This is a genomic window from Streptomyces violascens (genome assembly GCF_014649955.1).
Lineage (GTDB): Bacteria > Actinomycetota > Actinomycetes > Streptomycetales > Streptomycetaceae > Streptomyces > Streptomyces violascens.
The window spans coordinates 57,672-114,772 of sequence record NZ_BMUA01000023.1; the positions used below are offsets into that span (position 1 = coordinate 57,672).

52 protein-coding genes and 1 tRNA gene (2 of these 53 cut by a window edge) are annotated in these 57,101 nt (G+C 71.4%); 33 read left to right on the forward strand and 20 right to left on the reverse strand.

What is annotated here, in order from left to right; translation table 11 throughout:
* Positions 1-269, reverse strand: the beginning of a protein-coding gene (locus IE206_RS32095) for an EamA family transporter (protein ID WP_189968366.1). 712 nt of this gene lie to the left of the window's left edge; the window shows 269 of its 981 coding nt (coding positions 1-269); its start codon is at positions 267-269; the stop codon falls past the left edge of the window.
* Between the two features lie 140 nt (positions 270-409).
* On the opposite strand from IE206_RS32095, the gene IE206_RS32100 reads away from it, so the two are divergent.
* Positions 410-1,315, forward strand: a complete 906-nt coding sequence (locus IE206_RS32100) for a LysR family transcriptional regulator (protein ID WP_189968368.1) — start codon at positions 410-412, stop codon at positions 1,313-1,315.
* Here the strand turns inward: IE206_RS32100 and IE206_RS32105 are convergent.
* Together IE206_RS32105 and IE206_RS32110 are read right to left on the reverse strand one after the other, a co-directional pair.
* Positions 1,305-1,670, reverse strand: coding sequence for a DUF397 domain-containing protein (locus tag IE206_RS32105; RefSeq protein WP_189968369.1), 366 nt, complete (start codon positions 1,668-1,670; stop codon positions 1,305-1,307). The genes IE206_RS32100 and IE206_RS32105 overlap by 11 nt on opposite strands.
* Positions 1,657-2,481, reverse strand: a complete 825-nt coding sequence (locus IE206_RS32110) for a helix-turn-helix domain-containing protein (RefSeq protein ID WP_189968371.1) — start codon at positions 2,479-2,481, stop codon at positions 1,657-1,659. The genes IE206_RS32105 and IE206_RS32110 overlap by 14 nt, the downstream gene beginning before the upstream one ends.
* Before the next feature lie 128 nt (positions 2,482-2,609).
* On the opposite strand from IE206_RS32110, the gene IE206_RS32115 reads away from it, so the two are divergent.
* From IE206_RS32115 to IE206_RS32135, 5 genes are all read left to right on the forward strand, one after another.
* Positions 2,610-2,816, forward strand: coding sequence for a hypothetical protein (locus tag IE206_RS32115; protein ID WP_226598927.1), 207 nt, complete (start codon positions 2,610-2,612; stop codon positions 2,814-2,816).
* Between the two features lie 200 nt (positions 2,817-3,016).
* Entirely contained in the window at positions 3,017-3,472 is a 456-nt protein-coding gene (locus tag IE206_RS32120; protein ID WP_189968373.1) for a carboxymuconolactone decarboxylase family protein, read from the forward strand.
* Between the two features lie 8 nt (positions 3,473-3,480).
* Complete coding sequence (locus IE206_RS32125; RefSeq protein ID WP_189968375.1) at positions 3,481-4,149, forward strand: NAD(P)-dependent oxidoreductase; 669 nt, start codon at positions 3,481-3,483, stop codon at positions 4,147-4,149.
* A 412-nt stretch (positions 4,150-4,561) separates the two neighbouring features.
* On the forward strand, positions 4,562-6,376 hold the full coding sequence (locus IE206_RS32130; RefSeq protein ID WP_189968376.1) for a glycoside hydrolase family 3 protein: 1,815 nt from the start codon (positions 4,562-4,564) through the stop codon (positions 6,374-6,376).
* Positions 6,377-6,690: 314 nt separating this feature from the next.
* Positions 6,691-7,149, forward strand: a complete 459-nt coding sequence (locus IE206_RS32135; RefSeq protein ID WP_308433967.1) for a hypothetical protein — start codon at positions 6,691-6,693, stop codon at positions 7,147-7,149.
* A gap of 118 nt (positions 7,150-7,267) precedes the next feature.
* Here the strand turns inward: IE206_RS32135 and IE206_RS32140 are convergent, their stop codons facing one another.
* The 5 genes from IE206_RS32140 to speB form a co-directional block, all read right to left on the reverse strand.
* Positions 7,268-8,674, reverse strand: a complete 1,407-nt coding sequence (locus tag IE206_RS32140) for a S28 family serine protease (protein ID WP_189968381.1) — start codon at positions 8,672-8,674, stop codon at positions 7,268-7,270.
* Between the two features lie 148 nt (positions 8,675-8,822).
* Positions 8,823-9,197 carry a hypothetical protein gene (locus tag IE206_RS32145; protein ID WP_226598928.1) on the reverse strand — a complete coding sequence of 125 codons (375 nt, stop codon included), beginning with the start codon at positions 9,195-9,197 and terminating at the stop codon, positions 8,823-8,825.
* A gap of 101 nt (positions 9,198-9,298) precedes the next feature.
* Positions 9,299-13,018 carry an ABC transporter ATP-binding protein gene (locus tag IE206_RS32150; RefSeq protein WP_189968383.1) on the reverse strand — a complete coding sequence of 1,240 codons (3,720 nt, stop codon included), beginning with the start codon at positions 13,016-13,018 and terminating at the stop codon, positions 9,299-9,301.
* 112 nt (positions 13,019-13,130) lie between these two features.
* Positions 13,131-14,801, reverse strand: a complete 1,671-nt coding sequence (locus tag IE206_RS32155) for a thiamine pyrophosphate-binding protein (protein WP_189968385.1) — start codon at positions 14,799-14,801, stop codon at positions 13,131-13,133.
* Positions 14,801-15,769, reverse strand: a complete 969-nt coding sequence (speB, locus tag IE206_RS32160; RefSeq protein ID WP_189968387.1) for an agmatinase — start codon at positions 15,767-15,769, stop codon at positions 14,801-14,803. The genes IE206_RS32155 and speB overlap by 1 nt, the downstream gene beginning before the upstream one ends.
* A gap of 194 nt (positions 15,770-15,963) precedes the next feature.
* On the opposite strand from speB, the gene IE206_RS32165 reads away from it, so the two are divergent.
* The 3 genes from IE206_RS32165 (at position 15,964) to IE206_RS32175 (ending at position 19,621) form a co-directional block, all read left to right on the forward strand.
* Positions 15,964-17,487, forward strand: a complete 1,524-nt coding sequence (locus IE206_RS32165) for a PucR family transcriptional regulator (RefSeq protein ID WP_189968389.1) — start codon at positions 15,964-15,966, stop codon at positions 17,485-17,487.
* A gap of 69 nt (positions 17,488-17,556) precedes the next feature.
* Positions 17,557-18,714 (forward strand): acyl-CoA dehydrogenase family protein, encoded by a 1,158-nt coding sequence (locus IE206_RS32170; protein ID WP_189968391.1) that lies wholly within the window; start codon positions 17,557-17,559, stop codon positions 18,712-18,714.
* 34 nt (positions 18,715-18,748) lie between these two features.
* A complete protein-coding gene (locus tag IE206_RS32175) occupies positions 18,749-19,621 on the forward strand; it encodes an acyl-CoA thioesterase (protein WP_189968393.1) in 873 nt (290 codons plus the stop codon).
* 368 nt (positions 19,622-19,989) lie between these two features.
* Here the strand turns inward: IE206_RS32175 and IE206_RS32180 are convergent, their stop codons facing one another.
* Positions 19,990-20,760, reverse strand: coding sequence for a phosphatase (locus IE206_RS32180; protein WP_189968395.1), 771 nt, complete (start codon positions 20,758-20,760; stop codon positions 19,990-19,992).
* 83 nt (positions 20,761-20,843) lie between these two features.
* A complete protein-coding gene (locus IE206_RS32185; RefSeq protein WP_189968397.1) occupies positions 20,844-21,440 on the reverse strand; it encodes an SACE_7040 family transcriptional regulator in 597 nt (198 codons plus the stop codon).
* Between the two features lie 110 nt (positions 21,441-21,550).
* On the opposite strand from IE206_RS32185, the gene IE206_RS32190 reads away from it, so the two are divergent.
* The 7 genes from IE206_RS32190 to IE206_RS32220 all read left to right on the forward strand — a co-directional run bounded on the left by IE206_RS32190 (position 21,551) and on the right by IE206_RS32220 (position 29,446).
* Positions 21,551-23,158, forward strand: coding sequence for a carboxyl transferase domain-containing protein (locus tag IE206_RS32190; RefSeq protein ID WP_189968400.1), 1,608 nt, complete (start codon positions 21,551-21,553; stop codon positions 23,156-23,158).
* A 41-nt stretch (positions 23,159-23,199) separates the two neighbouring features.
* Positions 23,200-25,170 carry an ATP-binding protein gene (locus IE206_RS32195; protein WP_189968402.1) on the forward strand — a complete coding sequence of 657 codons (1,971 nt, stop codon included), beginning with the start codon at positions 23,200-23,202 and terminating at the stop codon, positions 25,168-25,170.
* Entirely contained in the window at positions 25,167-26,102 is a 936-nt protein-coding gene (locus tag IE206_RS32200) for a hydroxymethylglutaryl-CoA lyase (RefSeq protein ID WP_189968404.1), read from the forward strand. The genes IE206_RS32195 and IE206_RS32200 overlap by 4 nt, the downstream gene beginning before the upstream one ends.
* Before the next feature lie 2 nt (positions 26,103-26,104).
* Positions 26,105-27,265: an acyl-CoA dehydrogenase family protein gene (locus IE206_RS32205; RefSeq protein ID WP_189968406.1), complete on the forward strand. Its 1,161-nt coding sequence runs from the start codon at positions 26,105-26,107 to the stop codon at positions 27,263-27,265.
* Between the two features lie 112 nt (positions 27,266-27,377).
* Positions 27,378-27,575 carry a hypothetical protein gene (locus tag IE206_RS32210; RefSeq protein ID WP_189968408.1) on the forward strand — a complete coding sequence of 66 codons (198 nt, stop codon included), beginning with the start codon at positions 27,378-27,380 and terminating at the stop codon, positions 27,573-27,575.
* Between the two features lie 58 nt (positions 27,576-27,633).
* Positions 27,634-28,281 (forward strand): GNAT family N-acetyltransferase, encoded by a 648-nt coding sequence (locus IE206_RS32215; RefSeq protein ID WP_189968410.1) that lies wholly within the window; start codon positions 27,634-27,636, stop codon positions 28,279-28,281.
* 133 nt (positions 28,282-28,414) lie between these two features.
* Positions 28,415-29,446 carry an ABC transporter substrate-binding protein gene (locus IE206_RS32220; protein WP_189968412.1) on the forward strand — a complete coding sequence of 344 codons (1,032 nt, stop codon included), beginning with the start codon at positions 28,415-28,417 and terminating at the stop codon, positions 29,444-29,446.
* A 142-nt stretch (positions 29,447-29,588) separates the two neighbouring features.
* Here the strand turns inward: IE206_RS32220 and IE206_RS32225 are convergent, their stop codons facing one another.
* A complete protein-coding gene (locus IE206_RS32225) occupies positions 29,589-31,181 on the reverse strand; it encodes a beta-N-acetylhexosaminidase (protein WP_189968414.1) in 1,593 nt (530 codons plus the stop codon).
* A 176-nt stretch (positions 31,182-31,357) separates the two neighbouring features.
* Between IE206_RS32225 and IE206_RS32230 the strand changes: the two genes are divergently transcribed.
* The 3 genes from IE206_RS32230 (at position 31,358) to glmS (ending at position 34,518) form a co-directional block, all read left to right on the forward strand.
* On the forward strand, positions 31,358-32,230 hold the full coding sequence (locus IE206_RS32230) for a DUF4429 domain-containing protein (protein WP_189968416.1): 873 nt from the start codon (positions 31,358-31,360) through the stop codon (positions 32,228-32,230).
* 121 nt (positions 32,231-32,351) lie between these two features.
* Positions 32,352-32,633 carry a hypothetical protein gene (locus IE206_RS32235; RefSeq protein ID WP_053723696.1) on the forward strand — a complete coding sequence of 94 codons (282 nt, stop codon included), beginning with the start codon at positions 32,352-32,354 and terminating at the stop codon, positions 32,631-32,633.
* 67 nt (positions 32,634-32,700) lie between these two features.
* Entirely contained in the window at positions 32,701-34,518 is a 1,818-nt protein-coding gene (gene glmS, locus IE206_RS32240) for a glutamine--fructose-6-phosphate transaminase (isomerizing) (RefSeq protein WP_189968418.1), read from the forward strand.
* Positions 34,519-34,613: 95 nt separating this feature from the next.
* Here glmS and IE206_RS32245 read toward each other — a convergent pair whose 3' ends face one another.
* Both IE206_RS32245 and IE206_RS32250 read right to left on the reverse strand, forming a co-directional pair.
* On the reverse strand, positions 34,614-35,183 hold the full coding sequence (locus IE206_RS32245) for a GPR1/FUN34/YaaH family transporter (protein ID WP_189968420.1): 570 nt from the start codon (positions 35,181-35,183) through the stop codon (positions 34,614-34,616).
* Positions 35,184-35,348: 165 nt separating this feature from the next.
* Complete coding sequence (locus IE206_RS32250) at positions 35,349-35,870, reverse strand: universal stress protein (protein ID WP_114036721.1); 522 nt, start codon at positions 35,868-35,870, stop codon at positions 35,349-35,351.
* Positions 35,871-36,311: 441 nt separating this feature from the next.
* Here IE206_RS32250 and IE206_RS32255 point away from each other — a divergent pair, with 441 nt between their 5' ends.
* The 4 genes from IE206_RS32255 (at position 36,312) to IE206_RS32270 (ending at position 39,086) form a co-directional block, all read left to right on the forward strand.
* Complete coding sequence (locus IE206_RS32255; RefSeq protein WP_189968422.1) at positions 36,312-36,632, forward strand: hypothetical protein; 321 nt, start codon at positions 36,312-36,314, stop codon at positions 36,630-36,632.
* A gap of 387 nt (positions 36,633-37,019) precedes the next feature.
* Positions 37,020-38,267 carry a helix-turn-helix domain-containing protein gene (locus tag IE206_RS32260; RefSeq protein WP_189968424.1) on the forward strand — a complete coding sequence of 416 codons (1,248 nt, stop codon included), beginning with the start codon at positions 37,020-37,022 and terminating at the stop codon, positions 38,265-38,267.
* 10 nt (positions 38,268-38,277) lie between these two features.
* Complete coding sequence (orn, locus tag IE206_RS32265) at positions 38,278-38,880, forward strand: oligoribonuclease (RefSeq protein ID WP_189968426.1); 603 nt, start codon at positions 38,278-38,280, stop codon at positions 38,878-38,880.
* 133 nt (positions 38,881-39,013) lie between these two features.
* A tRNA-His gene (locus tag IE206_RS32270) sits at positions 39,014-39,086 on the forward strand.
* Positions 39,087-39,192: 106 nt separating this feature from the next.
* On the opposite strand, the gene IE206_RS32275 is transcribed toward IE206_RS32270, so the two are convergent.
* A complete protein-coding gene (locus IE206_RS32275) occupies positions 39,193-40,224 on the reverse strand; it encodes a LacI family DNA-binding transcriptional regulator (RefSeq protein WP_226598929.1) in 1,032 nt (343 codons plus the stop codon).
* Between the two features lie 233 nt (positions 40,225-40,457).
* On the opposite strand from IE206_RS32275, the gene IE206_RS32280 reads away from it, so the two are divergent.
* From IE206_RS32280 to IE206_RS32310, 7 genes are all read left to right on the forward strand, one after another.
* Complete coding sequence (locus IE206_RS32280; protein WP_189968430.1) at positions 40,458-41,795, forward strand: ABC transporter substrate-binding protein; 1,338 nt, start codon at positions 40,458-40,460, stop codon at positions 41,793-41,795.
* 2 nt (positions 41,796-41,797) lie between these two features.
* Entirely contained in the window at positions 41,798-42,793 is a 996-nt protein-coding gene (locus IE206_RS32285; protein ID WP_189968432.1) for a carbohydrate ABC transporter permease, read from the forward strand.
* Complete coding sequence (locus IE206_RS32290) at positions 42,751-43,632, forward strand: carbohydrate ABC transporter permease (RefSeq protein WP_373301022.1); 882 nt, start codon at positions 42,751-42,753, stop codon at positions 43,630-43,632. Before IE206_RS32285 ends, IE206_RS32290 begins: the two co-directional genes overlap by 43 nt.
* A gap of 199 nt (positions 43,633-43,831) precedes the next feature.
* Positions 43,832-45,235: a GH1 family beta-glucosidase gene (locus IE206_RS32295; protein WP_189968436.1), complete on the forward strand. Its 1,404-nt coding sequence runs from the start codon at positions 43,832-43,834 to the stop codon at positions 45,233-45,235.
* A 305-nt stretch (positions 45,236-45,540) separates the two neighbouring features.
* The gene (locus IE206_RS32300) at positions 45,541-46,104 is read left to right on the forward strand and encodes a hypothetical protein (RefSeq protein WP_189968438.1); all 564 of its coding nucleotides are present in this window, start codon (positions 45,541-45,543) and stop codon (positions 46,102-46,104) included.
* Between the two features lie 88 nt (positions 46,105-46,192).
* Positions 46,193-46,957: a MerR family transcriptional regulator gene (locus tag IE206_RS32305; protein ID WP_226598931.1), complete on the forward strand. Its 765-nt coding sequence runs from the start codon at positions 46,193-46,195 to the stop codon at positions 46,955-46,957.
* A 17-nt stretch (positions 46,958-46,974) separates the two neighbouring features.
* A complete protein-coding gene (locus IE206_RS32310) occupies positions 46,975-47,157 on the forward strand; it encodes a hypothetical protein (RefSeq protein ID WP_189968440.1) in 183 nt (60 codons plus the stop codon).
* Positions 47,158-47,257: 100 nt separating this feature from the next.
* Here the strand turns inward: IE206_RS32310 and IE206_RS32315 are convergent, their stop codons facing one another.
* The 3 genes from IE206_RS32315 to IE206_RS32325 form a co-directional block, all read right to left on the reverse strand.
* Positions 47,258-48,745: a cellulose binding domain-containing protein gene (locus tag IE206_RS32315; RefSeq protein ID WP_189968442.1), complete on the reverse strand. Its 1,488-nt coding sequence runs from the start codon at positions 48,743-48,745 to the stop codon at positions 47,258-47,260.
* A 528-nt stretch (positions 48,746-49,273) separates the two neighbouring features.
* Positions 49,274-50,665, reverse strand: a complete 1,392-nt coding sequence (locus IE206_RS32320; protein ID WP_189968444.1) for a sensor histidine kinase — start codon at positions 50,663-50,665, stop codon at positions 49,274-49,276.
* Positions 50,662-51,351 (reverse strand): response regulator transcription factor, encoded by a 690-nt coding sequence (locus IE206_RS32325; protein ID WP_189968446.1) that lies wholly within the window; start codon positions 51,349-51,351, stop codon positions 50,662-50,664. Before IE206_RS32325 ends, IE206_RS32320 begins: the two co-directional genes overlap by 4 nt.
* A 99-nt stretch (positions 51,352-51,450) precedes the next feature.
* Between IE206_RS32325 and IE206_RS32330 the strand changes: the two genes are divergently transcribed.
* On the forward strand, positions 51,451-52,008 hold the full coding sequence (locus IE206_RS32330) for a hypothetical protein (RefSeq protein ID WP_189968448.1): 558 nt from the start codon (positions 51,451-51,453) through the stop codon (positions 52,006-52,008).
* A gap of 4 nt (positions 52,009-52,012) precedes the next feature.
* Here IE206_RS32330 and IE206_RS32335 read toward each other — a convergent pair whose 3' ends face one another.
* On the reverse strand, positions 52,013-52,870 hold the full coding sequence (locus IE206_RS32335; RefSeq protein WP_189968450.1) for a spermidine synthase: 858 nt from the start codon (positions 52,868-52,870) through the stop codon (positions 52,013-52,015).
* 68 nt (positions 52,871-52,938) lie between these two features.
* Complete coding sequence (locus IE206_RS32340) at positions 52,939-53,418, reverse strand: hypothetical protein (protein ID WP_373301020.1); 480 nt, start codon at positions 53,416-53,418, stop codon at positions 52,939-52,941.
* Positions 53,419-53,648: 230 nt separating this feature from the next.
* On the opposite strand from IE206_RS32340, the gene IE206_RS32345 reads away from it, so the two are divergent.
* Positions 53,649-55,100, forward strand: coding sequence for an NsdA family TPR-like regulatory protein (locus IE206_RS32345; protein ID WP_226598932.1), 1,452 nt, complete (start codon positions 53,649-53,651; stop codon positions 55,098-55,100).
* A 676-nt stretch (positions 55,101-55,776) separates the two neighbouring features.
* Here the strand turns inward: IE206_RS32345 and IE206_RS32350 are convergent.
* Positions 55,777-56,382, reverse strand: a complete 606-nt coding sequence (locus IE206_RS32350) for a histidine phosphatase family protein (protein WP_189968452.1) — start codon at positions 56,380-56,382, stop codon at positions 55,777-55,779.
* Between the two features lie 217 nt (positions 56,383-56,599).
* Between IE206_RS32350 and IE206_RS32355 the strand changes: the two genes are divergently transcribed.
* Positions 56,600-57,101, forward strand: the 5' portion of a protein-coding gene (locus tag IE206_RS32355; RefSeq protein ID WP_189968454.1) for a phosphatase PAP2 family protein. It continues 386 nt past the right edge of the window; the window shows 502 of its 888 coding nt (coding positions 1-502); its start codon is at positions 56,600-56,602; its stop codon lies beyond the right edge, outside the window.

The following is a 57,101-nucleotide window of genomic DNA, read 5'->3' on the forward strand; positions in this document are numbered from 1 at the left end:
GAGGACAGCCCGGCCGGCATCCCCTGGCTCATCCCGATGAACAGCAGCCCGAACTTCGCCACCCCGAGCACAAGACCCACCGCCACGATCCACTTCCAGGCCACCTTGGGCCGCCCCACGAAGAACACGGCGGGCAGCGCCGCGACCAGGAAGCGCAGGGCGGAGAACAGCAGCGGCGGGAAGTGGCCGAGTCCCATGTCGATGACGACGAAGTTGACCCCCCAGACGGCGGTGACGAGCACGGCGAGCGCGATATGTACGGGACGCATGCGTCGAGGATCACCGCCCCCGACCATTCAGCACCAGCGCGGATTCCTTGATGATGGGATGAAGCCGTGCTAAATCCAACGCTCAATCCGGAACCCCGGAGCACCCCGGAACCCGAAACCCGGCATCCCTCGGAGGGCTCGTGCTCGATCTGGCTCGGCTGCGCGCACTGCACGCGGTCCACATCCACGGCTCGGTCGCCGCCGCTGCCGCCGCGCTCGGCTACACCCCGTCCGCGATCTCCCAGCAGATCACCAAGCTGGAACGCGAGACCCGTACGACCCTCCTGGAACGACGCGGCCGGGGCATCGCGCTCACCGAGGACGCACTCCATCTCGCCTCTGCGGCACGGGAGTTGATGGACATCGTCGAGCGTACGGAGACCACGCTCGAAGAGCGGCGCGGCCTGCCCACCGGGCAGCTCTCCATAGGCGCCTTCGCCACGGCCGCACGCGGACTCCTCCCGGCCGCCCTCGCCTCGCTGGCCCGCCAACACCCCGCGCTGGAAACGAGGTTGTCCGAAGTCGACCCGCACGTCTCGGTCGACCTGGTGACCAAGGGCGTCATCGATCTGGCCGTCGCACACGACTGGGACATCGCGCCGCTGCCCGCCCCCGAGGGCGTCGAGCAGGAACCCCTCGGCGACGACCACTGCGACGTACTGGTCCCGGCGGGCCACCCCCTGGCCGCCCGCCCCGCGATCCGCCGCGCCGACCTCGCCCACGAGCCGTGGATCTGCCAGCCACCCGGCTCGGTCTGCCACGACTGGCTCGTACGCACCCTGCGCGCCGACGGCCACGAGCCCGATCTGCGCCACCAGGCGGCCGAGTACCACACCCAACTCGCCCTGGTGGCAGCCGGGTTGGGCATCGCCCTGATCCCACGACTGGGCCGGGGCCCGCTTCCCGAGGGCGTCGTGGCCCTGCACCTAGACCCGGTACCGACCCGCCGCCTGTACGCACTCTGGCGCACGGGAGCGGCCCGCCGCCCGGCGATCACGGCAACGGTTCACGCCCTCCGGGAAGCGTGGGCCAACCTCAGCGAGTGAGGACCCCGCCCTTGACCCCGTCGATGAATGACGTCCAGGCCGCCGGCCCGAACACGACGGCGGGCCCGGTCGGGTTCTTGCTGTCCCGCACCGGTACGCACATCGTGCAGGAGTCGCTGAACTCCAGGCACTCCCCGCCGCCTGGCCCGCTGTACGTCGACTTCTGCCAGGTCTCGCAAGCGTCGTTGACTTCGAGACAACTGCCTTCGCTGGGCCCGCTGTACGAGGACTTCCGCCAAGACGCATACACCTCGCTGACTTCGAGGCATTCGCCGCTGTCGCCGCCGCTATAGCTGGACTTCCGCCAACCGTTCAGGACCGAGGCGTCGGACACGATGTGCTCACTGCGCTTCATGCTCGTAATCCTCCGCCACGGAGCGCAGCAGCGCCAGAGACCTATGGTGCGACAACGCGTCACCCAAGGCGTGATCGTAGACCTCCTGGCACTGCCGCACCACGGACGGAAGTTCCCAGACCCTGCCGGTCTTCAGGCCCTCCACGTACGCAATGGGCGGGAGGTCGCTGAACCACAGCAGCGAGACATGCCCCTCCAACAGAGCATGCGGGCCCGCCTCGTACGGGAGCACGTGGAAGCGGATGCGACGACTTTCACCCAACTCCAGCAGGTGCCGGAGCTGTTCGCACATCACGAGTGGTCCGCCGATGGGTCGCCGCAACACCGCCTCGTCGAGCATGGTCCACACCACGGGCTTGTCGAAGTCCTGGAGAATCCGCGCGCGTTCCAACCGTGTGCCAAGAAGGCGGTCACGTTCCTCGTCGCTCTTGGGCGGATAGCCCGAGCCGAGCACTTCGCGCGCATACGCTTCCGTCTGCAGGAATCCCGGCACCAGCTTGGGTGCGTACTGGCGAATCAGCGTCGCCTGCTGCTCGAACTCCAGGACCTCCGCGAAGTGTTCAGCGACTACACGACCATCCAGCGTCGGCAGGAACCGCTCAAAGAACCCATCCGTACCCAGCACCTTGTCCAGCCGACGCGCATCATCCAGGCTCGGCCGCCTCCGCCCCGCCTCGATATGGGCGATGTGCGTGCGCGACATCACCGCACGCTCACTGAGCCCCTCCTGCGTGAGCCCGGCCGCCTCCCTGCGGGCCCTGAGTTCCTCGCCGTACTTGATGCGGGATACGGGGTTGTCCTCGATCGCCACGACATCAACTCCCTTGCGTGCGGGCTCCATTGTCACGCTCTGTGCACTAGCCAGCGTACGGAACGTGACCCCACGCTGTAAGCGGAACGCCACACACAGTGAGAGGCAGTCGTATGGGAGCCCACGCCATGGGGGCGTATGTCGCCCACACCGGTACGGACGTGTACGGACCCGGCAAGGTGATCGGCACGGACGGTGACTGGCGGCGCGTCCGGTTCGTGTACTTCGTCGCGACCGTCGCCGTACGCGATCTGCGCACGGCCTCTCCGCGGGAAGAAGGGGAAGTGCGCGCATGGCTGAGGGAGAAGGCCGCCCGGCATGGGGGCAACTGGTAGCGGGCCCCGCGCCGGCGTTGCGGGTGTCGCGGGACGGTGGGCGGACGTGGGAGCCGTACGTCATGCCGCGCCCCGGGCTGGAGGCCGTAGAGGGGTCCGAAAAAGAAATTCGGCGCGGCTGTCACATCCCCGTACCCCCAGGTGTCAGGGCAGTGAAAGCGAACGACGAAGCAGGCCCACCAGACACAGGAGTCGCAGCCATGCAGGCACGTATGCCGAACCCCGCACAGGTCATCCCCAGCGCGATGCCGGCCATTCTGAACGTGATCAAGGCCGCCCAGGAAGGCGGGGTGGACGGGTCCACCCTGGAGCTGGTGCACCTGCGGGCCAGTCAGATCAACGGGTGCGCGCCGTGCGTCTACGGCGGCATCGCGAGCGCCCGCAAGAACGGCGTGAGCGAGGACCAGCTGGCCACGGTCGTCACGTGGCGGGAGGCGCCGTACTTCAGCGACGCCGAGCGGGCGGCGCTCGCGCTGGCCGAGGCCGCCACCCGGCTCGCCGACCGCCCGGACGCGGTGTCCGACGAGGTGTGGGACGAGGCGGCCCGACACTACGACGAGAAGGGGCTCGCCTCGCTGGTCCTCATGATCGGCGTGACCAACCTCTTCAACCGGCTCAACGCGAGCACCCGGCAGATCGCCGGGGGGACCTGGTAGCCGCGGGGATGAGACTCACCGTCGTCGCGGCGAGCGGCGGAATCGGCCGCCTCGCTCTGCTCCAGGCGGTCGCCGCGGGTCACGACGTGACCGCCGTGGTCCGCGACCCCGCCAAGGTGGCCTCCGACATCATCCGTACGGTGGCCGTCGACCTGGCCCGGCCCGCCCCGGACGCGCTGCGCCGGGCGCTGGCCGGGTCCGACGCGGTGCTGTCCGGCCTGGGCGCGGCCACCAAGGCGGACTTCGGCGTCGCCGAGCGCGGCACGGCGGCGTTGTGCGAGGCGATGCGCGCCACGGGGGTGCGCCGCATCGTCGCGATCAGTGCCGCGCCGATCGGCACCGTACCGTCGCCGGGGCGCCCGAACCCGCCCCGGCACGATCCGGGGGACGCGTTCGTGCAGCGGAGCATCGCGTACCCGATCGTGAAGGCGATGCTGAAGAAGAGGTACGCCGATCTCGCGCGGATGGAGGACGTGCTGCGCGCGAGTTCGCTGGACTGGACCGCGCTGCGGCCGCCGCGCCTCAACGACAAGGAGCTGACGGGGCGTTACCGCACCGAGGTCGGGCGCAACGTGCGCGGCGGCGGGATCATCTCGCGGGCCGATGTCGCGCACTGCATGCTGGAAATCCTGGACGATCCGGCGACGTACGGGCAGACCGTGGGCCTGTCCGACTGACCCCGCCCGCCACCTCGTCAACTCCCTCACCAATTCGGCGAATTGACGGTCTCGGGGAACCCACCCGGCCCCGCCCCCGTCCAACGTACGTACTGCCGGTGAGTCTCCGCAGAGCGGTGTCGACAGCGCTGCTGGCCGCGAGCGTCGACTCCCTCTCCAGCCGCCTGCGGCCGGCAGCACGCCGCCACCGGTGCGCGCCCCTCCGACTGCACCGGTGGCGGCCCCTCCCCCTGATGGCTCAGGGGAGCCACGCCGTACGACCTCGTGCGCTTAGCCTTGACTGGCAATTACTTTCCGGATAACGGTTCGCTTTGGAAGTTTCTTCCACTCGGGAGGTCCTTTCCGTCTCGGAAGGCTCTTCCGCTCGGGAAGTCACCCACTTCCCTGGGCAACACCGCCGGAAGGAGCGCACGTGCAGCACCGCACCTCAAGACGCAGCCTCCTGACCACCACCGCCGCAGTGGCCGCCATAACCGCCCTCGGCCCCCCGTCCCCCGCGCAGGCCTCCCCGGGCACGGCCGCCTCGGACCGCCGGCTTCGCGCGATCATCGCCCGTATGTCGGTCGAGGAGAAGATCGGCCAGCTCTTCGTGATGCGGGTGTACGGGCACTCCGCGACCGCCCCCGACCAGGCGGACATCGACGCCAACCTCCGCGAGCTCGGGGTGCGCGACGCCGCCGAACTGATCGCGAAGTACCACGTCGGCGGCATCATCTACTTCACCTGGGCGCACAACACCCGTGACCCGCACCAGATCGCCGACCTCTCCAACGGCATCCAGGCCGCCGGTCTGGCCCAGCGCGTGCCGCTGCCGCTGCTCATCGCGACCGACCAGGAGCACGGTGCGGTGTGCCGGGTCGGGAAACCGGCCACGCTCTTCCCCGGCGCGATGGCGATGGGTGCGGGCGGCTCGACGGGCGACGCCCGCACCCTGGGCCGCATCTCGGGCGCGGAACTCGCGGCGATCGGCATCCGGCAGGACTACTCCCCCGACGCCGACGTGAACATCAACCCGGCCAACCCGGTGATCGGCGTACGGTCCTTCGGCGCGGATCCCGCGGCGGTGGCCCGCATGGTCGCGGCCGAGGTGCGCGGGTACCAGGACTCCTCGGTCGCCGCGACCGCCAAGCACTTCCCGGGGCACGGCGACACCAGCGTCGACAGCCACACCGGCATCCCGGTGATCACGCACACCCGGGAGCAGTGGGAGCAGTTGGACGCGCCGCCGTTCAGGGCCGCGATCGACGCCGGGATCGACGCGATCATGACGGCCCACATCCAGTTCCCGGCCCTGGACCCGAGCAACGACCCGGCGACGCTCTCGCACCCGATCCTGACCGGCATCCTGCGCGAGCAGCTCGGCTTCGACGGGGTCGTGATCACGGACTCGCTGGGCATGCAGGGCGTACGCGACAAGTACGGCGACGACCGGGTGCCCGTGCTCGCACTGAAGGCGGGCGTGGACCAGCTCCTGGACCCGCCGAAGCTGGACGTGGCGTTCAACGGGCTGCGCGCGGCGGTGGCGAGCGGCGAACTCCCGGAATCCCGACTCGACGCATCAATCCTCCGCATCCTTCGCCTCAAGGACCGACGGGGCCTGTTCACCCGCCCGTACGTGACCGCCCGGGGCGTGGACCGGACGGTCGGCACCCGGGCGCACCTGGCCGCCGCCGCGTCCGTCGCGGAGCGCACCACGACCCTGCTGGCGAACCCGCAGGGCCTGCTCCCCCTCCCCCGCGGCCAACGCCTCCTGATCGTGGGCGCGGACCCGGACTCCCCGTCGGGCACAACGGGCCCACCGACGACGGTTCTGGCCGGGGCACTGTCCGAACTGGGCTTTCACGTAAGGGTGTTGCCCACGGGAACGCTCCCCTCACAGGCGCAGATCGCGGCGGCGGCAAGGGCGGCAGCCGGGCAGGACGCGGTGATCGTGGGCACGTACAACGCGGGGGCGGGCGGTGCGCAGAGCAGACTGGTGGCGGCGCTGGTCGCGACCGGGGTGCCGGTGATCCACCTCGCCCTCCGCAACCCGTACGACATCGCGCACTTGGCGCCCGGGTACGCGGCTTCGCTCGCGACGTACTGCTGGACTGACGTCGAACTCCGGGCGGCGGCACGGGTGTTGGCGGGTCGAGTCGACCCCCGCGGCCGCCTCCCGGTCGCGGTCCCCCGCGCCGACGACCCTACGCAAGATCTCTACCCGATCGGCCACGGCCTGTCGTACTAGCCGTACGCCGCATCTCCGGCGCACCACCCCCAAGGAGCGCAAAGCCCCCCGGACACCTGGCGTGCACCCGCCCCGACGAGTCACGCTTGGGTCGTATCCGGGGGGTTCTGGGGGGTCGTATGCGTACGTACCGTTTGGCATGTTTGGTGTGCCTGCTGCTGCTCACGGCGTTGGGTTGCCGGGGTGCGGCGGACGGCGGCTCGGCGACGGAACTGTCGAGGGCAACACCATCGGCCTCCCCTCCACCCCCTTCACCCTCACCCTCATCGTCGCTGTTCCTCGCCACGGATGGGTGTGCGTCGCGCGAGGGGGCGGTGGGCGACACGAAGGACTTCCACGAGGTGCCGTGCACGAGCGAGCGGGCGGTGGCGAAGGTACTGGCCCGCCGGAACGGGGTGGTGGCGAAGGGGGCGGCCGTGGACTGCCCCCTGTACACGGACTTCGTCCTGTACGTCTCCGAGAGCGTGCCGTCGGCGGCGGCGAGCGGGGACGCGAGCGTGTCGCGGGGCTACGCCTGCATGCGCAACCTGGAGCCACCGCACCCGGGCGACCCCGGGATGGGGGGCGGCCCGTACACGGTGGTGGGGGACTGCGTGTACGCGGCGGGCGAGGACCAGGTGAAGGAAACGGCATGCGACGGCTCGGGCCCGCATGCCCCCCAGTACCGGGTGGTGTCGGCGGTCGGAGCCCGCTCGGGGTGCCCGTCTTCGACCCGGCTGTATGTACAGCTGACGGGGCGCCAGGGTCCGGTGGGGTGCGCTCGCCGGGTCTGAGCTTCTCCCCGCCCCGCCCCTTCCCGGCTGCGACACTCTGCCGCTCCGCCGCGGGGCTCCGGGGGTGGGGGCCCGCCCTGGACGCCCCCGACCCCCGACCCACCCGGGCTGCCGCCGGCTACGGCCTCAGTGTCGGCTCTCGCTCCGCGGACGCCGCGTCCAGCTTCGCGTCGTACGACGCCTGCGGCTTCACCGGCGCGCCGCTCAGGCCCGCCCAGCGCAGGATCGACGCCGTCGCCGCGGTCTTCGCGTCCGGGGCCAGCAGGGCCACCTTCGAGCCGTGGTTGCCGCCCGCCACCGTGTAGACGTAGGAGTCGCGTGCCCCAGCGCCCAGGGAGAACCGCTCCGCGCCCCACGGGTCGTTCTGGCCGTACACGTACAGCATGTGGTCCGCGTGGTGCTTGACCCACGTGTCGACGTCCCGCATCGCCCACGGCTGGAACCGCATCGGGATGTTGCGCGGCACGAAGTTCCGGGGCGGCTGGTAGCCGTAGCGGCTCAGCTTGCCGAGCCAGGGCTGCTTGATGGTGGGCGAGCCCAGCTGGGTACCGGCCTGGTAGTAGTACGCCGTGTACGGGGCCAGGCCCTGGTCGGTGTAGAAGGAGAAGCCGGAGATCGTGTCGACCGAGTCCCAGATCGCCTGGTCGGTGGCGTGCGCCGCGTCCGCCGGGATCGTGGAGCAGTCGGCCAGCAGGTGGTACTGCCAGAAGCCCCAGACGTAGTCGAGCACGACCGCCTCGTACGCCTTGTCGAGCGTGCCTACTGTTGTGAAGGTGTAGCCGTTTGCGGTCGCGTATTCCTGGTACTTCTTCTCCAGGGAGTCCCGCCGCACCAGCGCCTCGCGCTGCACGCCCTCCAGCTTGTCGCGGCACTCCTTGGTGCCGACCGTCCTGAAGAACCGGTCGTAGGCCGAATCCTCGTTGTTCACCACGTCGTTGGGGGCCACGTACGAGACGACGCCGTCCATGTCGCGCGGGTAGAACCGCTTGTAGTACGTGGCCGTCATGCCGCCCTTCGAGGCGCCTGTCGTCAGCCAGTTCTTCGTGTAGATGGGCTTCAGGGCCTGGAATATGGCGTGCTGGTCGCTGGCCGCCTGCCAGATGTCGTCCTTGGCCCAGTCGGCGGGCTGCGGCCGGGACTGCGGGAAGAACCGGTACTCGACGGAGACCTGGTTACCGTCGACGATCTTCGTCGGCTCGGTGCGGCTCGGCGTCGTGGAGACGTCGTAGCCGCTCGTGTACATCACGGTCGGGCGATCGACATCCTTGTGCAGCACGGTGATCCGCTGCTGGAAGGTGGCCCTGCTGTACGGATTGGCGTGGTCTACGGGCTGCGCGAAGTTCAGTACGAAATAGCGGTAGCCGCTGTACGGCTTCTCTTCTATGAGGCTCATCCCGGGTATCGCCAGGATGCGGTCCTTGATGTCCGGCTCGGCGGCGGTGGCCGCCCCTGCCGCGGCTCCCGTCGCGGTCATCGTGCCTATCAGCACGACGAGCGACAGCAGCCATCTGAGCGCCTTGCGCATTCACACTCCCCTGTGGGGCCCCTGTGGGCACGAACGTGGCCCCGCGAACCTAGCGGGGGCAACACCCGCCCCGCCAGACCCGGTTGAGCTCCACAGTTGACCTTCGTACGGAGTGCGTGCGTCGTGCCTCCGGTTCGGAAAACCCCGCTCAGCACACCCAGCCCGTCTCCACCGCGCTCCCCGCTATCGCCCCCGTCGCCCGCACGCACCGGTTCCCCGAGTGCACGGTGACCGGCCCCGCCATCCTCGTGTACGAGCCCGAGTCGCCGGCCGGAGCGCTGCCCCGGGCCTGGATCGCCACCGACATCTGGCGCCGCGCACCCGGGTTCTTCGCCGCGGTCACCGCGCACGCGTACCCATTGCCCTTGTACAGCCGCAGCTCACCCGTGCTGAACCCGACCGTCTTCACCGGCCGCCCCGCACACGCGGCTGCCGCGTCCGCGCTGCCGCCGCCCGGCCCGAACACGACCAGGCCGCCCGCCGCCGCGACCACCGCCAGTCCCACGAGCGTCCTGTTGCTCACCCCACCGAACACGCTTGCACCCTTCCACCACTTGAGCGTTTGTGGGCATGGACGCACTCGGCCGCCCGATGGTTCTCCGGGCGGCCGAGAGGGTGTGGCTGTCAGACGGCCAGCGCGTCGGCCTCCGCCTCGCCGATGAAGGTGCGCCACAGGCGGGCGTACTGGCCGTCCAGAGCGAGGAGCTCGTCGTGCGTGCCGTCCTCGGCGACCCGGCCGTGGTCCATGACGATCACCCGGTCCGCACGGGCCGCCGTGGTCAGGCGGTGCGCGACGACCAGCGTCGTACGGCGGCCGGTCAGACGGTCGGTGGCCTGGTTGACCTGCGCCTCCGTGGCCAGGTCCAGGGCGGCCGTCGCCTCGTCGAGCAGCAGGATGTCCGGGTCGACCAGCTCGGCGCGGGCCAGCGCGATCAGCTGCCGCTGCCCCGCGGAGAGGTTGCGGCCGCGCTCGGCGACCTGGTGGAGGTAGCCGCCGTCGAGCGTGGCGATCATGTCGTGGGCGCCGACCGCGCGGGCCGCCGCCTCCACCTGGGCGTCGCTCGCGTCGGGGCGTCCGTACGCGATGGCGTCGCGGACCGTGCCCTCGAAGAGGTACGCCTCCTGCGGGACGACGCCGAGCCGGTGCCGGTAGGCGGTGATGTCGAGGTCGCGCAGGTCCGTGCCGTCGGCGGTGACCCGCCCGCCCGTCGGGTCGTAGAACCGCGCGACCAGCTTGACCAGGGTGGACTTCCCGGCGCCGGTCTCGCCGACGAACGCGACGGTCTGGCCGGCCGGTATGCGGATGTCGACGCCGCTCAGCGCCTCTTCTTCGGCCCCGTACGCGAAGTCGACGTTCTCGAAGGCGATCTCGCCGCGCAGCGACAGGACGTCGAGCGGCTCGGCGGCGGCCTCGGTGGAGGTCTTCTCCTGGAGCAGTTCCTGGATGCGCTTCAGCGAGACGGCCGCCTGCTGGTAGCCGTCGAAGACCTGCGAGAGCTGCTGCACGGGGGCGAAGAACAGGTCGATGTACAGCAGGTACGCGACCAGCGCGCCCGTGGTCAGGGTGCCGTTGTCGACCCGGCCCGCGCCCACGATCAGCACGGCGGCCGCGGCCACCGACGACAGGAGCTGCACGAACGGGAAGTACACCGAGATCAGCCACTGGCCGCGCACCCGCGCCTGGCGGTAGTGGTCGCTGCGGTCCGCGAACCGTGCGGCTCCGTCGTGCTCGCGCCGGAACGCCTGCACGATGCGAAGGCCGGACACCGACTCCTGGAGGTCGGCGTTGACGGTGCTGACCCGCTCGCGGGCGAGCTCGTAGGCCTGCACGCTCTTCTTGCGGAAGAAGTACGTGCCGACGACCAGCAGCGGCAGCGTCGCGAAGACGACGAGGGCGAGCTGGATGTCGATGACGAGCAGCGCCACCATGATGCCGAAGAAGGTGACGACGGAGACGAACGCGGTGACCAGGCCCGTCTGGAGGAACGTGGAAAGCGCGTCCACGTCCGTCGTCATGCGGGTCATGATGCGACCGGTCAGCTCCCGCTCGTAGTAGTCGAGTCCGAGCCGCTGGAGCTGCGCGAAGATCTTCAGGCGCAGGGTGTAGAGGACGCGTTCGCCGGTGCGGCCGGTCATCCGGGTCTCGCCGGTCTGGGCGAGCCACTGGATGGCGACGGTGACGAGGGCGAGCCCGGAGGCGGCCCAGACCGCGCCGAGCGCGAGCTGGGTGACGCCCTGGTCGATGCCGTGCCGGATCAGGACCGGCAGGACCAGCGAGCCGCCCGCGTCGATCGCGACGAGGAGGAGCGAGACGAGCAGGGGAAGGCCGAAGCCCCGCAGGAGTCTGCGCAGGCCGTAGGAGTCCTCGGCCTTGACGGCCCTCGCCTCGTCTATGCCGGGGGTGTCGGTCGCGGGCGGCAGCGCCTCTACCTGGGCGAGCAGCTCGGGCGTGGCCGGCATGCCGCCCGGGGCGGTCGACTCGGCCTTCTCCTCGCGGACCCACAGCGGCGGGGTGATGCCGCGCTCGGCGTCGAACTCCGCGTCCAGTTCGTCCCGTACGGAGTGGTCTTCGAGCGGTTCGGCGACCGGCGGGACGCGGCCCGGGGAGACTCCGCCCAGCTCGTCGGGGTCGGTCAGCAGGCGGCGGTACAGGGCGCTGTCGCGCTGGAGTTCCTCGTGGGTGCCGATCGCGGCGAGGCGGCCGCCGTCCAGGACGGCGATGCGGTCGGCGAGGCCGAGGGTGGAGCGGCGGTGCGCGATGAGCAGGGTGGTGCGGCCCGCCATGACCGACTTCAGCGCCTCGTGGATCTCGTGCTCGACGCGGGCGTCGACGGCCGAGGTCGCATCGTCCAGGACGAGCAGGCGGGGGTCGGTGAGGATGGCGCGGGCGAGCGCGATGCGCTGGCGCTGGCCGCCGGAGAGGGTGAGGCCGTGCTCGCCGACGGTGGTGTCGTAGCCCTTGGGAAGCTCGGCGATGAACCGGTCGGCCTGGGCGGCGCGCGCGGCCTTCTCGATCTCTTCCTGGGTGGCGTCCGGCTTTCCGTACGCGATGTTGGCGCGGACGGTGTCGGAGAAGAGGAAGGAGTCCTCCGGTACGAGTCCGATCGCGGCGCGCAGCGAGGCGAGGGTCAGCTCGCGCACGTCGTGGCCGCCGACGAGGACGGCTCCGTGCGAGACGTCGTAGAAGCGGGGCAGGAGCAGTGAGACGGTGGACTTGCCGGAGCCGGACGAGCCGACCACGGCGACGGTCTCGCCGGGCCGGATGTCGAGCGAGAGGCCCTTCAGGACGGGCCGCTCGGCGTCGTAGCCGAAGCTCACGTCGTCGAATTCGACGGTGGCCGGGGCGTCCGGCGACAGCTCCTTCTTGCCGTCCTCGATGGAGGGCTCGGTGTCGATGAGCTCCAGGACGCGCTCGACGCCGGCCCGGGCCTGCTGGCCGACGGTGAGCACCATGGCGAGCATGCGGACGGGCCCGACGAGCTGGGCGAGGTAGGTGGAGAAGGCTACGAACGTGCCGAGCGTGATCTCACCGCGGGTGGCGAGCCAGCCGCCGAGCGCCAGCATGGCGACCTGGCCGAGCGCGGGGACGGCCTGGAGGGCCGGGGTGTAGCGGGAGTTCAGCTTGATCGTGCGAAGCCGGCCGGCGAAGAGGCGCCGCCCGACCTCCCTCAGCTTGCCGGTCTCCTGGTCCTCCTGGCCGAAGCCCTTGACGACCCGGACCCCGGACACGGCGCCGTCGACGACCCCGGCGACGGCGGCGGCCTGGCCCTGGGCGTACCAGGTGGCGGGGAACAGTCGGGTGCGGCTCCGCTTGGCGATGAACCAGAGGGCGGGGGCGACGGCGAGGGCGACCAGGGTCAGCAGCGGCGACAGCCACGCCATGATCACGATCGAGATGACGAAGAGCAGGATGTTGCCGATGGTCATCGGCAGCATGAAGAGCAGGCCCTGGATCAGCTGGAGGTCGCTGGTGGCGCGGCCGACGACCTGCCCCGTGGACAGCTCGTCCTGGCGCCGACCGTCGAGCCGGGTGATCGTGCCGTACATCTCGGTGCGCAGGTCGTGCTGGACGTCGAGGGCGAGCCGCCCTCCGTAGTACCGCCGTATGTAGGTGAGCCCGTACACCACGACGGCGGAGGCTATGAGGAGCCCGGTCCACACGGCGAGGGAGCGTGTGTGGTGGCCGATGACGTCGTCGATGATCACCTTGGTGATCAGCGGGACGAGCGCCATGACGGCCATGCCGCCGAGCGACGAGCCGAGGGCGAGCACGACATTGCGCCGGTACCGCCAGGCGTACCCGGTCAGCCTGCGCGCCCACCCCTGTTGCGCACCCTCCGTCACGACATTCCTCCCGTTGGTACCTGTCCTGCCGCAAGCCCCAACACGGGGGCCTGCGGATTTCATCCCGCCGCAACAAATACGGGACGTAAGGACCAGGACCGCACGAGGCGTTCTACAGGTGCGTCGGCGCGAACATCTTCAGGAGGGCGGGCAGCACGACGACCGAGGGGCCGGGGGTGGCCAGCGCCTTGGACAGGTCGGCGGTCAGGGTGTCCGGGCTCGTACGGACCGCCGGGACGCCGAAGGACTCGGCGAGGGCGACGAAGTCCGGGCGGGCCAGCTCGGTGGCCGCGGCCTCACCGAACGTGTCCGTCATGTACTCGCGCAGGATGCCGTAGCCGCCGTCGTCGACGATCAGCCAGGTGACCGGCAGGCCGTACTGCCTGGCGGTGGCGAGCTCGGCGATCGAGTACATGGCTCCGCCGTCGCCGGAGACCGCGAGGACCGGGTGGCCGGGGTCGGCGACGGCCGCGCCGAGCGCCGCCGGGAAGCCGTAGCCGAGGCCCCCCGCGCCCTGCGCCGAGTGCATCGCGCCGGGCCAGGCGGACCAGGCCCAGTACGCGAGGATCGTCATGTCCCAGAAGCTGGGCGCCCCGGCGGGCAGGGCCTCGCGCACCGCGGCGAGGATGCGCTGCTCCTCACCGAGGTCCTGGGCGTCGATACGGGCCCGTACCTTCGCCAGGACGGTCCGTACCCGCTCGGCTGCCGCCCCGTCGGTGCGCTCCGGGACCGTTTCGAGCAGGGCCTGGAGGGCGATGCGGGCGTCCGCGTGGATGCCGAGCGCCGGATGGTTGGACTCCAGCTTGCCGAGGTCGGCCTCGATCTGGACGATCCGGCCGCGCGGCTGGAACGTGTGGTAGTTCGACGACAGCTCGCCGAGCCCGGAGCCGACCACGAGCAGGACGTCCGCGTCCTCCAGGAAGTCCGTGGTGTGCCGGTCCTCCAGCCAGGACTGGAGCGAGAGGGGGTGCTCCCACGGGAAGGCGCCCTTGCCGCCGAAGGTGGTCACGACCGGCGCGTCCAGCTTCTCGGCGAGCGCGAGCAGCTTGCCCGAGGCGTCGGCGCGTACGACCCCGCCGCCCGCGATGATCGCCGGACGGGCCGCCTTGGACAGCAACTCGGCTGCCACGGCCGTCAGTTCGGGGCGCGGGACGATGTCCTCGGGAAAGGCGTCCATGGGCGTGACGACGGGCAGCGCCGTCTCGGCGAGCAGCACGTCCTGCGGGATCTCCACCCACACCGGGCCGTGCGGCGCGGTCAGCGCCGACTCCCACGCGGCCGCGATCGCCGACGGGATCTGCGACTGGCCGCGCACGGTGTGGACGGACTTCACGACGTCACGGAACGACGCCTTCTGGTCGCGCAGCTCGTGCAGATAGCCGTGCCGCCCGCCGCCGAGTCCCGCCGTGGGGACCTGACTCGAGATCGCGATCACCGGGGAGGAGGCGGCCGCCGCCTCCTGGAGGGCAGCGAGCGACGTCAGCGCGCCGGGGCCGGTCGAGAGCAGCAGCGGGGCCGCCTCGCCGGTGATCCGGCCGTACGCGTCGGCCGCGAAGCCCGCGTTGTTCTCGACCCGCAGCCCGATGTAGCTGAGGTCCGAGCGGCGCACCGCGTCGAACAGGGCGAGCGCGTGCTGGCCGGGCAGCCCGAACACGGTGGTCGCGCCGAGCCCGGCCAGCGTCTCCACGACCAGGTCACCGCCGGTGCGGCCGGGCGGCGGGTTCAGCGCGGCCGCGGTCTGCGCCGCGGTGGGGCGCAGGACGATGTCGTGGTCGTGGGTCATCACACGGTCCGGGAGGCCGCGATCTGGCGGGACATGATCGTCGTCAGCTCGTAGGCGGTGTGCGAGGCGGCCACGCTGGTGATCTCGGCGTGGTCGTAGGCCGGGGCGACCTCGACGACGTCGGCGGAGACCAGGTTGCAGGAGGCCAGGCCCCGCAGGATCTCCAGGAGCTCGCGCGAGGTCATGCCGCCGGCCTCGGGGGTGCCGGTGCCGGGCGCGTGGGCCGGGTCGAGGCAGTCGATGTCGATGGAGATGTACAGCGGGCGCTCGCCGATTCGCTGGCGGAGCTGGTCGGCGACCTCGTCGGCGCCGCGCCGGTAGACGTCGGCGGAGGTGACGATGCCGAAGCCCATCTTCTCGTCGTCGGTCAGGTCCTGCTTGCCGTACAGCGGGCCGCGCGTGCCGACGTGGGACAGCGCCTCGGTGTCGAGGATGCCCTCCTCGACGGCCCGGCGGAACGGGGTGCCGTGGGTGTACTCGGCGCCGAAGTAGGTGTCCCAGGTGTCGAGGTGCGCGTCGAAGTGGAGCAGCGCGACCGGGCCGTGCTTCTTGGCGACGGAGCGGAGCAGCGGCAGCGCGATGGTGTGGTCGCCGCCGAGCGTCATCATGCGGGCGCCGGTGCCGAGCAGGTCGTCGGCGGCCGCCTCGATGGTCTCGACGGCCTCGTTGATGTTGAACGGGTTGGCCGCGATGTCACCGGCGTCGGCGACCTGGGCCAGCGCGAAGGGCGAGGCGTCCTGGGCCGGGTTGTACGGGCGCAGCAGGCGCGAGGCCTCGCGGATGGCGTTGCCGCCGAAGCGGGCGCCGGGCCGGTAGGACACGCCGCTGTCGAAGGGCACACCGACGACGGCGACATCGGCGGTGCCGACCTCGTCGAGGCGGGGCAGCCGGGCGAAGGTCGCGGGCCCGGCGTACCGCGGGATGCGGGACGAGTCGATCGGACCGCGCGGCGTTTCGTTGCTGCTCATGTGAAGTGCCCTTCGTTTTCAGCGTGTTGTGGCGACCCGGGCCGGTGGGCCGTCGGCCCGGCCGGGTCCGGCGGCGCGCGGAGCCTGTCCGCTCTCCCGCGTGCGCCGGTCGGCACGACCATAGGCGGCCGGGCAGCCACACTGAAGTGTACGTTTCCTCCACTCCCGACGCCGCTGACGGATGGATCGTCCACATGCCGGAACCGACCGCCCCGCCCACTCCCCCCATCGCGCTCACCGCGCTGCTGGCCCGCGCCGACCTGGGCCTGCGGCAGCTCGCGGGCCCGGCCGAGGTGTCCATCCGCTGGGTGCACACCTCGGAGATGGCCGACCCGTATCCGTACCTCCTCGGCGGGGAGCTGCTCATGACGGCCGGGGTGCAGCTGGCCGACCCCGAGCGGTACGTGTCCCGGGTGGTGGAGGCGGGGGCGGCGGCGCTGGGCTTCGGGGTGGCCCCGGTGTACGACGCGGTGCCGGACGCCCTGGTTCAGGCGTGCGCACGCCACGGCCTCCCCTTGCTGGAGGTGCCGCCGCAGACGACGTTCTCCGGGGTGGCACGGGCGGTGTGGCTCCTGATGGCCCGGGCCCGCGAGGACGAGCTGCGCCGCGTGAACGAGACCCAGCGCGCGCTGGCCGCGGCGGCGTCCCGGCCCGCGCCGGTGGGGGCGGTCCTGCGGGTCCTCGCAGGGCGGCTCGGGGGGTGGGCGGCTCTGGTGACCCCGGCGGGGTCGGTACTGGATGCGGCGGGGGGTGAGCCGTCTGCCGCGGTGCGGGATGCGGTGGGGCGGCTGGCGGGGGTGGTGGCGCCGGAGGCGGAGATTCCCCACCCCGCCCCTCCCCGGAATCCTCCGGGGGACGACGAGCCCGCGGCCCGCCGGACACGGGGCTCCGCCCCGGACCCCGGGTCCGGGGGGAACCCGCCGAAGGCGCATGCCCTTACTGCCACCGACACCCTCGGCGGCACCCACCTCGCCGCCTACGCCCTCGCCGGCCCCCGCGTGCTCGCCCTCGCCACCCCCCGCCGCGCCCCCGGCGACCACACCATCGCCGGCGTCGCGGCCGTACTCCTCACGCTGCTCACCGCGGAGCGGCAGGGCGCGGACGTAGCCGCCCGTTCGGCCGCACTCGTGCGGCTCCTGCTCGGCGGCACCCCCGAGGAGGCCGAACCGCTGCTCGGCGAGGGCCCCTGGGTCGTCGTGCAGGCCCGGGGGCAAGGCGCCCCGCCCGACCTCGGGACCCCCCTGGTCGACGCGGGCGGGCAGCACCTGCGAGCCCTCGTACCCGCCGACCGGGAGGTCACGGCGCACCCCGGCTGGACCCTCGGCGTCAGCGCCCCCGCCGCCCTCGCGGGGCTGGCCGTCGCCGACACCCAGGCAGCCAGGGCCCTGGAACGCGCGGAGGCGACCCGTACCCCCCTCACCCGGCACCGCCCCGCCGGATTCGGGGCGCTGATGAACCCGGAGGAGGCCGCCGCGTACGCACACCACCTGCTCGCCCCGCTCAGCGACCCCTTGCGCACCACGCTGCGCGCCTGGCTCTCGCTGCACGGCAGTTGGGACCGCAGCGCGGTCGCGCTGGGGGTGCACCGCAACACCGTGCGCCAGCGGATCGGCCGCGCGGCGGCGCTGCTCGGCGTGGATCTCGACGACATGGACGTACGCACGGAGCTCTGGCTGGCGCTCAGAAGTGCTGAGTCTCACTCTGGACATCGAGAGTGACTGCCGGGTAACTTCGTATTTCAACCTGAGCAAGCGCTTAGCCAAATTTGCGAGCCGAGGAGGGCGTCCGTGCGCCGTACGGTATTCAACGAAGACCACGAGGCGTTCCGGGAGACCCTGCGCGCCTTCATCGAGGCCGAGGTCGTCCCGGTCTACGACGAGTGGTTCGCCGACGGCATCGTGCCGCGCGACTTCTACTACAAGCTCGCCGAGCTCGGCGTCTTCGGCATCCGCGTGGACGAGGAGTTCGGCGGCGCCGGCATCGACTCGTACAAGTTCGAGGCCGTCATGTACGAGGAGACGGCCCGCGCGGGCGTCCAGTTCGGCGGCTCCGGCGTGCACGTGCTGCTCGGCCTGCCGTACATCAAGATGCTCGCCACCGACGAGCAGAAGAAGCGCTTCCTGCCGAAGTTCGTCTCCGGCGAGGAGATGTGGGCCCTCGCGATGACCGAGCCGGGCACCGGCTCCGACCTCGCGGGCATGAAGACCACCGCCAAGCTCTCCGAGGACGGCTCGCACTACGTCCTCAACGGCTCCAAGACCTTCATCACCGGTGGCGTCCACGCCGACCGCGTGATCGTCTGCGCCCGCACCGACGCCCCCTCCGCCGAGGACCGCCGCCACGGCATCTCCCTCTTCGCGGTGGACACCAAGTCCGAGGGCTACTCCATCGGCCGCAAGCTCGACAAGCTCGGCCTGAAGACCTCCGACACCGCCGAGCTGGCGTTCGTCGACGTGAAGGTGCCCGTCGAGGACCTGCTCGGCGAGGAGAACAAGGGCTTCTACTACCTCGGCCACAACCTCGCCTCCGAGCGCTGGGGCATCGCGTTCGGCGCGTACGCCCAGGCCAAGGCGGCCGTCCGGTTCGCCAAGGAGTACGTGCAGGACCGCACCGTCTTCGGCAAGCCGGTCGCGTCCTTCCAGAACACCAAGTTCGAGCTGGCCGCCTGCCAGGCCGAGGTGGACGCCGCCGAGGCCGTCGCCGACCGCGCCCTGGAGGCCCTGGACGCGGGCGAGCTGACCCCGGCCGAGGCCGCGTCCGCGAAGCTGTTCTGCACCGAGGTCGCGCACCGCGTCATCGACCGCTGCCTCCAGCTGCACGGCGGCTACGGCTTCATGAACGAGTACCCGATCGCCCGTCTGTACGCCGACAACCGCGTGAACCGGATCTACGGCGGCACCAGCGAGATCATGAAGTCGATCATCGCCAAGGACATGGGGCTGTAGGGACGGCCACCGGCCGACCTGTACAACTACCCTCATGCACAAGGCACTTGAGAGCCTCCTCGATCTGCTCGACCTGGAGCGGATCGAGGAGGACATCTTCCGCGGCCAGTCGCGCTCGGCGCTCGTGCCGCGCGTCTTCGGCGGCCAGGTCGCGGCCCAGGCGCTGGTCGCCGCGGGCCGCACCGTGCCCGCCGACCGGATGGCCCACTCCCTCCACGCGTACTTCCTGCGCATGGGGGACCCGGGCGCGCCGATCGTCTACACGGTCGACCGCATCCGCGACGGGGCCTCCTTCACGACCCGCCGCGTCGTCGCCATCCAGCACGGCCAGCCGATCTTCCACCTCTCCGCGTCGTTCCAGACGTACGAGGAGGGCATGGAGCACCAGGCGGGCATGCCCCCGGCGCCGGACCCGGAGTCGCTGCCCACGGCCGCCGAGATGCTGCCGCGCCACGCGGACGCCTTCCACGAGCCGGGTGTGGTGGACCGGCTCATCGAGGCCCGCGCGGCCGTGGATCTGCGATACGTGGACGCGCCGCCGTGGGGCACCGTCGGCACCCCGCGCGAGCCGCGCTCGCAGGTGTGGTTCCGCACGAACGGCAAGCTGGCCGACGACCCTCTGCTGCACGTCTGCCTGGCCACCTACGTCTCCGACATGACCCTGCTCGACTCGGTCCTGCTCGCCCACGGGCGCGGCGGCTGGGCGGTGGGCGACGTGGTGGGCGCCTCGCTGGACCACGCGATGTGGTTCCACCGGCCGTTCCGCGCCGACGAGTGGCTCCTGTACGACCAGGAGTCCCCGTCGGCGTCCGGCGGGCGGGGCCTTGGCCAGGCCCGCATCTACACGCAGGACGGCCGCCTGGCGATCACGGTGATCCAGGAGGGCGTGGTCCGCGTCCCCCGCTGACGCCGCGGCCCTGCGGGGGTGCGGGGCGGGCGCCCCGGGCTGCGCCCCGACCCGCCGGAGGCCGGACGGCCGCTCACGCCGTTCCCCGCGCCCCCAGCTGGGTGCAACGCGGGCCTCCCGGGCTGCGCCCCGAACCCTCGACGCGCTTCGACCGCGGACCGTGCGTGGTTGCTCGCGCTGCTCCCCGCGCCCCTGAACCCGCCTTCGCCCGCGGACCGTGCGTGGCTGGTCGCGCAGTTCCCCGCGCCCCTGTAGGCCGCCCAGCACCCGCCGGTCGTTCCCCGGTTCAGCTCATCCAACCCCCGTCACGGACGGGCGGGTGGGCAACCCGCCGGGGGTCTGGGGGCGCAGCCCCCAGGGGGCCGGGGTCAGGCCTCAAGGCCCGCCGCGTCCAGCAGATACGCCGTCATCGGCTCGTAGAAGCGCGGGTCCAGGACGTGGTCGTCCAGGGGAACGGTCACCTGGAGCGTCCCCTCCGCCTCCGCCAGGAACAGCGCGGGGTCGTTGGAGTCCGCGTACCCCATCGCATCCACCCCGTGCTGCCCCGCGCACCCCGCCCACCCGTGGTCCGCGACCACCAGGTCCGGCGGCGTGTCCAGGGCCGACAGGATCGCCCGCATCGGCTCCGGGGAGTGGGTGTGCCACAGGGACGCACCCCGCTCGAAGACGGCCACGTCCGCGAACTGGACGACGTACCCCTCGTCGGCAGTGAGCCCGCCCGGGATCCGTACGATCTCGCAGCCGGCCGCCCGCAGCCCGGCGGCCGTGCGGCTGTGCACGTCGATGAGCGCGCCGGGGTGCCCCGTGGCGAACAGCACCCGCTCCCGCCCCGCCGCCGCCTTCCGCAGCCGCGCCGCCATCCGGTCCAGGCCGTCCACCGTGAGCTCGGGGTCGATGGTGTCCTGCCCGGTGCGGTGCTCCGGGTCGTCGACGACTCCGCAGCGCTCGGCCATGACGGCAAGGACGTCCTGCTCGTCGCTCCAGCGGTCCCCCAGCTCCAGGCCCAGCCAGTAGTGGCGGTCGCCGTTGGCGAGCTTGCGGTAGTGGGAGAGGTTGTTGTCGCGAGGCGTGGCGACGTCACCGGCGATACGGGTGCGGACTAGGTGGTCGACGAGGGCGGCACGGCTGGGTATCGGCATGCGGCCATTCTGCCCCGCCGACGCCGCCCCCGGCCGGGCCGTTCCGCGCACCGGACGGGGCTTCGAGGCGCGGCGGAAGAGGCTCAGTGCGCGTCCAGGGATGCGAAGGCCCCGTGGGCCAGACGGCGAAGGAGTGCCTCGGTGGCGGCGCGGCCGGGAAGACCGGTGCCGTAAGTCCCCAGGTGGGGCGTCGAGTTGAGCAGGCCGAACACCGCATGCACCGCCCCGCGCACCTCGGCCTCCGGCACCGCCGGGTACAGCTCGCGTACGACGCCGACCCACAGCTCGACGTACTGCCGCTGGAGCTGGCGCACCAGCTTGCGGTCGCTGTCGCGGAGCCGGTCGAGTTCGCGGTCGTGCAGGGTGATCAGCGCCCGGTCGTCGAGCGCGAAGTCGATGTGCCCGTCGATGAGCGCGCCGAGGAGGCGCTCGGGGTCGCCCGCCGCCTCGGTGACCCGCTTGCGCCCGCCGTCGTACAGCCGCCCGCTGATGCCGACGAGCAGCTCGGCCAGCATCGCGTCCTTGCCCGCGAAGTGCCGGTACAGGCCGGGGCCGCTGATGCCGACCGCAGCCCCTATCTCGTCGACGCCGACGCCGTGGAAACCGCGCTCGGCGAAGAGGCGCGCGGCCTCGCGCAGGATCTGCTCGCGGCGGGTAGGGGCGTCGGTACGGGTGCTCATGGGAATTCATTCTAGACAACGCGGTTAGCGCTCGTTAACCTGAGGGAAACGAGTTAACGGTCATTAACATCCGTTGACGTCGCCGCGTACGGGCAAGGGGGCTCGACACGATGCAGCAGGCACCGGTCCTGGGGAGTGCGGCCGATCCCGCCTCCGAGGCCTGGCGGGCCAACGAGGCGGCGCACCGCGCGCTCGGCGAGGAGCTGCGGGCGAAGCTCGCCGCGGCCCGGCTCGGCGGGGGCGAGCGGTCCCGCGAGCGGCATGTCGCGCGCGGCAAGCTGCTGCCGAGGGACCGCGTGGACACCCTTCTGGACCCCGGCTCGCCCTTCCTGGAGCTGGCCCCGCTGGCCGCCGAGGGCATGTACGGCGGGCAGGCGCCGGCCGCCGGGGTGATCGCCGGGATCGGCCGGGTCAGCGGCCGCGAGTGCGTGATCGTCGCCAATGACGCCACCGTCAAGGGCGGCACGTACTACCCGATGACGGTGAAGAAGCACCTGCGCGCCCAGGAGGTGGCGCTCGAAAACCGCCTCCCCTGCCTCTACCTGGTCGACTCGGGCGGTGCGTTCCTGCCGATGCAGGACGAGGTCTTCCCCGACCGCGAGCACTTCGGGCGGATCTTCTACAACCAGGCCCGGATGTCCGGCGCGGGCATCCCGCAGATCGCCGCCGTCCTCGGCTCGTGCACGGCGGGCGGTGCGTACGTCCCGGCGATGAGCGACGAGGCCGTGATCGTCCGCAACCAGGGCACGATCTTCCTGGGCGGCCCCCCGCTGGTGAAGGCGGCGACCGGCGAGGTCGTCACGGCCGAGGAGCTCGGCGGCGGCGAGGTCCACTCGCGCGTCTCGGGCGTCACCGACCACCTGGCCGAGGACGACGCGCACGCGCTGAGGATCGTCCGCAACATCGTGGCCACGCTGCCCGACCGCGGCGCGCTGCCCTGGTCGGTCGAGCCCGCCGAGGAGCCGAAGGCCGACCCGTTCGGTCTGTACGGCGCGGTGCCCGTCGACTCGCGCACGCCCTACGACGTACGGGAAGTGATCGCCCGGGTCGTCGACGGCTCGCGCTTCCAGGAGTTCAAGTCGGAGTTCGGGCAGACGCTGGTCACCGGGTTCGCGCGGATCCACGGCCACCCGGTCGGCATCGTCGCCAACAACGGCATCCTGTTCTCCGAATCCGCCCAGAAGGGCGCGCACTTCATCGAGCTGTGCGACCAGCGCGGCATCCCGCTGGTGTTCCTCCAGAACATCTCGGGCTTCATGGTCGGCCGTGACTACGAGGCGGGCGGCATCGCCAAGCACGGCGCGAAGATGGTGACGGCGGTCGCCTGCACGCGGGTGCCGAAGCTGACCGTCGTCGTCGGCGGCTCGTACGGCGCGGGCAACTACTCGATGTGCGGCCGGGCCTACAGCCCCCGCTTCCTGTGGATGTGGCCCAACGCCAAGATCTCGGTGATGGGCGGCGAACAGGCCGCATCCGTCCTCGCGACGGTCAAGCGCGACCAGTTGGGGGACGACTGGAGCGCCGAGGACGAGGAGGCCTTCAAGGCCCCCATCCGCGAGCAGTACGAGACCCAGGGCAACGCCTATTACGCGACGGCCCGGCTCTGGGACGACGGCGTGATCGACCCGGTCGACACCCGCCAGGTCCTGGGCCTGGCCCTGACCGCCTGCGCCAACGCCCCGCTCGCCGACCCCGCCTTCGGCGTCTTCCGGATGTGACGACACCCATGTCTTCCATGTCTTCTACGGTGAGGGCTCCCATGGCTCCCCTGTTCACGACCGTGCTCGTCGCCAACCGGGGCGAGATCGCGGTCCGCGTCATCCGCACCCTGCGCCGGCTGGGCATCCGCTCGGTCGCCGTCTTCAGCGACGCCGACGCCGACGCCCGCCACGTCCGGGAGGCGGACACGGCGGTGCGCATCGGCCCCGCCGCGGCGTCCGAGAGCTATCTGCGCCCCGAGCGACTCGTCGAGGCGGCGCTGCGCACCGGCGCCCAGGCCGTCCACCCGGGCTACGGCTTCCTCGCCGAGAACGCGGCGTTCGCCCACGCCTGCGCCGAGGCCGGCCTGGTCTTCATCGGCCCGCCCGCCGAGGCGATCTCCCTGATGGGCGACAAGATCCGCGCCAAGGAGACCGTGCAGGTGGCCGGGGTCCCGGTCGTGCCGGGCTCCTCGGGCAGCGGCCTGACGGACGGCCAACTCGCCGACGCGGCACGGGAGATCGGCATGCCGGTGCTCCTCAAGCCGAGCGCGGGCGGCGGCGGCAAGGGCATGCGCCTGGTCCGCGACGAGGCGCTGATCGGCGACGAGATCGCGGCCGCCCGCCGCGAGGCCCGCGCCTCGTTCGGCGACGACACGCTACTCGTCGAGCGGTGGATCGACCGGCCGCGCCACATCGAGATCCAGGTCCTGGCCGACGGCCACGGCCATGTGATCCACCTCGGCGAGCGCGAGTGCTCGCTCCAGCGCCGCCACCAGAAGATCATCGAGGAGGCGCCCAGCGTTCTGCTCGACGAGGCGACCCGCGCCGCGATGGGCGAGGCGGCCGTCCAGGCGGCCCGCTCGTGCGGCTACTCGGGCGCGGGCACGGTCGAGTTCATCGTGCCGGGCAACGACCCCGCCTCGTACTACTTCATGGAGATGAACACCCGCCTCCAGGTCGAGCACCCGGTGACCGAGCTGATCACCGGCGTGGACCTGGTGGAGTGGCAGCTGAGGGTCGCGGCGGGCGAGCAACTCCCGTACGAGCAGAAGGACATCACCCTCACCGGCCACGCCATCGAGGCCCGCATCTGCGCCGAGGACCCCGCACGCGGCTTCCTGCCCTCCGGCGGTACGGTCCTGAGCCTGCGCGAGCCGCAGGGCGACGGCATCCGTACGGACTCGGGGCTGAGCGAGGGCACCGAGGTCGGCAGCCTGTACGACCCGATGCTGTCCAAGGTGATCGCGTACGGGCCCGACCGCGCGACCGCCCTGCGCAAGCTGCGCGCGGCGCTCGCCGACACGGTGACGCTCGGCGTGCCCACGAACGCCGGGTTCCTGCGCCGCCTCCTGGCCCACCCCGCCGTGGTGGCAGGCGAGTTGGACACGGGCCTGGTGGAGCGCGAGGCGGATTCGCTCGTCCCGGACGGCGTGCCGGACGAGGTGTACACGGCGGCCGCGGCCGTCCGGCTCGACGCACTGCGGCCCGCCCCGGCCGAGGGCTGGACCGACCCGTTCTCGGTGCCGAGCGGGTGGCGGATGGGCGGCGAACCCGCCCCGCTCGCCCACTGGTTGAGGGTGCCCGGCAACGAGCCGGTACGCGCCTGCGGGTCCGGCCGGGTCGAGCGGGACCGGGTCACCGTCGAGCTCGACGGCGTCACCCACACCTTCCACCGGGCCGGCGCCTGGCTCGGCCGGGACGGCGACAGCTGGCACGTCGCCGACCACGACCCCGTCGAGGCCGCCCTGACCGGCAAGGCGCACGGCGGCGCCGACACGCTGGCCGCGCCCATGCCGGGCACGGTCACCGTCGTCAAGGTGGCGGTCGGCGACGAAGTCGACGCCGGGCAGAGCCTGCTGGTGGTCGAGGCGATGAAGATGGAGCACGTCATCTCCGCCCCGCACGCGGGCACGGTCACCGAACTCGACGTCACCCCGGGCTCGACGGTGGCCATGGACCAGGTCCTGGCCGTCGTCACGCCCGCCGCGCAGGAGACGGCCCGGGAAACCCCCGAGGAGAAGACCTCATGACGCTCCCCATGGTCGTCCCGGCGCAGGACCTCCCGGCCCGTGTCCGCATCCACGAGGTGGGGGCGCGCGACGGGCTGCAGAACGAGAAGTCGGTCGTGCCGACCGAGGTCAAGGCGGAGTTCGTGCACCGCCTGGCCGCGGCGGGCCTGACCACCGTCGAGGCGACGAGCTTCGTACACCCCAAGTGGGTGCCCCAACTCGCCGACGCGGAGCAGCTGTTCCCCATGCTCGGCGACCTGTCGGACGTGGCGCTCCCCGTCCTCGTGCCGAACGAGCGGGGTCTGGACCGGGCCCTCGCCCTCGGCGCGCACCGGATCGCGGTGTTCGCCAGCGCCACCGAGTCCTTCGCCAAGGCCAACCTGAACCGCACCGTCGACGAGTCGCTCGCCATGTTCGAGCCGGTCGTCGCCCGCGCCAAGGCCGACCGGGCCCATGTGCGGGGCTATCTGTCGATGTGCTTCGGCGACCCGTGGGAAGGCGCGGTGCCCGTGCAGCAGGTGGTCCGCGTCGCCAAGGCCCTGATGGACATGGGCTGCGACGAGCTGAGCCTGGGCGACACCATCGGCGTGGCCACCCCCGCGCACGTGCAGACCCTGCTCGCCGAGCTCAACGAGGAGGGCGTGCCCACCAGCGCCATCGGGGTGCACTTCCACGACACCTACGGCCAGGCCCTGTCCAACACGCTCGCCGCCCTCCAGCACGGCGTGAGCACCGTCGACGCCTCGGCCGGCGGCCTCGGCGGCTGCCCCTACGCCAAGTCCGCCACCGGAAACCTCGCCACCGAAGACCTCGTGTGGATGCTCCAGGGCCTCGGTATCGACACCGGGGTCGACCTCGGCCTGCTCACCGCCACCAGCGTGTGGATGGCCGACCAGCTGGGCCGCCCCAGCCCCTCCCGCACCGTACGTGCCCTCTCCCACCAGGAGTCGTAGCCATGCCCCTCGACCACCGCCTCACCCCCGAGCACGAGGAACTCCGACGTACCGTCGAGGAGTTCGCCCACGACGTCGTCGCCCCGAAGATCGGCGACTTCTACGAGCGCCACGAGTTCCCGTACGAGATCATCCGCGAGATGGGCCGCATGGGCCTGTTCGGGCTTCCCTTCCCCGAGGAGTACGGGGGCATGGGCGGCGACTACCTCGCGCTCGGCATCGCCCTGGAGGAGCTGGCCCGCGTCGACTCGTCGGTGGCCATCACCCTGGAGGCGGGCGTCTCGCTGGGCGCGATGCCGATCTTCCGGTTCGGTACGGAGGAGCAGAAGCGCGCGTGGCTGCCGAAGCTCTGCTCGGGCGAGATGCTGGGCGCGTTCGGCCTGACCGAGCCGGACTGCGGCTCGGACGCGGGCGGCACCCGCACCACCGCGGTGCGCGACGGCGACGAGTGGGTCATCAACGGCTCGAAGTGCTTCATCACCAACTCCGGTACGGACATCACGGGCCTGGTCACCGTCACCGCGGTCACCGGCCGCAAGGAGGACGGCCGCCCGCTGATCTCCTCGATCATCGTCCCGTCGGGCACCCCGGGCTTCACGGTCGCGGCCCCGTACTCGAAGGTCGGCTGGAACGCCTCCGACACCCGTGAGCTGGCCTTCTCGGACGTACGCGTCCCGGTGGCGAACCTGCTCGGCGAGGAGGGCCGCGGGTACGCCCAGTTCCTGCGCATCCTGGACGAGGGCCGCATCGCGATCTCGGCGCTCGCGACGGGCCTGGCCCAGGGCTGTGTCGACGAGTCGGTGAAGTACGCGAAGGAGCGGCACGCCTTCGGCCGGCCGATCGGCGACAACCAGGCCATCCAGTTCAAGATCGCCGACATGGAGCTGCGGGCCCACATGGCGCGGGTCGGCTGGCGCGACGCCGCGTCCCGTCTGGTGCACGGCGAGCCGTTCAAGAAGGAGGCGGCGCTCGCGAAGCTGTACTCCTCGACGGTGGCGGTCGACAACGCCCGCGAGGGCACGCAGATCTTCGGCGGGTACGGCTTCATGAACGAGTACCCGGTGGCCCGCATGTGGCGCGACTCCAAGATCCTGGAGATCGGCGAGGGCACGAGCGAGGTGCAGCGGATGCTGATCGCCCGTGAACTGGGGCTGCCTTCCTGACCTTTGCGGCCCGGTCCTCGAAGGGCCTGCCCCTGCGCCCCGGGTCCCCCGAAGGAGTGGTGACGCTCGCGTCGTCACCGCCCTCGGGTTCCCGGGGCCGCACCCTGTCAGGGTGAACCCCCCGAACTGCCCCAGCTGCGCGAGCCGTCCCCCGCTGTGGAAGGACACCTCGGCCACGGCGCCGGGCGCCGCCGACCGCTGGCACTGGCACTGCGTGGCGTGTCTGCGGACGTACGAGCCGAGCCCCTCGCACAAGGTGCGGTTCACGTACGCGCCGCTGGCCCGGCAGGCCTCGCTGCTCGGGCGGTAGCACCGAGGGCGTAACCAAATCGATCGACAGCGCAGAGTCCTCCCGGCACAGTCGGCGCATGAACCCCCACACCGCCTGGTGGCCGCTGTACGGCCTCCGCATACACACCCCCCGCCTCGAACTGCGCCTGCCCGACATGGAGTTGCTGCCCGATCTCGCCCGGGCGGCGGCGGACGGAGTGCACGCACCGGACCGCATGCCCTTCACCTTCCCCTGGACCGACGGCTCCCCCACCGACCGAGGCCGCGCCGTCTACCAGCACGTACTCGCCACCATCGCGAACTGGTCCGCCGGCGACTGGACGCTGAGCCTCGCCGTGCTGCACGAGGGCGAGGTGGTCGGCCGCCAGGACCTGATGGCGAGCTCCTTCGCGGTGACCCGCGAGGTCGAGACGGGCTCCTGGCTGGGCCTTGCCCATCAGGGCCGGGGCATCGGCACCGAAATGCGGGCGGCCGCCCTGCACTTGGCGTTCGCCGGGCTCGGCGCCCGCGCCGCGGTCTCGGCCGCGATGACCGACAACCCGCGCTCCCTCGGCGTCTCGCGCCGCCTCGGCTACCGGGACAACGGCCTCGACACCGCCGTCGCACGGGACCGTCCGGTCACCCTGCAAAGGCTCCGCCTGGAGCGCGCGGAGTGGGAGCGCCGTCGCACCGTGGACGTACGTGTGGTGGGGCTCGACGCGTGCCGGTCGGAGTTCGGCGTGTAGTTCGGCGACCTGGACGGCCGCTCGGCGGGCCACTCCGAACCGGCCACTGGACGGAAGGTGAGGTTAGGCTAACCTGGCTTCGCACCAGCCCGTGGCCGGTTCCCGGCACGTACGTATGAAAGCGGACCCCGTCATGCCCTTCGCCCGAGCGTCCCTGCCCACCCGCCGCGGCCTGCTGGCCATGGGCGGCGCGATCGGCATCGGTACCGCGCTGACCGCGTGCGGGGGCGGTGACAAGAAGAGCGGCTCGGCGGACGGCGGGACGACGGCCAAGTCCGGCCCCTGGTCGTTCAAGGACGACCGCGGCCAGAGCGCCGAGACCAAGTCCCTGCCGAAGAACGTCGTCGCCTTCACCGGCACCGCGGCCGCCCTGTTGGACTACGGGATCCAGGTCAAGGGCGTCTTCGGACCGACCAGGACGAAGGACGGCAAGGCCGATGTGCAGGCCGGCGACCTCGACATCACCAAGGTCGAGATCATCGGCAACACCTACGGCGAGTTCAGCGTCGAGAAGTACGCGGCGCTCCAGCCGGACGTGCTGATCACGGACATGTGGCAGAAGGACGTCCTCTGGTACGTGCCGGACAACAGCAAGGACAAGATCCTCAAGCTGGCCCCGAGCGTGGCCCTGTGGGCGGCCGACCAGAGCATGCCCGCGGCCCTTCAGCGTCGCGTGGACCTCGCCAAGTCCCTGGGCGCCGACGTGAACGCGAAGAAGGTCACCGACGCGAAGGCCGCCTTCGAGAAGGCCTCCGCCCGGCTGCGCGCCGCAGCGAAGGCCAACCCCGGGATCCGGGTGCTGCTCGGCTCGGCGAGCCCGGACCTGTTCTACGTCTCCGAGGCCAAGCGCAGCTGCGACACCCGGTACTTCCAGGAGCTGGGCGTCGGGTTCGTCACCCCGAAAGTCGACTCGCAGGGCTTCTTCGAGTCGCTCAGCTGGGAGAACGTCGCCAAGTACCCGGCGGACCTGATCCTCATGGACAACCGCACCGGCACGCTTCAGCCGGGCGACCTCGCCGGCAAGCCGACCTGGGGGCAGCTGCCCGCGGTCAAGGCCGGCCAGGTCCTGCCGCGCCTGACCGAGCCGATCTACTCCTACGCGCGCGTCGCCCCCATCGTCGACGCGCTCGCCCAGGCCATCGAGAAGGCGAAGAAGGTCGCCTGACCTCTGATCGCCGGAGGGACGAATCCAGCCCCTCCGGCGATCGAGGAGCGGTCCTCGGGCAGAGCCCCGGGAACCGCCGTCCGCACCCGAACCGCGCCCCCGGAGGGTCTGGGGAAGGGGCGGGCGGGGGATCAAACCGCCGTCAGACCCACGGCACCACGGGCGACCGGTAGAAGTTGATCCCCAGCGCCGTCATCCGCGGCCCCTGCTGCGCGAGCCGGGTCTTGTACGACGCCCAGTCGTGCGTGGCCGCCGGTGACCACCCGATCTCCGCGATCCCCTGCAGCCGCGGGAACGCCATGTACTCGATCTGGGAGGAATTCGTCAGCGTCTCCGACCAGATCGGCGCCTCGACACCCAGCACGGCCTTCGCCGGCACCCCCGCGATGAAGGTGTCCGGATCCCACGCGTAGGACTTGTCGACGTCGACGTACCCGGCCCAACTGGTGCCGAGCGGGGACTTCGCGTCGTACTTCATGTCGAGGTAGGCGTGGTTGGCGGGCGACATGACGAGCCTCGTGCCGGCCTGCGCCGCCGCGGCGACGTCCGTCTCGTTGCCGAGCGTGCCCCAGTACTGGGCGACGGCCCCCTCCACCGGGGTGGCCCCGGCGATCTGGTGCCAGGCCATCACGGTCTTGCCGTACTTGCCGACGACCGGCTGGGCCTTGTCCATGAAGCTGACGTAGTCGGCGTGCGAGGTGGAGTGCGCCTCGTCGCCGCCGATGTGGACGTACCGCCCGGGCGTGAGCGCTGCGACCTCGCGCACCACGTCGTCGAGGAACTTGTACGTCACGTCCTTGGGCACGCACAGCGAGCTGAAGCCGACGTTGGTGCCGGTGTACAGCGGGGGCGCGACGCCGTTGCAGTTGAGCTCGGCGTAGGAGGCGAGGGCCGCGTTGGTGTGTCCCGGGGTGTCGATCTCGGGGACGACCTCCAGATAGCGGGAGGAGGCGTAGGCGATGATCGCCTGGTAGTCGGCCTTGGTGTAGTAGCCGCCCTTGCCGCCGCCGACCTGCGTCTGGCCGCCGTACGTGGCGAGCCTGGGCCAGGAGTCGACGGCGATGCGCCAGCCCTGGTCGTCGCTGAGGTGCAGATGCAGCTCGTTGATCTTGTAGAGGGCGAGCTGGTCGATGTACCGCTTGACCTGGTCGACGGTGAAGAAGTGCCGCGACACATCGATCATCGCGCCCCGGTAGGCATAGCGCGGGGAGTCGGTGATCGTGCCGCCCGCGACCTTCCAGGGGCCGGTCTGCTTCGTCCGCTTCTCCACGGCCGCGGGCAGCAGCTGCCGCAGCGTCTGGACGCCGTGGAAGAGCCCGGCGGGTTTGTTGGCGGTGACGGTGAGCGAGCCGCCGCCCGAGGCGAGCCGGTAGCCCTCGTCGCCGAGGCCCTGGTCACCGGCGCCGAGCAGCAGCCGGATCCCGTCGCTGCCCGCCGCGCTGGTGACCGGCAGCTTGTACCCGGTGGAGGGGCGGAGGACGCCCGCCAGGTAGTCGCCGATGCGCTGGGCGTCGGGCGAGCCCGGGGCGACTCTGATCCTGGTGGCCGAGCCGATGGTGTACGCGGTGCCGCCGGCGGATACGGAGGCGGGGGCGGGCACGATCTGGCCGAGCGGGTGGGGCGCACCCGCCGCCGCGGGGGCCGCCGAGGCCCCGATGCCGGCGAACCCGGCGGCCGCCACGAGGATCAGGGAGCCGAGGAGCCGGGCGAATGTCCTGCGCTGTCTCTGTCTCACAAGCGGTTCCCTTCCAAGGGGTCGCGCAACTGTGGGGGCCGAGCAACCGAACACTTCCCATGGGACCGGGGATCCCACCCGGGGTCAAGGTGAAGAGCGGCACCGCAGGGAGTACCGGAACCGCCCGATGTCCGCAAGTCGATCATCACGGCGGAGGTCGGTGAAACAATCCCCGCATGGCGGAAATCATCCAGAAGGACGGCACCTGGGTCTTCGACGGCGAAACGCTGCGGATCGTGCCGGGCAGCGACAAGTCGGTCGGCCTGCTCCAGCGGACGCTCGGGGAGATAGCGGTGCCGCTGCGGGCGGTGGCGGGCATCGCGTACGAACCGGGGCGCAAGACGGGGCGGCTCAGGCTGCGGCTGCGGGACGGGGCGGATCCGCTGCTCCAGGTCACCGGCGGAAAGCTGCCGGACTCCGCGGACCCGTACGCCCTGACCGTGGAGACCCGGACGGCGGCCGTGGCCGAATACATGGTGGACGAGGTGCGCAACGCCCTGCTGCTCGACGAGGTGCCGGACGGGCCCGTCGACAGCTATCTCCTGCCGGGGCCCTCGCTGCCGATGACGGTGGGCGCGGGCGATGCGACGGTCACCTTCGACGGGCGCACCGTGCACCTGGAGTGGACCTGGCACACCGACGACAGAAAGACGGCGGCCGGGCCGGTCACCCTGCCCCTCGACGAGCTGACGGGGGTCTCCTGGCAGCCCGCGCGCGGCCTGAGCGACGGCTATCTGCGCTTCGTCACCAGCCCGAACGCCCCGCGGCTCGACCCCAAGCACGACCCGATGGCGGTCGAGCTCAACGGCTTCAAGAAGGATCCGCTGATGGCGCTGCTCGCCTCGGCGGTGGTGGTGCGGATGCCGCACCCGAACGCCCCGCACCGGGAACCGGCACCCGCCGCCCCCAAGTCCCTGGAAGCCGCGCCCGCCGAGGACCACGACGTACTGCTGCGCCGCCTGCGCGAGCTCGGGGAGCTGCACCAGAGCGGCATTCTGACGGCCGACGAGTTCACGGCCGCCAAGCAGGCGGTCCTCAAGCGCCTGTGAGGCCCAGGCGGTGACCGGGAACGACCCCTTCTGGTCCAGACCAGACGCGTGATCATGTGAATCCTGCCCGGAATCGGGCAGGATTCTTGCGTATGACCCCGCCAGCCCGCAATATCGACGGGTGCTCGAACGCCGCAACCCGTCGTCCCACGACGACCTCGTAGATCATCTGGTGCGCAGCACCGCGCTCCAGCGCGGTGAAGCGGCCCGGGTGGTGCTCGAGGTGCTGGCGTACTTCGACGAGACGTGCGAGGAATTCGTCCGTCGGCGCCACCGTGAACTGCAGTCCGGGGGCGCCGTGAACGCGGAGATCTTCGAGCGGATCGCGGCAGAGCTGCCGCACCGCGCCGTGGCGCCACCGGAGCTCTCGCTCCGGCAGCTGCGCCGCATCGTCTACGGCTGAGCAGGCTTCGCGGCACCGCGGAAACTTTTGTACATCGCTTGTACATCGATGGAGGGGCAGAGACTTTATGTGCGGAATCGTCGGTTATATCGGTAAGCGTGATGTGGCTCCGCTGCTGCTGGAAGGCCTGCAGCGACTGGAGTACCGGGGTTACGACTCCGCGGGCATGGTCGTCAACACCCCCAAGTCCGGGGCCCTGAAGATGGTCAAGGCCAAGGGCCGCGTCCGCGACCTGGAGGCCCGCGTCCCCAAGCGCTTCGCCGGCACCACGGGCATCGCCCACACCCGCTGGGCCACCCACGGCGCCCCCTCCGACGTGAACTCCCACCCGCACCTCGACCCCGAGAACAAGGTCGCGGTCGTCCACAACGGCATCGTCGACAACGCCGCCGAGCTGCGCGCCAAGCTGGAGGCCGAGGGCGTCGTCTTCGCCTCCGAGACCGACACCGAGGTCATCACGCACCTGATCGCCCGCTCCCTGGCCGACTCCCTGGAGGAGAAGGTCCGCGAGGCGCTCAAGGTCATCGAGGGCACCTACGGCATCGCCGTGATGCACGCCGACTTCGCCGACCGCATCGTGGTCGCCCGCAACGGCTCCCCGGTCATCCTCGGCATTGGCGAGAAGGAGATGCTCGTCGCCTCCGACGTCGCCGCGCTGATCGCCCATACCCGCCAGGTCGTCACCCTCAACGACGGCGAGATGGCGACCCTGAAGGCCGACGACTTCCGGACGTACACGACCTCGGGCACGCTCACCAACACCACCCCCGAGACCGTCGAGTGGGAGGCCGCCTCCTACGACATGGGCGGCCACGACACGTACATGCACAAGGAGATGAGCGAGCAGGCCGAGGCCGTCGACCGGGTCCTGCGCGGCCGCATCGACGACCGGTTCTCGACCGTTCACCTCGGTGGCCTGAACCTGGACGCCCGCGAGGCGCGCGGCGTGCGCCGCATCAAGATCCTCGGCTGCGGCACCTCGTACCACGCGGGTCTGATCGGCGCCGGCCTCATCGAGGAGCTCGCCCGCATCCCCGCGGACGCCGAGCCGGCCTCCGAGTTCCGCTACCGCAACCCGGTCGTGGACCCCGACACCCTGTACATCGCGGTCTCGCAGTCCGGTGAGACGTACGACGTGCTCGCGGCGGTGCAGGAGCTCAAGCGCAAGGGCGCCCGCGTGCTCGGCGTCGTGAACGTCGTCGGCTCGGCGATCGCCCGCGAGGCGGACGGCGGCACCTACGTGCACGCCGGGCCCGAGGTCTGCGTCGTCTCCACCAAGTGCTTCACCAACACGGTCGTCGCGTTCGCGCTGCTCGCGCTGCACCTCGGCCGGATCCGCGACCTGTCGGTGGCCGACGGCAAGCGGATCATCGAGGGCCTGCGCAAGCTGCCCGGCCAGATCGAGGAGATCCTGGCCATGGAGCCGGAGATCGAGAAGCTGGCCAAGGAGTACGCGGGCGCCCAGTCGATGATGTTCATCGGGCGTGTGCGCGGCTACCCGGTCGCCCTGGAGGCCTCCCTGAAGCTCAAGGAGATCTCCTACATCCACGCCGAGGCCTACCCCGCCTCCGAGCTGAAGCACGGCCCGCTCGCGCTGATCGAGCCCGCGCTGCCGACGGTCGCCATCGTCCCCAACGACGACCTCCTGGAGAAGAACCGCGCCGCCCTGGAGGAGATCAAGGCCCGCAGCGGCCGCATCCTCGCGGTCGCGCACCAGAACCAGGAGAAGGCCGACCACACCATCGTCGTGCCGAAGAACGAGAACGAGCTGGACCCGATCCTCATGGGCATCCCGCTCCAGCTCTTCGCGTACCACACGGCGCTGGCGATGGGCCGCGACATCGACAAGCCGCGCAACCTGGCCAAGTCGGTCACGGTCGAGTAGTCCCTGCGCACAGAAAAGGGCGACCCCCGTCCCACCGGGCGGGGGTCGCCCTTCTGCGTGCCGGTGCTGCCCAGGCACCGGCCTGCGGCTGCCGTTCAGCCGGTGGCCGTCACCCCCCGGCCGGCAGCGCGTCGGGGCAGGGCGGTGGGCCATTTGGCGAGCGAGGCCGTCGCCCCGTACCAGGCCGCGGCGCCCGCGACCGTGGCCACCCAGCCGGCCACCTTGCCGAGCGAGGAGCTGTCGGCGAACTGGCCGATGGCCATGAGCACCAGGGCGAGGAAGAGCAGTCCGTACGTGCCCTGCCGGAAGAGGCCGGCGCCCGCCGAACCCGCCGCCAGGCTCAGCGCCAGGAGTGCGAAGAGGACCAGGAAGAGGCCGGCCGCGTTGGCCGAGAACTTGGTGTTCGCGCCCGCGGCCCAGGTGAACCAGAAGGCGCCCAGGCCGGCGAAGGCGGTGCCGGTGAACGCGTCCTGATCGCGGAAGGCGAGGACGCCGAGGACGAACAGGCCGATGCCGCCGACGTAGGTCGCGATCGATACCGAGTCGGCCACCGTCACGCCGTCGATCACGCGGGTGTTGCCGAGGCCGAAGGCCAGCAGAGTGAGTCCGAGTGCGAGGTGACCGAGAGTGGAGGTGGTGCTTCCCGCGGGAACTTCGTTGTCCACGGCGGGCTCCCTTCATGTGCAGTTGTGCTGCTTCCCAGCGACCTTTATCTACCCTTCACAAGGGCACAATCCACCCCTACGCATCGGTAGATTCGCCTGCACACAAAGGAAGTTGACGCTTCATCAGCGAAACATCACGCCGGTCTCAACTGGGACAACGCCCGATTACGGGATGACGACGACGGGGCGCTGCGCACGCCGCGCGAGGCGGCCGGCGACCGAGCCGAAGATCCGCCCGACGAGGCCGTGGGTGGAGCCGACGACGATCGCGTCCGCCGCGTACTCGCGCCCGACCTCTTCCAGTTCGTGGCAGATGTCGCCGCCGCGCTCGACCAGGATCCAGGGGACCTCGGCGAGATAGTCGGCGCAGGCGAGTTCGAGTCCGAGCACCTCGGTGCGGTGGTCGGGGACATCGACGAAGACCGGCGGCTCGCAGCCCGCCCACACCGTGGTGGGCAGCCGGTTGGCGACATGGACGATGATCAGCCCTGAGCCGGACCGCTTGGCCATGCCGATGGCGTAGGCGAGAGCCCGTTCACTGGACGTCGAGCCGTCGAAGCCGACGACGACGCCGTGCCGGAATGCGGGATCGCAGGAGTGTCGTGGTTCTGTCGCCGCCTGGAGGTCCGACGTGGGGTCGGCTACCTGCTTGCGGTCCGCGGGTTCGGAGAATTCGTGACCGGCCATGGGTGTCTCGGCGAAGGAGGTCCTCAGTCGGGGGACAGCGGGGACAAGTGAGCAACAACGATTCGGCGGCGGAGCTGTGTCCGGGAATCATCTTCCCAACCCCATACCCCCAAGGGTACGGCGACACTCCTCTCCTGCCCAGAGCCGCCGAACCTACTCGGCGTTCCCCGGAGCATGCACGAGGCGGCCCCGGATGGCAATGCCCGGTGCCCTTTACAGCGGTCCCGCGCGGCCGGTCTCCGCCGCCGCACCGATGATCTTTCAGTTACTGGACCGACCGCTTCCGCGTTAGAGGCGTGATCTCGCCCGACCCCGATCAGGAAGCACCCCCTCGTGCCCGCTCCCCCGGCCGTCCACCACTCCGCCGCCGCCCGGCCCGGCCCCCGTCACCGCCCGCCCGGAGTATCGTCCGCGGCTGAATCCGTACGTACCAACCGGTCCGTGAACACCGAACCACTCTGGGCGGCCGCCCGCCCCCCGGCCGACCCGGCGGGGGACGTCGTCCGCTGGGCCGCCTTCAGCTGTGTGCTCGTCCCCGTGGTGCTCATCGTCTACGGGTCCTCGTTCGCAGGGGCGGCCGGCTCCGCCATCGGCCTGACGGCCGTGACCGCGGCGTGCCGGCTGCTGCTCCGCCAGTCCGAGCGGGCGGCCGCCGAGGAACGGGCGCGGCCGCCGGTTCCGCCGTCCGGACGGCACGCCCGACCGGCTCCGGCGCCGCATCGCGGTGGGCGTCACCGAGGGGGATGTACACCCGTGGGGTGAGTCGTTCGCACACCAGGACCCGTATGTTTTCGGCCAACTTCCCCCGGTGGCGGATTCCCTGGCCCAATGGCCTGCCAACCCCCTTGCCACCAGGGAGGAAAGGACCATTGCGGCCTCTGGCACCATACGGGTACGGGCCATCCCCATGAGGCGCACTTCCCCTGCGGGGCTCACGGATGAAACGCTTCGTGATCGAAAGCTTCGCGCCAAGTTGCCTTGTCGACATAGCGCTGGGTGCCGGACTTGTCACGCCGGCGCCACGGGACGCAGTAGATTCGATCATGCGTATCGAAGGCTGGGGACTCGTGCAAAACCGAGGGGAAAAGTGCAGGAGCGACAAGCCCGACAAGAACGGGGAGCCGCGAACACCGAGGGGGGCTTAGCGCCATGAGCCAGGACTCCGCTGCCGCATCACCGGAGACCGCAAGGAAGCTGGCCGGCCGCCGACGCCGGGAAGTCGTCGCAGTACTGCTGTTCAGTGGCGGCCCCATCTTCGAAAGTTCCATTCCGCTCTCCGTGTTCGGAATCGACCGTCAGGACGCGGGAGTTCCGCGTTACAGGCTGCTGGTGTGTGCCGGTGAGGAAGGACCCCTGCGGACCACAGGGGGACTCGAACTCACCGCGCCCTACGGTCTGGAAGCAATCAGCAGAGCGGGAACAGTGGTGGTGCCCGCGTGGCGTTCCATCACCTCGCCGCCCCCGGCAGCCGCGCTGGAAGCGCTGCGCCGGGCACACGAGGAAGGGGCAAGGATCGTCGGGCTGTGCACCGGCGCGTTCGTGCTCGCCGCGGCCGGTCTTCTGGACGGCCGCCCGGCGACGACGCACTGGATGTACGCGCCGACGCTGGCCAAACGCTATCCATCAGTACATGTGGACCCGAGGGAGCTCTTCGTCGACGACGGGGACGTCCTCACCTCGGCCGGAACCGCGGCCGGAATCGATCTCTGTCTCCACATCGTGCGGACGGACCACGGCAGTGAGGCGGCCGGCGCGCTGGCCCGCAGGCTGGTCGTGCCGCCGCGCCGCAGCGGCGGACAGGAGCGCTATCTCGACAGGTCTTTACCTGAGGAGATCGGCTCCGACCCGCTGGCCGAGGTCGTCGCCTGGGCGCTGGAGCACCTCCACGAGCAGTTCGACGTGGAGACCCTGGCCGCGCGGGCATACATGAGCCGCCGCACCTTCGACCGTCGTTTCCGCTCGCTGACCGGATCGGCCCCCCTCCAGTGGCTGATCACCCAGCGGGTCCTGCAGGCCCAGCGCCTGCTGGAGACGTCCGACTACTCCGTGGACGAGGTGGCGGGCCGCTGCGGCTTCCGCTCCCCGGTCGCGCTGCGCGGGCACTTCCGCCGCCAGCTCGGCTCGTCCCCGGCGTCCTACCGGGCGGCCTACCGGGCTCGGCGGCCTCAGCCGGAACCCAGCGCGGGCCCGGTCTCGGTGCCCATGCCGGCTCCGGTGCCGGAAACCGTTCCGCCCCAGGCGCTCCCCCAGGCCCGGCGGACGGCGGCGGCCAGCGCGGTACTGGGGCCGGGTGCGACCTCGCACACGGCGGAGCCGGGAAAGCCCAGCTCCGATCTGTACGCCTCCGGCTACACCGGTGGCCGTCCGAGTCTGCCCGGTCAGCGGAGCGCCCCGTAGGGTAAGACACATGAACGACCGCATGGTGTGGATCGACTGCGAGATGACCGGGCTCTCGCTGACGGACGACGCACTCATCGAGGTGGCCGCACTGGTCACCGACTCGGAGCTGAACGTACTCGGCGAAGGGGTGGACATCGTGATCCGTCCCCCGGACGCCGCGCTGGAGACCATGCCGGAGGTGGTGCGCACCATGCACACCGCCTCCGGGCTCCTCGACGAGCTGGCCGGCGGCACCACGCTGGCCGACGCCGAGGAGCAGGTCCTCGCGTACGTACGTGAGCACGTCAAGGAGCCGGGCAAGGCGCCGCTGTGCGGAAACTCGGTCGGCACCGACCGCGGGTTCCTGCTGCGGGACATGCCGAAGCTGGAGTCGCACCTCCACTACCGGATCGTGGACGTCTCCTCCGTGAAGGAGCTCGCCCGCCGCTGGTACCCGCGGGCGTACTTCAACAGCCCGGACAAGAACGGGAACCACCGGGCGCTCGCGGACATCCGTGAATCCATCGCGGAGCTCCGCTACTACCGGGAGGCGGTCTTCGTGCCGCAGCCCGGCCCGGACTCGGACACCGCGAAGGCCATCGCGGCGAAGTACGTCCTGCCTGCGGAGTAGCCCTTCGCAGGGGGTCCGGGAGGGGACCTCGAAACATGTGCGCGAGCACCCTCCCGGACCCTGTACACTTTTTCTCGGCCGGTAGGGAAGCCCCCAGGGACTTCCCAAGACCACAACAGTCCGGTCATGCATGGTGGGTATAGCTCAGCTGGTAGAGCACCTGGTTGTGGTCCAGGATGTCGCGGGTTCGAGTCCCGTTACTCACCCTGATGGAAGAAGGCCCGGGCCGCGCAAGCGGTTCGGGCCTTCTGCATGTTCCGGCCCCCTTCTCCGGGTTGCGGCCCTTCGACACGTCCGTGTTCGACACCTCTTTTACGAGGAGGCCCGTACGACGAGTTCCGTGGGCAGGACCAGGCTCGGGCGGGCCGGTTCGGTGGCGGTGATCTCGGCGAGGAGCAGCTCGGCCATCGCGCGGCCCATCTCCTCTATCGGCTGGCGCACGCTGGTCAGCGGCGGGTCCATGTGGCGGGCTATCGCCGAGTCGTCGAAGCCGACCAGGGCTGTGTCGTCGGGGATGCGGCGGCCGTCCTCGCGCAGGACCTGGCGGGCGCCGGAGGCCATCACGTCGGACGCGGCGAAGACGGCGTCGAGGTGCGGGGCGCGCTCCAGGAGCTCGGCCATCGCGCGGCGGCCGCCCTCCTCGGTGAAGTCGCCGTGCGCGGTCAGTTCCTCCAGGCCCGCCTCCGCCAGGGCCGCCCGGTAGCCGTCGAGGCGGCGGCGGGCGCCGTACACGTCGAGCGGTCCGGTGATCGTCGCTATGGAGCGCCGGCCGCGGGCGACGAGGTGGGCGACGGCGGCGCGGGCGCCCTCGTAGTTGTCGGAGTCGACCGAGGCGAGCGGCTCGTCCTCGCGGCGGCGGCCGCTGATGACGACGGGGATGCCGAGCTGTTCGAGCAGCTCGGGCAGCGGGTCGTCGGCGTGCACGGAGACGAGCAGGACACCGTCGACGCGGTGCGAGGCGAGGTACTGGGCGAGCCGGCGCCGCTCGCGGTCGCCGCCGACCAGGGTGAGCAGGAGCTGCATCTCGGTGTCGGCAAGCGCCGCGCCCACCCCGCGCACGATGTCGGAGAAGTACGGCTCGGCGAAGAAGCGGGCCTCGGGCTCGGGGACGACCAGGGCTATGGCGTCGGTACGGTTGGCGGCAAGGGCGCGGGCGGCCCGGTTGGGTACGTAGCCGAGTTCGGCGACGGCGGCTTCGACGGCGGCCCGGGTCTCGTCGCTGACCCGGGGCGAGCCGTTGATGACCCGGGACACGGTGCCGCGGCCGACTCCGGCCCTGGCCGCCACTTCTTCGAGCGTGGGCCGTCCGGCGCCGCGCCCCCTAGCGGTGCGGGCTGCTGTCACGTCTGCCTCCCCAACTCGCGCAACTCCGGTGAAAGTAACAGCCCCGGCCGGGCGGGGAACGTCATCCTCTGCCATTGCGCGGTCCCTTGACAGTCCACCAGGGAGCCGCAACCCTTCAACACATCACGGCTGGGAGCGCTCCCACACTAGTAGGTCCCTACACCTTTCGCATCCCTTCCGCCCGCGCCGACGCGCCTCAACCGGCTTGGCCCGGACGACAGTTGGAGGAAGCCATGCGCACGCGTACACGTATGTCCAGGCGGCTCGCGGCCCTCGCGGCAGTGGCCGCGCTCGGCACCGGGCTGCTCGCCGGCTGCGCCGACGACGGCGCGTCCCCGGCGGCCGAAGGCTCGACGGCGGGAGGCGGCGGGGGCGGCGCGAAGACGACGCTCACCGTCGGCGTCTTCGGCGCGTTCGGCCTGAAGGAGGCCGGGCTCTACGACGCGTACATGAAGCTCCACCCGGACATCGAGATCAAACAGACCTCGATCGAGCGGAACGAGAACTACTACCCGCAGCTCCTGACCCACCTCGGCTCGGGCAGCGGGCTCGCCGACATCCAGGCCGTCGAGGTCAGCAACATCGCCGAGGTCACCGCGACCCAGAGCGGCAAGCTGGAGGACCTGTCCAAGGCGCCCGGCGTGAACAAGGACGACTTCCTGCCGTGGAAGTGGGCCGAGGGCACCGCCAAGGACAGCAAGACCGTGGGTCTGGGCACGGACACCGGGCCGACCGGCATCTGCTACCGCAAGGACCTGTTCGCCAAGGCCGGTCTGCCCACCGACCGGGACGCCGTGGGCAAGCTGTGGGCGGGCGACTGGAACAAGTACCTGGAGGTGGGGCGGCAGTACAAGGCGAAGGTGCCCTCCGGCTCCGCGTTCGTGGACTCCGCCTCCGGCGTGCTGAACTCGATCACCGGGTCCAGTGCCACCCGCTACTACGACGCCGCCGGCAAGGTCGTCTACAAGGACAACCCGGCGGTGAAGCAGGCCTGGGACACCGCGAGCGCGTTCGCGACCGGCGGGCTCACCGCCAAGCTCCAGCAGTTCCAGCCGACCTGGGACCAGGGCTTCGCCAACGCCTCCTTCGCCACCGTGTCCTGCCCGGCGTGGATGCTCGGCTACATCCAGGACAAGGCGGGTGCCGCCGGCAAGGACCAGTGGGACGTGGCCGCGGCCCCCAAGCCGTCCAACTGGGGCGGCTCCTTCCTCACCGTGCCTTCGGCCGGCAAGCACACGGCAGAGGCCGCCAAGCTCGCCGCCTGGCTGACCGCGCCCGCCCAGCAGGCCGTCCTGTTCGCCAAGCGCGGCAGCTTCCCGAGCGCCAAGGCCGCCTACGGGCTGCCCGCGGTGGCGGACGCCAAGCACGCCTACTTCGGCAACGCGCCCATCGGCCAGATCTTCGCGCGGGCCGCCGAGGGCACCCCGGTGCAGACCCTCGGCCCGAAGGACCAGATCATCCAGCAGAACCTGTCCGACATCGGCATGCTCCAGGTCGAGCAGAAGGGCAAGTCGCCGCAGCAGGGCTGGGACGCCGCGGTGAAGGCGATCGACAACGCGCTGGACCAGTGACGATGGCGAGCGACACCACGGCCGCCGTACCCTCCCCCACTCCCGGGCAGGAGAGCACGGCCCCCGCCCGGGCCCGCGCGGACGAGCGGCGAAGCCGCCGCTACCGGCGCGATGTGCGCTGGAGCCCGTACGCGTTCACCGCGCCCTTCTTCCTGTTCTTCGCGGCCTTCGGCCTCTTCCCGCTCCTCTATACGGGCTGGGCCTCCCTGCACCAGGTCGAGCTGACCTCGCCGAACGACATGACGTGGGTGGGCCTCAGGAACTTCTCGCGGCTGCTCTCGGACGACTTCTTCTGGAACGCGCTGCGGAACACCTTCACCATCGGCGTCCTGTCCACCGTGCCCCAGCTGCTCATCGCGCTCGGCATCGCGCATCTGCTCAACTACAAGCTGCGCGGCTCGATGTTCTTCCGGGTCGCCGTCCTCACCCCGTACGCCACCAGCGTGGCGGCCGCGACGCTGGTGTTCGTGCTGCTCTTCGGGCGCGACTACGGGATGGTCAACTGGGCGCTCGGGCTCGTCGGGTTCGACCACATCGACTGGCAGAACGGCGGCTTGAGCTCGCAGCTCGCCGTGTCCACCATCGTCGTCTGGCGCTGGACCGGCTACAACGCGCTGATCTACCTGGCCGCGATGCAGGCGGTCTCCGCCGATCTGTACGAGTCCGCCGCGCTCGACGGAGCCTCGCGGTGGCAGCAGTTCCGCCATGTGACGATCCCGTCGCTGCGCCCGACCATCCTGTTCACCGCCGTCGTGTCCACGATCGGAGCGACCCAGCTGTTCGGCGAGCCGCTCCTGTTCAACGGCTCCGCGGGTGCCACCGGCGGCTCGGACCACCAGTTCCAGACGCTCGGCCTCTACCTGTACGAACAGGGCTGGGTGAATCTGCACCTCGGCCGGGCCTCGGCGATCGCCTGGGCGATGTTCCTGATCCTGCTCCTCATCGGCGCGGTGAACTGGATCGTCTCCCACAAGTTGCGCAAGGGGATGACGAGTTGAGAGCCCAGCGTGCCGGCCGCCAGCTGCACGGCGGCCGCCTCACCTACGCCGTCCTGATCGTGTTCACCGCCGGATCGCTCTTCCCGCTGATCTGGACGGCGGTGGCCGCGTCCCGCACCAACACCCGGCTCGCGCAGACACCCCCACCGTTCTGGTTCGGCTCACACCTGTTCAGGAATCTCCAGATCGCGTGGACCGACGCCAACATGGGCGCGGCCCTGCTCAACACGACGATCGTGGCGGGCTCGATCGCGGCGGGCACGGTGTTCTTCTCCACGCTGTCCGGCTTCGCCTTCGCCAAGCTGCGCTTCCGCTTCAAGAACCTGCTGCTGCTCCTGGTGATCGGCACGATGATGGTGCCGCCGCAGCTCAGCGTCGTACCGCTGTACATGCTGGTCGCCGAGCTGTCCTGGACCGACCAGCTCCAGGCCGTCATTCTGCCCACCCTGGTCAGCGCGTTCGGGGTGTTCTTCATGCGGCAGTACCTGGTGGAGGCGCTGCCCACCGAGCTGATCGAGGCCGCCCGGGTGGACGGGGCGAGCAGCTGGCGCGTGGTGTGGCACATCGTGTTCCCGGTGGCCCGGCCCGCGATGGCGGTGCTCGGGATGCTGACGTTCGTGATGGCCTGGAACGACTTCTTCTGGCCGATCATCGCGCTGACCCAGAACGGCAGCCCCACGGTGCAGGTGGCTCTGACGGGCCTCGGCCGCGGCTACATCCCCGACCAGTCGGTCATCATGGCCGGCGCCCTGCTCGGGACGCTGCCGCTGCTTGTGGCGTTCGTGGTGTTCGGGCGGCAGATCGTGGGCGGGATCATGCAGGGGGCGGTCAAAGGGTGAGGGGCGCTCCGGGCTGTTCTTCATCTGCGGCCCGGTGGGGGGCTGGTCGTGCCCACCCGGCGGAGCCGCACATCGTCACAGCCCCGCGCCCCTTGCCGGGTTCGTGCCGCGCAGGGTGTGTACTGCAGCGCGCTCCACCGAAGCCGGCGAGCCTCAGCCAGCCCAATTCCCTTCCGGCGTACATACATTGGGGGCGTTCATGTCTGACCGATTCCCGCCCGATTTCCTCTGGGGTGCCGCCACCTCCGCCTATCAGATCGAGGGGGCGGTAAGAGAGGCTGGGCGCACTCCGTCCATCTGGGACACCTTCAGTCACACCCCGGGCCGGACCGCCGGCGGCGACACGGGTGATGTCGCGGTCGACCACTACCACCGCATGCGCGAGGACGTCGCGCTCATGGCGGAGCTCGGCCTCACCTCGTACCGCTTCTCCGTCTCCTGGTCGCGGGTGCAGCCCACCGGCCGCGGGCCCGCAGTCCAGCTCGGCCTCGACTTCTACCGGCGCCTGGTCGACGAGCTGCTCGACCGGGGCATCGCGCCCGCGCTCACCCTCTACCACTGGGACCTGCCGCAGGAGCTCGAAGACGCGGGCGGCTGGCCGGCCCGGGACACCGCCCACCGGTTCGCCGAGTACGCGGCGCTCGTCGGGTCCGCGCTCGGCGACCGGGTCGAGCGGTGGATCACCCTCAACGAGCCCTGGTGCAGCGCGTTTCTGGGGTACGGATCGGGGGTGCACGCGCCCGGGAGGACCGATCCGGCGGCCTCGTTGCGGGCGGCTCATCACCTCAACCTGGCGCACGGGGACGCCACTTCGGCTCTGCGGGCCGCGATGCCCGCGCGCAACCAGATCGCGGTGAGCCTCAACTCGGCCGTGGTCAGGCCCTGTTCACAGGATCCGGCGGACCTGGAGGCGGTCCGCCGGATCGACGACCTGGCCAACGGCGTCTTCCACGGGCCGATGCTGCACGGCGCGTACCCGGAGCACCTGTTCGCGGACACGGCCTCCGTGACCGACTGGGACTTCGTGCACGACGGCGACCTGCGCGCGATCCACCAGCCGCTCGACGCGCTCGGGCTCAACTACTACACCACGTCCCTGGTGTCGGCCGCCGACCCCGGATCGGATGCCGCCCGCGCCGACGGCCACGGCGCGAGCGCCCACTCGCCGTGGCCGGGCGCCGCCTCGGTCACCTTCCACCAGCCGCCCGGCGAGCGCACCGCGATGGGCTGGGCCATCGACCCGTCGGGCCTGTACGACCTGCTGCTCCGCTACACGAAGGAGGCCCCCGGGCTGCCGCTCCTGGTCACCGAGAACGGCGCGGCCTGCGACGACAGGCCCGGCCCCGACGGGTCGGTGCACGACCCGGACCGCATCCGCTATCTGCGCGACCACCTCGCGGTCGTGCGCCGCGCGATGGAGGCGGGCGCGGACGTACGCGGCTACTACCTCTGGTCGCTGATGGACAACTTCGAATGGTCGTACGGGTACGGCAAGCGGTTCGGCGCGGTGTACGTGGACTACGGGACGCTGGCCCGCACCCCGAAGTCGAGCGCCCACTGGTACGCGGAGCTGGCCCGGACGGGCGAACTGCCGGAGGCGTGACGCGGCGGCGGGCACCTCCTCCACCGGGCTTGTGACCTCCCGCTGAACCAACGTGCGGGAATGGAACGGGAGTTGAGCTATCGTGTGGGCCCGCAATCCACCGGCAGGGCCGAGCCAGCGAGCGGGGCCCGCGCATTGGGAACCTCGGGGGTCTCCATGGATCCGTATCCGGAAACGGTCGCGCTTACCGGCCCATGGGTGACCGGCACATCGCTGAGCGGTGAGCGGTGAGCGAGAGGGAAGAATCCGGCGGCGGGGATCGGCGGCATGCCGAGACATGGGGCACCGCTTCGGACAACGCGCGGGTGTACCAGGCGCGCGGGAACCAGCACATCTCACAACTGCACTTCCATGTCGGCGGCGATGAGGCGCCCCGGGGAGTTCTGGCGCTCGGCGTGGCCGCCAAGGACGCGTACGAGCGCGTCGGCAAGCTGGTCGATGCCCTGAGGGCATCGGAGGCCCGCTGGCGCGCACGCTGCGTCGAGCTTGCGGACGAGGTCCAACAGGCAAGGGTCGAGGGGCGCACGGAGGCCTTGGCCGAGGTTCAGGACCAGCTGCGGGCCTCCGAAAGGGGGCTCATGAAAGCCCAGCGGATGATGAAAGAGGCTCAGGCGGAGCGAAAGAAGGCCTGCTCGTTCTGGATCGCGGGAGTGGTCGCCTATGCCGTCACCCTGTACGTCGCGGGTTTTGTCTCCGTCGACGTGCTGAACAGGAATTCCGAGGACGCCGTCGACGGCGGCGGCGTCCTCGTGCTGTCCATCGTTTTGTCGATCGCGGCATTCGTGGCGTCCTTCTGGACGCCCCTCACCCTGCCCGGTCCGGCAGGGGAATGGGGGCGCGGGCTCGCGGGCGCGGTGGGTCTGGGCTGACGGGCCGGGCCGCACGAGGCCTTCCACGCCCGCCGGCGTCCCGCGCGGGACTTGAACCTCACGTGGCGTGAGGATGCACAGTGGGCGCATGAGCGAATCCACCTGGAAGGTGGGCCCCCTGGCCGAGGCCAGCGGGCTCACCGTCCGCACGCTGCACCACTGGGACACCATCGGCCTGCTCTCCCCGTCGCGTCGCACTTCCGGCGGCCACCGGGAGTACACCGAGGACGACATCGCCCGGCTCTACCAGGTGCTCGCCCTGCGCGGCCTGGGTCTGGGCCTCGACACGATCGCCGTGTGCCTGGACTCCGGGGTCGATCCGATGCGGGTCCTGCGCGACCACCGCGAGAGCGTCGAGGCGCACCTGGCGGCGCTGACCGGCCTGCGGGACCGGCTCGTGCACATCGAGCAGGAGGTGGCGGACGGCCGGGCCCCGACGACCTCCGCGGTCCTCGACGCGCTGCGCGCCACCGGCGCCGCGAGCCCCGCCGCCGAACAGGCGGTACGCCGCCACCTCGACGACGACCAGCTGCGCGCCCTGGGCACTCACACCGCCGCCCTCGGCCCGGCCGCGCACTATCTGCTGGAAGTCGAGTGGCCCCAACTGTACCGGCGGGCCGAGGAGTTCAGGGCCTCCGGCACCCCGCCGACCGATCCGCGCGTACGCAAACTGGCGGCCCGGATGGACGAGCTGGGAGCGCTGTTCAGCGGCGGCGACCGGACGATTTCGACGGGCGTACGGACCGCGTGGCGCGAGGACCCGGGAGCGCTGTCGGGGGACGCGTCGGTGCAGCCGGGCCAGTGGGACAGCCTGACGGACTACTTGGACGCGGCCCGAGGGGAGTCGAAGTGATGGGAGGGAGCGAAGCAATGAAGGGGAAGTACGGGATGAACAAGTACTCGCTGTTGCCGTTCGTACTGATCACCGTGCCGCTGGTGTGCATCCTTGCCGGGTTCGGGGTGATCGGGTGGGGTGTGGTGCCGGCGGCGGTGATCGCGGTGGGGGTGCTCGCGCTGGTGACGAGGGCGGCCGGAAGGTCCACCACGCACTGAACGCGCCCCGGCCGACGTGGGGGAAGGTGCGATCCGGCCGGGACGCTGGTCAGTGGGCCTGCTGGTGGGTGGCTACGTGGCCGCGACTACTTGTAGGCGGCTACTTGTAGGCGTCGAAGGCCTTGGTGAAGGCGAGGGGCTCCTGGACGATGGACGAGCAGGTCGGGTCGGCGGAGTTCTTGGCGCCGCCGGGGCACTGTTGGTCACGGGCGCCGGACCACATGGAGAGCCGGCCGAGACCCTTGGACTGGGCGAAGTCCACGAGCTTGGTGGCGTCGGCGACGGTGAACTTCTCGACGTTGACGTCGTTGACGCCGATCATCGGCGTGACGGCGACGGCCTTCCAGGCAGCGGCGTCGGAAAGTCCCAGAACTCCCTTGAGCTGAGCCTGGGTCGCGGTGGCCGCCTGGATCGCGTAGTCGCCCATGTCGCCGCTGTAGGAGGGCCCGTAGTCCATCGCCATGATGTTGACGGCGGAGACCTTGACGCCGTTCTTCTCGGCGTCGGCGACGAGGTCGACGCCGGGCTGGGTGAGGCCCTCCGGCATCACGGGCAGCGTGAACGACACGTCGAGCCCGGGGTGGGACTGCTGGAGCTTCGCGATGGCCTGCGCGCGGCGGGTGTTGGCGCCGGTGTCGGGCAGGGCCGCGCCCTCGATGTCGAAGTCGACCTTGGTGAGCTTGTACGCGTCGACGACCTTGCCGTACGCGGCTGCCAGCTCGTCCGCGCTCTTGCAGACGAGGCCGAGCTCGGAGCCGGAGGCACCGCCGAAGGAGACCCGGACGTCGCCGCCCTTGGCGCGCAGCGCGCCGATCTGCGAGGCGACCTTGTCGCCCGGAAGGTCGGTGACGCCGCCCCAGAGCGGAGTGCAGCCGCCGCCGGAGGTGACGAAGGCGAGGGTGAACTGCTTGACGCCGGTCTTGTCGGCGGTGGCCGCGAGGTCGTAGGTGGGGTAGAGCGAGGTGTCGACGTAGGGCGCGAACCCGGCGCCGGCGGAGGTTCCGCCGCCTGTGCTCTTGGTGGGGGTGGGTATCGCGGTGGCCGACTTGGAAGGGGTGGGCTCGGTGGTCGGCCTGGTGCTCGCCGACTGGGAGGGCTTGGGGGTGGGCTGTTCCGTGGGGCGACCGCTGGGCTGGGGAGTGGCGCCGGTGTCGACGGAGCACTTCTCCTGGTCGATGAGACAGCCGGTGGGGTCGCCCGCGGTGCCGTTGGCGGACGTGACGAAGCCGACGGTGACCGACTTGCCCGCGGCGAGCCCGGCCTTGTCCCAGCTCGGGGGCTTGACGGTGACGTGCCGGCCCTTCACGGTCTGGTCGCCGTTCCAGAGGGAGGACAGCGTGGTGCCGGCGGGGAGGTCGAACTCCAGGGTCCAGTCGGCGAGGGTCTTGCCGGTGTCGTTGGTGATGACGTACTGCCCGGTGTAACCACCGGTCCAGCTGCTGGTCTTGGTGTACGCCGCGCCGACCGAGGCGGCCTGCGCGGTGCCGGTGAGCGCGAAGGCCGCGCCGCCGACGACCGCGGCGGCGGCCACCGCGCCGATCGCCTTGGTCTTGCCGCTCGCCCTGCGCCGGTGCGTACTGCTGCCCATGCCGTGCCTGCCTCTGCGTTGCGGGGGAATTCGGGGGTGCGGCAGCACGCTAGCGATGCGGAATCGGACAAATGCCCAGTTCAGGGCGGGGGTTGGGGATCTTAGGGTCGGCTTAAGGGTGGGATGGGGGGAGGTTAAGCCCGGGGTCCTTTTCCCACCTCGCCCCTTCCCGAGACCCTCCGGGGGTGATGGATCGGCTGCGGCTGGCAGTCCGGCTCCCTGGGGCTCCGCCCAGACCCCGTTCGCGCCTCAAGGGCGCTCGTCCTCAAACGCCGGACAGGCTGAAGATGCCGGTGCCGGCCGGGTCGATCCTGCTGGGGGCGCGGGGAACTGCGCGAGCAACCACGCACGGTCCGCAGCCGAAAACCGTCCGCGCATCCAGCCCTTCATGGGGCCCCGCTGATCCTTAAGACCTTGGGGGAGTTTGAGGAGTGGTGGGGTCTGGGGCAGAGGCCCAGGAACTACCTCTGGGCCGTGGCAGAACGACATCCCCCGGAGGGTCTGGGGAAGGGGCGGGGTGGGGAAAAATCAGGCGTCCGCGCCCCGGCGGGACCGGCCCCTCCCCCGCACTCGATGGCCCCGCCGGCCCGGAGGCGTGACGCCGAGCCCGATCCAGAGGCGCACCTCCGTCCCGCCCAGGACGGAGTGCCCGATCCGGACGTCGCCGCCCGTCGACTCGGCGACCCGGCGGACGATGTCGAGGCCGAGGCCCGTCGAGCCCGGCCGGCCCCCGCTGTTGCCCCGCTCCAGCGCCGCCCGCGGATCGGCGATCCCCGGCCCCGCGTCGGAGACCAGCACGATCACCGCGTCCTCGCCGTTGTGGACGTCCACCGAGAACGCCGTCCCCTCCGGCGTGTGCCGGAACACGTTGCCGAGCAGCGCGTCGAGCACGGCCACCAGATCCGCCCGGGCCACCGGGATGCGGACCGGGCGGTCCACGCCGGCGAGCCGCACCTCGCGCCCCTCGTCCTCGGCGAGCGCCGACCAGAACTCCATCCGGTCGAGGATCACTTCGCAGGCGTCGCAGCCCGCCCCCGGCCCGGCGGGCTGGGTCTTCGGCTTGGCCTCGCGCGCGGTGCGGATGATCGTGTCGACCTCCCGCTCCAGCTGCTCGACCGCGGCCCGCGTCTGGTCGGCCGCGGGCCCGTCCCCGAGCGAGGCCGCGTTCAAGCGAAGTACGGTGAGGGGCGTACGCAGGCGGTGGGAGAGGTCGGCCGCCAACTCCCGTTCATTGGCGAGGAGTTGGACGACCTGGTCGGCCATCGAGTTGAAGGCTGCGGCCGCCTGGCGCAGTTCGGTGGGGCCCTCCTCCGGAACCCGCGCGCCGAGCTTGCCCTCGCCCAGGTCCTGCGCCGCGCCCGCGAGCCGCTGAGCCGGCCGGACCATGCGTACACCCAGGCGGTCGGCGACCGCCACGGAGCCGATGATCAGGCCGATGCCGACGCCCGCGAGGACGAGCCAGGCCGTCGTCACGCCATGGGTGACCTCGGCCTCCGGCACGAAGACCTCGACGATCGCGATCTGGCCGGAGCTGAGCGCGGTCGGCTGGAGCAGTGCGGAGCCGCCCGAGACGTCGGAGATGGAGGCCTTGATGACCTTGCGCGTCGCTTCGAGGTCCTTGTCCGCCGCCCGCTGCCTGCCGATCTCCACCGGCGCGCTGCCCGCGACGGCCGGGTCGGCCGGGACGTGCACGGCCATCCGGTCCTCGGCGCCGGACTGGGTGGAGGCGACGGCGCGTTCCAGCGCGTCACGGCCGGTGGTGATGGACAGCGTCGGCCCGATCGCCGCGGCCTGCCGCTCGGCGTTGGAGAACGCCCGGTCGCGAGCCATCTCCTTGATGACCATGCCGAGCGGCACCGCGAAGGCCACCACCACCATCACGGTGACGGCGAGGCAGACCTTGACCAGGGCCCACCTCACTGCGGTGGCTCCAGCTTCACGCCGACCCCGCGCAGGGTGTGCAGATAGCGGGGCCGCGCGGCCGTCTCCCCCAACTTCCGCCGCAACCAGGACAGATGCACATCAATGGTCTGGTCGTCACCGTACGACTGCTGCCACACCTCGGCCAGCAGCTCCTTGCGGGGCACGACCACGCCGGGCCGCCCGGCGAGAAAGGCGAGCAGGTCGAACTCGCGCCGGGTCAGGTCGAGCTGCACGCCGTCGAGTTCGGCCTGCCTGCGCAGCGGGTCGACGCGGAGCCCGCCGACCTGGAGCACGCGTGACGGCGGTTCGGCCCCGGCGGTGGCACGCGCCCGGCGCAGCACGGCGGCCATCCGCGCGGAGAGGTGCTCCACGGAGAACGGCTTGGTGAGGTAGTCGTCCGCGCCGTCGTTGAGCAGCCGGACGATCTCCGTCTCGTCGTCCCGCGCGGTCGCGATGATCACCGGTACGTCGGTGATGCCGCGCAGCATCTTGAGCGCCTCGGACCCGTCCAGGTCGGGCAGCCCGAGGTCCAGGATGACCACGTCGAACCGGAAATGGGCCACTTCGCGCAGCGCCTCGAGTGCCGTGCCGACGCTCCGTACCGTGTGGGAGGCCTCGGTGAGGTGGCGGATGAGGGCGGAGCGGACAAACTGGTCGTCCTCGACCACTAGCACACTTGCCATGGCCCGCACCGTACGCCATGCGGAGGACCGGAGTCCCCCGTGGGAGTGGAGTGGGCGGCGGCGGGACACGGGTGGGGCTCGTGGTGCAGTATGGCCCGGATGCACAGAGGACTCGTACACGGTTTGGCGTGGTCGCTCGCTACCGGAGCGGCGGTCACGCTCTCCTGGTGGGGCGTCCATACGGTGCTCGCGGGCACGGTGTACGACCCGCCCCGCGCCCTGCCGATCAGTGGCGAGGCGCACATCACGCAGGGCTCGAAGCCGGACGCCTCGTCCACCGAACGCCCCAAGGGGACCACGCCTTCTCCGTCGTCCTCTCCCTCCCCGAAGCCGTCGAAGGACGCCGCCGGGAGCGGGAAGCCGTCGGGCAGTCGATCGCCGTCCGGCGTCAAGCCGCCGTCACCGTCCGGGAGTTCGGGCGATGCGGCCAATTCCGGGGCAGTGCAGGGCTACAACGTCTCGGGCGGCCGGGTCGTCTTCGACCTCGGCGACACCTCGGCCCAGCTGGTCTCGGCGACGCCCGCATCGGGCTGGCAGATGGAGCGCTGGATCCAGACGGAGTGGATACGGGTCACCTTCACCCGGGGCAGTGAGACGGTCTCGGTGTTCTGCACCTGGAACGGCCATCCGCCCTCGGTGGAGATCAACAACACCTGACCGCTCAGCGGAACGCCCCGGCCGGCGGCGCCGGCGAGGGCTTCGCGCTCGCGTCGCTCACCGCGACGGCCCCGCCCGTGAAGTCGGCCAGCTCGCGTCCGTGCTGGACGCGGCCGGGGTGCGGGTCGCCCGCGATGCGCCGGGTCAGCTCGGCCAGCGGCAGCGGCACGGCCGAGCAGACGAGCACCGCGTTCCCGAACCGCTTGCCGCGCAGCACCGTCGGATCGGCGGCGAGCGCGAGCTCGGGGAAGACCCCGGCGGCCGTGGCGATCTGGCCCCGCAGATGCGCGAGCGGCGGCCCGTCGGCGAGATTCGCGGCGTAGGTACCGCCCGGCCTGAGCACTCTGCGTACGTCGGCGAGGAACTCGGTGCTGGTCAGATGGGCCGGGGTGCGGGCCCCGCTGAAGACGTCCGCGATGACGAGGTCGGCCCAGCCGTCGGGCAGCTTGCCGAGCCCGGCACGGGCATCCCCTCCCCGTACCCGGATCCGGGCCCCGGGGTCGAGCGGCAGCTCACGGCGTACGAGCTGGACGAGCGCGGCGTCGAGCTCGACTATCTGCTGGGTGGAGCGGGGCCGGGTGGCCGCGATGTAGCGGGCCAGGGTGAAGGCGCCGCCGCCGAGGTGCAGGACGTTCAGGGCCTGGCCGGGCGGGGCCGCGAGGTCGATGACGTGGCCGAGGCGGCGCTGGTACTCGAAGGTCAGCCGGTCCGGGGCGTCGAGGTCGACGTGCGACTGGGGCGCCCCGTCGAGCAGCAGCGTCCACCCGCCGGTCCGGTCCCGGTCGGGTATGAGCTCGGCGAGGCCGCCGTCCACCGTCTCGACGACGGGCTCGGGCCCGCGCCGCCTGCTGCTTTTCGCCATCCGGCCATTATCGACCGGCCGGGCGGGTGCCGCCCGCCCGCACCCGTGGCGGCGCTCGGCAGCCGTGCTCAGCGGCCCCCGCCCTCGCTGATCCCGTCGGCGGCCTCGATCATCCGGGCCGCCTCGCCGAGGGCCTCGCGAAGGAGGCCCGGGTCGGTGACCTCGGTGGTGTTCGGGGGGAGCAGCCAGCCCGAGCCGGTGACGGGGGGCGCGACGGGCAGGCCCTCGATGCGCAGGCCGCGCCCATTGGTCTCCGTACAGGCGCTGCCCGGCACGTCCCAGGCGGCGGCGGTGCCGGACGGGACGAGGAAGCCGAGGGTGTCGCAGGTCCCGTCGTGCAGAACGGGGCCGACGGCGGCCGGGGCGGAGCCGCGGCGGATGATGTCGACGGCCTCAAGGCCCTGCCGGGCGGGCACGGTGACCAGGTCGCAGGGCTCCTCGGCGGCGCGCGCGAGGACCGGCGGGGCGGCCGCCTGCGGTGAATGCGGATGCCGGGCCGTCGTCTGCGTACCGGAGCCTGTGAAGTCGATGTCGGTGTCGGTGTTCACGCAGTCCTCCAACAAGGCAAGCCCTCCGCGTCTCTGCGGTGTTGGCGCTCTCCACATGGTTCAACGCCCTTGCGCGTCAAGGGGAACGGCGACGTGCCGCCGCAAAGGATGGCAGTTCATGGCGGATCGCGGGTGAGATATCCGGTTTGTAGCCAAACACAGCGTGAACGACTCGTCACAGCAGGTACGTTCTTGCTCCGCACCACCCCGCCAGAGAGAGCTGTCGAGCCATGGCGCCGTCACCAGATCCCCACGACGACCCCCGGGTGAACGCGCGGACTCCGCAGACGCCGCGCCGGCTCACGCGGGAACCCAACGTGGCCTTCCGGCAGTTGAGGGGCGCCCGTTCGCCGGGCGAGTTCGCGGCCGCGGTCCGCCGGGCCGCCCGCGAGATCGGCGAGCAGGTCGCCTGCGACGCCCGCTACATCGGACGCGTGGAGAACGGCGAGATCCGCTGTCCCAATTACGCGTACGAAAGGGTCTTCCGGCACATGTTCCCGGGTTTGACCCTGGCCGACTTGGGGTTCTCGGCGAGGGAGACGGTACGAGGCCGGGGGGCGCGCCCACTTTCCGCCGCGCCCCTGCTCCACATCACGCCCCGTCCCGACCATCCACGCGACGATCCGCCCGGCCAACGCGTCGGCCCATCGTCGGACAACCACCACATTCACCAGAACCACGAGGAGAGCGACGTGCTGCGTCGCGCATTCATGACGGGCTCCACCGCCACAGTGGCGGCCGTCTCGCTGGGCCTCGGCCCGGCATCCGCCCATCCCGTCCAGCGCGTCGGCGAGGCCGAGGTGAGCGCCGTCGAGGAGGCGGTGCGCCGGATCAGACTGCTCGACGACCGGCACGGCGCGGACGGGCTCTACCAGCGGGCCGCCCAGCCGCTGCGCACCGCGTACGCCCTGCTCGACGCGAGCGCGGCGCGGCGCTCCACGCAGGAGCGGCTGCACACGGGCGCGGGTGAACTGGCCATCTCCGTCGGCTGGTTGGCGCACGACTCGGGCCGCTTCGGCGAAGCCCGCTCACACTACGCGGAGGCTCTCGCGACGGCCCGGCTCGCGGGCGACGCCGGTCTTGAGGCGCACGCGTTCTGCAACATGTCGTTCCTGGCCCGGGACATGGGCCGGCCGCGCGAGGCGATGCGGGCGGCGCAGGCGGGCGAGCGCGCGGCGCACCCGCTCGGCTCGCCCCGGCTGCTCTCCCTGCTCGCGCTGCGCGAGGCCGGGGGCTGGGCGGGGCTCGGCGACCGCTCGGCGTGCGAGGAGTCCCTGAAACGCGCCCACTCCCACTTCGCGCGGGGCACCTCGCCCGCCGACCCGGAGTGGATGACCTTCTTCGTGGAGGCCGAGCTGGAGATGCTCCAGGCGCAGTGCTGGTCCGCGCTCGGCGACTGGTCCCGGGCGGCCCGGCACGCCCACCGCGCGGCCACCGTCCAGGACCCCCACTTCACCCGGAACCTCGCGCTGTACCGGGCCGAGCTCGCCGACGATCTCGCGCGGGCGGGCGCGCCCGCCGAATCCGCGGCGGCGGGGCAGCAGGTCCTGGACCTTCTGAACCAGGTCCAGTCCACCCGGATCCAGGCGATGCTGGCGGACACGTCCCGAATCCTGGCCCCGCACCGGGCGTCCCCGGAGGTGGCAGCGTTCCTGGAACGCCGGGCGGCGGTGGCTGTGTAGGGGGTCGCCCCCTACACAGCCCCTTCCCGGCGGCGCCACCGCGCGGCTCCCGGGGGTGCGGCCCCGGCGGAATGCGCTGGGGCTCCGCCCCAGCCCCCGGAGGCCCCACCCCGCCCCTTCCCCAGACCCTCCGGGGGTGGGAATGGGCTGAGATCCGCTTCCCGGGGCCGCTGCCCCCTCGGCCCCCTCCGGAGCCGGACTTCAACTGCGGACCGTACGTGGCTGGTCGCGCAGTTCCCCGCGCCCCTGGCAGCATCGATCCTGGGGGAGTTTGAGGACGAGCGCCGTTCAGGCGCGATACGGGGTCCAGGGGCAGAGCCCCCGAAGCAGGGGTGCAGGGGACGAAGTCCCCGCAGGGGGTCCGGGGCGCAGCCACCAGCGGGTCCGGGGCGCAGGCCCAGGGGCCCAGCCCATCCAACGCGGAGCAACGGGCGGGGGGGCAAGGGCTCGGGGGTCTGGGGCGCGGCCTCAAGGGGTTAGGTCGTCCCACCCCCGTCCCGGGCGGGCGGTGGGCGAACTTCCCGGGGGTGCAGGGGGCAGAGCCCCCGCAAGGGGGTCTGGGGGCGCAGCCACCAGGAGCCGATCCATCCCACCCTGCACGGGCGAGCGGGCGGGAAAGCCCCCGGGGTCCGGGGCGGAGCCCCGGGCGGCTGTGCCCGCCCCGTACCCGGTCAGCTCACCGCTCAAGGTGCCCCGTGTCGTTCCACCGCTCGACCGCCGGGTCGCCGTACGCCCACCCCAGCACCGACAGCGACGTCGGGTCGAGGCGGATCCGGGCCGCGAAGGAGATGTCCTCGCCCAGCCACCGCGCCGCGATGGACCGCAGAATGTGCCCGTGGGCGAAGACCAGCACGTCCCGCCCGGCAGAGCGCGCCCAGGCCACGACCTCGTCCGCCCGCGCGGAGACCTGCGCCAGGGTCTCCCCGTCCGGCACCCCGTCCCGCCAGATGAACCAGCCCGGCCGCAGCGCCTGGATCTCGGGCGGCGCCATGCCCTCGTACGCCCCGTAGTCGTACTCCATGAGCGCGTCCCACGGCTCGGCCCGCTCCCCGAACCCGGCGAGCTCGCACGTCTCGGACGCCCGCACGAGCGGGCTGGTGCGGACCTCGACGCCGGGCAGCCCGCCCCAGGGCTCCCGGTGCAGCCGCTCGCCGAGCAGCTTCGCGCCGCGCCGGCCCTCCTCCAGGAGGGGGATGTCGGTCCGGCCGGTGTGCTTGCCCGCGAGCGACCACTCGGTCTGCCCGTGCCGGGCCAGCAGGATGCGCGGTGCGGCGGCTGGCATGAGTGTTCTCTCCCGATCCCGTACGAAATGTTCCGAAAAGTTTCGGTCACCATCATCGCGCACCCGGCGAAGCAACCTCGCGCCGGATCTTGACGTCTGACCGGGAACACCGGGGTGCTGCGTGAGGGCGATCACTTACACCGTACGGTTGAACGCACGCCAAAAACCCGGAGGCCCCCAGCGGGCGACCCGAGTACCAGTTGGAGGAACCCGCCGGATGCAGCCGCCGCAGCAAGCCACGCGACCGCGCTGGTGGACCGAACTCCCGCTGATCGCGATCGTGTACGCGGCCTACTCCCTGGGACGACTGATCGTACGGGGCGACGAGGCGCGGGCCGTCGAGCACGGCCTGTCCATCCTGCGCATCGAGAAGGCTCTCAGCCTCAATGCCGAGCACCCGCTGAACAGGCTGTTCACGCACACCCCGGCGATCGGCATACCCGCCGACTTCATCTATGCCTCGCTGCACTACCTGGTCACGCCGGCCATCCTGATCTGGCTGTTCCGCCGCCGCCCCACCCAGTACCGGGCCGCCCGGGGCTGGCTGATGACCTCCACCCTGCTCGGCCTGATCGGCTTCACGTTCCTGCCGACCTGCCCGCCCCGGCTGCTCCCGGCGGTGCAGGGCTTCACCGACACGATGGCCCAGTACGGCTCGTACGGCTGGTGGGGCGGCGAGGCGAGCGCGCCCCGGGGGCTGGGCGGCATGACCAACCAGT

What these genes read in the sequence shown, in the direction of transcription:
- IE206_RS32105 (WP_189968369.1), bottom strand. Translation starts at nt 1,670, where the DNA reads ATGAAGCGCAGTGAGCACATCGTGTCCGACGCCTCGGTCCTGAACGGT.
- IE206_RS32115 (WP_226598927.1), top strand. Translation starts at nt 2,610, where the DNA reads ATGGGGGCGTATGTCGCCCACACCGGTACGGACGTGTACGGACCCGGC.
- IE206_RS32120 (WP_189968373.1), top strand. Translation starts at nt 3,017, where the DNA reads ATGCAGGCACGTATGCCGAACCCCGCACAGGTCATCCCCAGCGCGATG.
- IE206_RS32125 (WP_189968375.1), top strand. Translation starts at nt 3,481, where the DNA reads ATGAGACTCACCGTCGTCGCGGCGAGCGGCGGAATCGGCCGCCTCGCT.
- IE206_RS32140 (WP_189968381.1), bottom strand. Translation starts at nt 8,674, where the DNA reads ATGCGCAAGGCGCTCAGATGGCTGCTGTCGCTCGTCGTGCTGATAGGC.
- IE206_RS32155 (WP_189968385.1), bottom strand. Translation starts at nt 14,801, where the DNA reads ATGACCCACGACCACGACATCGTCCTGCGCCCCACCGCGGCGCAGACC.
- speB (WP_189968387.1), bottom strand. Translation starts at nt 15,769, where the DNA reads ATGAGCAGCAACGAAACGCCGCGCGGTCCGATCGACTCGTCCCGCATC.
- IE206_RS32165 (WP_189968389.1), top strand. Translation starts at nt 15,964, where the DNA reads ATGCCGGAACCGACCGCCCCGCCCACTCCCCCCATCGCGCTCACCGCG.
- IE206_RS32175 (WP_189968393.1), top strand. Translation starts at nt 18,749, where the DNA reads ATGCACAAGGCACTTGAGAGCCTCCTCGATCTGCTCGACCTGGAGCGG.
- IE206_RS32180 (WP_189968395.1), bottom strand. Translation starts at nt 20,760, where the DNA reads ATGCCGATACCCAGCCGTGCCGCCCTCGTCGACCACCTAGTCCGCACC.
- IE206_RS32185 (WP_189968397.1), bottom strand. Translation starts at nt 21,440, where the DNA reads ATGAGCACCCGTACCGACGCCCCTACCCGCCGCGAGCAGATCCTGCGC.
- IE206_RS32190 (WP_189968400.1), top strand. Translation starts at nt 21,551, where the DNA reads ATGCAGCAGGCACCGGTCCTGGGGAGTGCGGCCGATCCCGCCTCCGAG.
- IE206_RS32195 (WP_189968402.1), top strand. Translation starts at nt 23,200, where the DNA reads ATGGCTCCCCTGTTCACGACCGTGCTCGTCGCCAACCGGGGCGAGATC.
- IE206_RS32200 (WP_189968404.1), top strand. Translation starts at nt 25,167, where the DNA reads ATGACGCTCCCCATGGTCGTCCCGGCGCAGGACCTCCCGGCCCGTGTC.
- IE206_RS32205 (WP_189968406.1), top strand. Translation starts at nt 26,105, where the DNA reads ATGCCCCTCGACCACCGCCTCACCCCCGAGCACGAGGAACTCCGACGT.
- IE206_RS32215 (WP_189968410.1), top strand. Translation starts at nt 27,634, where the DNA reads ATGAACCCCCACACCGCCTGGTGGCCGCTGTACGGCCTCCGCATACAC.
- IE206_RS32220 (WP_189968412.1), top strand. Translation starts at nt 28,415, where the DNA reads ATGCCCTTCGCCCGAGCGTCCCTGCCCACCCGCCGCGGCCTGCTGGCC.
- IE206_RS32230 (WP_189968416.1), top strand. Translation starts at nt 31,358, where the DNA reads ATGGCGGAAATCATCCAGAAGGACGGCACCTGGGTCTTCGACGGCGAA.
- glmS (WP_189968418.1), top strand. Translation starts at nt 32,701, where the DNA reads ATGTGCGGAATCGTCGGTTATATCGGTAAGCGTGATGTGGCTCCGCTG.
- IE206_RS32250 (WP_114036721.1), bottom strand. Translation starts at nt 35,870, where the DNA reads ATGGCCGGTCACGAATTCTCCGAACCCGCGGACCGCAAGCAGGTAGCC.
- IE206_RS32260 (WP_189968424.1), top strand. Translation starts at nt 37,020, where the DNA reads ATGAGCCAGGACTCCGCTGCCGCATCACCGGAGACCGCAAGGAAGCTG.
- orn (WP_189968426.1), top strand. Translation starts at nt 38,278, where the DNA reads ATGAACGACCGCATGGTGTGGATCGACTGCGAGATGACCGGGCTCTCG.
- IE206_RS32280 (WP_189968430.1), top strand. Translation starts at nt 40,458, where the DNA reads ATGCGCACGCGTACACGTATGTCCAGGCGGCTCGCGGCCCTCGCGGCA.
- IE206_RS32285 (WP_189968432.1), top strand. Translation starts at nt 41,798, where the DNA reads ATGGCGAGCGACACCACGGCCGCCGTACCCTCCCCCACTCCCGGGCAG.
- IE206_RS32295 (WP_189968436.1), top strand. Translation starts at nt 43,832, where the DNA reads ATGTCTGACCGATTCCCGCCCGATTTCCTCTGGGGTGCCGCCACCTCC.
- IE206_RS32305 (WP_226598931.1), top strand. Translation starts at nt 46,193, where the DNA reads ATGAGCGAATCCACCTGGAAGGTGGGCCCCCTGGCCGAGGCCAGCGGG.
- IE206_RS32310 (WP_189968440.1), top strand. Translation starts at nt 46,975, where the DNA reads ATGAAGGGGAAGTACGGGATGAACAAGTACTCGCTGTTGCCGTTCGTA.
- IE206_RS32315 (WP_189968442.1), bottom strand. Translation starts at nt 48,745, where the DNA reads ATGGGCAGCAGTACGCACCGGCGCAGGGCGAGCGGCAAGACCAAGGCG.
- IE206_RS32325 (WP_189968446.1), bottom strand. Translation starts at nt 51,351, where the DNA reads ATGGCAAGTGTGCTAGTGGTCGAGGACGACCAGTTTGTCCGCTCCGCC.
- IE206_RS32330 (WP_189968448.1), top strand. Translation starts at nt 51,451, where the DNA reads ATGCACAGAGGACTCGTACACGGTTTGGCGTGGTCGCTCGCTACCGGA.
- IE206_RS32335 (WP_189968450.1), bottom strand. Translation starts at nt 52,870, where the DNA reads ATGGCGAAAAGCAGCAGGCGGCGCGGGCCCGAGCCCGTCGTCGAGACG.
- IE206_RS32345 (WP_226598932.1), top strand. Translation starts at nt 53,649, where the DNA reads ATGGCGCCGTCACCAGATCCCCACGACGACCCCCGGGTGAACGCGCGG.
- IE206_RS32350 (WP_189968452.1), bottom strand. Translation starts at nt 56,382, where the DNA reads ATGCCAGCCGCCGCACCGCGCATCCTGCTGGCCCGGCACGGGCAGACC.